General features: G+C 47.0%; 63 protein-coding genes and 1 riboswitch (2 of these 64 cut by a window edge). Of the genes, 1 reads left to right on the forward strand and 62 read right to left on the reverse strand.

The features are described from left to right. The 22 genes from O3627_RS04730 to O3627_RS04835 all read right to left on the reverse strand — a co-directional run. A protein-coding gene (locus O3627_RS04730) for an ethanolamine utilization protein (protein ID WP_125381950.1) crosses the window boundary here: on the reverse strand, nt 1–32 show its beginning. The gene continues 616 nt to the left of window position 1, outside the view; the window shows 32 of its 648 coding nt (coding positions 1–32); the start codon lies at nt 30–32; its stop codon lies off the left edge, out of view. A gap of 31 nt (nt 33–63) precedes the next feature. Next, nucleotides 64–690 carry an ethanolamine utilization phosphate acetyltransferase EutD gene (gene eutD, locus O3627_RS04735; protein ID WP_002896361.1) on the reverse strand — a complete coding sequence of 209 codons (627 nt, stop codon included), beginning with the start codon at nt 688–690 and terminating at the stop codon, nt 64–66. A gap of 23 nt (nt 691–713) precedes the next feature. Next, nucleotides 714–1355, reverse strand: a complete 642-nt coding sequence (locus tag O3627_RS04740) for a hypothetical protein (RefSeq protein ID WP_002901058.1) — start codon at nt 1353–1355, stop codon at nt 714–716. Between the two features lie 197 nt (nt 1356–1552). Then, nucleotides 1553–1828: a propanediol utilization microcompartment protein PduA gene (gene pduA / locus O3627_RS04745; RefSeq protein WP_002896373.1), complete on the reverse strand. Its 276-nt coding sequence runs from the start codon at nt 1826–1828 to the stop codon at nt 1553–1555. Nucleotides 1829–1883: 55 nt separating this feature from the next. Continuing rightward, complete coding sequence (gene pduA / locus O3627_RS04750) at nt 1884–2165, reverse strand: propanediol utilization microcompartment protein PduA (RefSeq protein WP_002915825.1); 282 nt, start codon at nt 2163–2165, stop codon at nt 1884–1886. A 34-nt stretch (nt 2166–2199) separates the two neighbouring features. Next, nucleotides 2200–3678 (reverse strand): acetaldehyde dehydrogenase (acetylating), encoded by a 1479-nt coding sequence (locus O3627_RS04755; RefSeq protein ID WP_002901059.1) that lies wholly within the window; start codon nt 3676–3678, stop codon nt 2200–2202. A gap of 6 nt (nt 3679–3684) precedes the next feature. Continuing rightward, the gene (locus tag O3627_RS04760) at nt 3685–4248 is read right to left on the reverse strand and encodes a BMC domain-containing protein (RefSeq protein ID WP_002910480.1); all 564 of its coding nucleotides are present in this window, start codon (nt 4246–4248) and stop codon (nt 3685–3687) included. Between the two features lie 15 nt (nt 4249–4263). Continuing rightward, nucleotides 4264–4917: an ethanolamine utilization microcompartment protein EutL gene (gene eutL / locus O3627_RS04765; protein ID WP_009659835.1), complete on the reverse strand. Its 654-nt coding sequence runs from the start codon at nt 4915–4917 to the stop codon at nt 4264–4266. Nucleotides 4918–4932: 15 nt separating this feature from the next. Next, nucleotides 4933–5877 carry an ethanolamine ammonia-lyase subunit EutC gene (eutC, locus tag O3627_RS04770; protein WP_125381952.1) on the reverse strand — a complete coding sequence of 315 codons (945 nt, stop codon included), beginning with the start codon at nt 5875–5877 and terminating at the stop codon, nt 4933–4935. Between the two features lie 16 nt (nt 5878–5893). Further along, nucleotides 5894–7264, reverse strand: coding sequence for an ethanolamine ammonia-lyase subunit EutB (locus O3627_RS04775; RefSeq protein ID WP_125381953.1), 1371 nt, complete (start codon nt 7262–7264; stop codon nt 5894–5896). A 31-nt stretch (nt 7265–7295) separates the two neighbouring features. Continuing rightward, nucleotides 7296–8729: an ethanolamine ammonia-lyase reactivating factor EutA gene (eutA, locus tag O3627_RS04780; RefSeq protein WP_002896385.1), complete on the reverse strand. Its 1434-nt coding sequence runs from the start codon at nt 8727–8729 to the stop codon at nt 7296–7298. 113 nt (nt 8730–8842) lie between these two features. Next, complete coding sequence (locus tag O3627_RS04785; protein WP_125381955.1) at nt 8843–10279, reverse strand: sensor histidine kinase; 1437 nt, start codon at nt 10277–10279, stop codon at nt 8843–8845. Beyond that, nucleotides 10279–10854: an ANTAR domain-containing response regulator gene (locus O3627_RS04790; protein ID WP_125381956.1), complete on the reverse strand. Its 576-nt coding sequence runs from the start codon at nt 10852–10854 to the stop codon at nt 10279–10281. Before O3627_RS04790 ends, O3627_RS04785 begins: the two co-directional genes overlap by 1 nt. Before the next feature lie 24 nt (nt 10855–10878). Beyond that, entirely contained in the window at nt 10879–11223 is a 345-nt protein-coding gene (locus tag O3627_RS04795; RefSeq protein ID WP_002898216.1) for a BMC domain-containing protein, read from the reverse strand. 96 nt (nt 11224–11319) lie between these two features. After that, nucleotides 11320–12462: a 1-propanol dehydrogenase PduQ gene (locus O3627_RS04800; protein ID WP_002907143.1), complete on the reverse strand. Its 1143-nt coding sequence runs from the start codon at nt 12460–12462 to the stop codon at nt 11320–11322. 310 nt (nt 12463–12772) lie between these two features. Next, nucleotides 12773–12921, forward strand: a riboswitch (adenosylcobalamin (AdoCbl) riboswitch). Between the two features lie 260 nt (nt 12922–13181). After that, complete coding sequence (locus O3627_RS04805) at nt 13182–13781, reverse strand: cob(I)yrinic acid a,c-diamide adenosyltransferase (protein WP_002896396.1); 600 nt, start codon at nt 13779–13781, stop codon at nt 13182–13184. A gap of 12 nt (nt 13782–13793) precedes the next feature. Continuing rightward, nucleotides 13794–14861 carry a nicotinate-nucleotide--dimethylbenzimidazole phosphoribosyltransferase gene (cobT, locus tag O3627_RS04810; protein ID WP_002907144.1) on the reverse strand — a complete coding sequence of 356 codons (1068 nt, stop codon included), beginning with the start codon at nt 14859–14861 and terminating at the stop codon, nt 13794–13796. A 1-nt stretch (nt 14862) separates the two neighbouring features. Beyond that, nucleotides 14863–15729 (reverse strand): hypothetical protein, encoded by an 867-nt coding sequence (locus O3627_RS04815; protein ID WP_002907145.1) that lies wholly within the window; start codon nt 15727–15729, stop codon nt 14863–14865. After that, nucleotides 15722–16816, reverse strand: coding sequence for a threonine-phosphate decarboxylase CobD (gene cobD, locus O3627_RS04820; RefSeq protein ID WP_002907146.1), 1095 nt, complete (start codon nt 16814–16816; stop codon nt 15722–15724). The genes O3627_RS04815 and cobD overlap by 8 nt, the downstream gene beginning before the upstream one ends. A gap of 63 nt (nt 16817–16879) precedes the next feature. Beyond that, nucleotides 16880–17314 carry a EutP/PduV family microcompartment system protein gene (locus O3627_RS04825; RefSeq protein WP_080556523.1) on the reverse strand — a complete coding sequence of 145 codons (435 nt, stop codon included), beginning with the start codon at nt 17312–17314 and terminating at the stop codon, nt 16880–16882. 39 nt (nt 17315–17353) lie between these two features. Then, entirely contained in the window at nt 17354–18670 is a 1317-nt protein-coding gene (locus tag O3627_RS04830; protein WP_032916053.1) for a phosphoserine phosphatase, read from the reverse strand. A gap of 305 nt (nt 18671–18975) precedes the next feature. Further along, a complete protein-coding gene (locus O3627_RS04835; protein WP_343092011.1) occupies nt 18976–19632 on the reverse strand; it encodes a lantibiotic ABC transporter permease in 657 nt (218 codons plus the stop codon). A gap of 183 nt (nt 19633–19815) precedes the next feature. On the opposite strand from O3627_RS04835, the gene queG reads away from it, so the two are divergent. Continuing rightward, nucleotides 19816–20958 (forward strand): tRNA epoxyqueuosine(34) reductase QueG, encoded by a 1143-nt coding sequence (gene queG / locus O3627_RS04840; RefSeq protein ID WP_371621300.1) that lies wholly within the window; start codon nt 19816–19818, stop codon nt 20956–20958. 33 nt (nt 20959–20991) lie between these two features. On the opposite strand, the gene O3627_RS04845 is transcribed toward queG, so the two are convergent. The 40 genes from O3627_RS04845 to O3627_RS05040 all read right to left on the reverse strand — a co-directional run. Then, nucleotides 20992–21567, reverse strand: coding sequence for a flavin reductase family protein (locus O3627_RS04845; RefSeq protein ID WP_002898228.1), 576 nt, complete (start codon nt 21565–21567; stop codon nt 20992–20994). A gap of 52 nt (nt 21568–21619) precedes the next feature. Continuing rightward, complete coding sequence (locus O3627_RS04850; protein WP_002898229.1) at nt 21620–22330, reverse strand: ABC transporter ATP-binding protein; 711 nt, start codon at nt 22328–22330, stop codon at nt 21620–21622. Next, nucleotides 22317–23108: an ABC transporter ATP-binding protein gene (locus O3627_RS04855; protein WP_125381965.1), complete on the reverse strand. Its 792-nt coding sequence runs from the start codon at nt 23106–23108 to the stop codon at nt 22317–22319. The genes O3627_RS04850 and O3627_RS04855 overlap by 14 nt, the downstream gene beginning before the upstream one ends. Further along, nucleotides 23096–23902: an ABC transporter permease gene (locus O3627_RS04860; protein ID WP_002898231.1), complete on the reverse strand. Its 807-nt coding sequence runs from the start codon at nt 23900–23902 to the stop codon at nt 23096–23098. The genes O3627_RS04855 and O3627_RS04860 overlap by 13 nt, the downstream gene beginning before the upstream one ends. Next, entirely contained in the window at nt 23895–24836 is a 942-nt protein-coding gene (locus tag O3627_RS04865; protein WP_125381967.1) for an ABC transporter permease, read from the reverse strand. Before O3627_RS04865 ends, O3627_RS04860 begins: the two co-directional genes overlap by 8 nt. 90 nt (nt 24837–24926) lie before the next feature. Further along, a complete protein-coding gene (gene nikA / locus O3627_RS04870; protein WP_125381969.1) occupies nt 24927–26534 on the reverse strand; it encodes a nickel ABC transporter substrate-binding protein in 1608 nt (535 codons plus the stop codon). 84 nt (nt 26535–26618) lie between these two features. Then, on the reverse strand, nt 26619–27428 hold the full coding sequence (locus tag O3627_RS04875) for an ABC transporter permease (RefSeq protein ID WP_023915800.1): 810 nt from the start codon (nt 27426–27428) through the stop codon (nt 26619–26621). After that, complete coding sequence (locus tag O3627_RS04880) at nt 27421–28416, reverse strand: ABC transporter permease (protein ID WP_125381970.1); 996 nt, start codon at nt 28414–28416, stop codon at nt 27421–27423. Before O3627_RS04880 ends, O3627_RS04875 begins: the two co-directional genes overlap by 8 nt. Next, entirely contained in the window at nt 28409–29392 is a 984-nt protein-coding gene (locus O3627_RS04885; RefSeq protein ID WP_125381971.1) for a M14 family metallopeptidase, read from the reverse strand. Before O3627_RS04885 ends, O3627_RS04880 begins: the two co-directional genes overlap by 8 nt. Then, nucleotides 29382–30152 carry an ABC transporter ATP-binding protein gene (locus O3627_RS04890; protein WP_125381973.1) on the reverse strand — a complete coding sequence of 257 codons (771 nt, stop codon included), beginning with the start codon at nt 30150–30152 and terminating at the stop codon, nt 29382–29384. The genes O3627_RS04885 and O3627_RS04890 overlap by 11 nt, the downstream gene beginning before the upstream one ends. Continuing rightward, nucleotides 30149–30931 (reverse strand): ATP-binding cassette domain-containing protein, encoded by a 783-nt coding sequence (locus O3627_RS04895; RefSeq protein ID WP_125381975.1) that lies wholly within the window; start codon nt 30929–30931, stop codon nt 30149–30151. Before O3627_RS04895 ends, O3627_RS04890 begins: the two co-directional genes overlap by 4 nt. Before the next feature lie 3 nt (nt 30932–30934). After that, nucleotides 30935–32470, reverse strand: a complete 1536-nt coding sequence (locus O3627_RS04900) for an ABC transporter substrate-binding protein (RefSeq protein ID WP_125381977.1) — start codon at nt 32468–32470, stop codon at nt 30935–30937. A 175-nt stretch (nt 32471–32645) separates the two neighbouring features. After that, complete coding sequence (locus O3627_RS04905; protein ID WP_125381979.1) at nt 32646–33749, reverse strand: NADH-dependent flavin oxidoreductase; 1104 nt, start codon at nt 33747–33749, stop codon at nt 32646–32648. Nucleotides 33750–33803: 54 nt separating this feature from the next. After that, on the reverse strand, nt 33804–34376 hold the full coding sequence (locus O3627_RS04910; RefSeq protein WP_125381981.1) for a histidine phosphatase family protein: 573 nt from the start codon (nt 34374–34376) through the stop codon (nt 33804–33806). Next, nucleotides 34373–35101 (reverse strand): adenosylcobinamide-GDP ribazoletransferase, encoded by a 729-nt coding sequence (cobS, locus tag O3627_RS04915; protein WP_125381983.1) that lies wholly within the window; start codon nt 35099–35101, stop codon nt 34373–34375. Before cobS ends, O3627_RS04910 begins: the two co-directional genes overlap by 4 nt. Beyond that, nucleotides 35098–35682, reverse strand: a complete 585-nt coding sequence (cobU, locus tag O3627_RS04920; RefSeq protein WP_125381984.1) for a bifunctional adenosylcobinamide kinase/adenosylcobinamide-phosphate guanylyltransferase — start codon at nt 35680–35682, stop codon at nt 35098–35100. The genes cobS and cobU overlap by 4 nt, the downstream gene beginning before the upstream one ends. Beyond that, nucleotides 35675–36973 (reverse strand): glutamate-1-semialdehyde 2,1-aminomutase, encoded by a 1299-nt coding sequence (gene hemL / locus O3627_RS04925; RefSeq protein ID WP_371621301.1) that lies wholly within the window; start codon nt 36971–36973, stop codon nt 35675–35677. The genes cobU and hemL overlap by 8 nt, the downstream gene beginning before the upstream one ends. 43 nt (nt 36974–37016) lie before the next feature. Next, the gene (hemB, locus tag O3627_RS04930; protein WP_125381988.1) at nt 37017–37988 is read right to left on the reverse strand and encodes a porphobilinogen synthase; all 972 of its coding nucleotides are present in this window, start codon (nt 37986–37988) and stop codon (nt 37017–37019) included. Then, a complete protein-coding gene (locus tag O3627_RS04935) occupies nt 37975–38700 on the reverse strand; it encodes a uroporphyrinogen-III synthase (protein WP_125381989.1) in 726 nt (241 codons plus the stop codon). The genes hemB and O3627_RS04935 overlap by 14 nt, the downstream gene beginning before the upstream one ends. After that, nucleotides 38685–39605, reverse strand: a complete 921-nt coding sequence (gene hemC / locus O3627_RS04940) for a hydroxymethylbilane synthase (RefSeq protein WP_125381991.1) — start codon at nt 39603–39605, stop codon at nt 38685–38687. Before hemC ends, O3627_RS04935 begins: the two co-directional genes overlap by 16 nt. Continuing rightward, complete coding sequence (gene hemA, locus O3627_RS04945; protein WP_125381992.1) at nt 39592–40845, reverse strand: glutamyl-tRNA reductase; 1254 nt, start codon at nt 40843–40845, stop codon at nt 39592–39594. Before hemA ends, hemC begins: the two co-directional genes overlap by 14 nt. Before the next feature lie 15 nt (nt 40846–40860). Continuing rightward, complete coding sequence (locus O3627_RS04950; RefSeq protein WP_002903866.1) at nt 40861–41292, reverse strand: bifunctional precorrin-2 dehydrogenase/sirohydrochlorin ferrochelatase; 432 nt, start codon at nt 41290–41292, stop codon at nt 40861–40863. 11 nt (nt 41293–41303) lie between these two features. Beyond that, nucleotides 41304–41879: a cob(I)yrinic acid a,c-diamide adenosyltransferase gene (locus O3627_RS04955; RefSeq protein ID WP_125381994.1), complete on the reverse strand. Its 576-nt coding sequence runs from the start codon at nt 41877–41879 to the stop codon at nt 41304–41306. Next, nucleotides 41876–43375, reverse strand: coding sequence for a cobyric acid synthase (locus O3627_RS04960; protein ID WP_125381995.1), 1500 nt, complete (start codon nt 43373–43375; stop codon nt 41876–41878). Before O3627_RS04960 ends, O3627_RS04955 begins: the two co-directional genes overlap by 4 nt. Then, on the reverse strand, nt 43360–44175 hold the full coding sequence (locus O3627_RS04965) for an energy-coupling factor ABC transporter ATP-binding protein (RefSeq protein WP_125381997.1): 816 nt from the start codon (nt 44173–44175) through the stop codon (nt 43360–43362). The genes O3627_RS04960 and O3627_RS04965 overlap by 16 nt, the downstream gene beginning before the upstream one ends. A 62-nt stretch (nt 44176–44237) precedes the next feature. Next, nucleotides 44238–44912: a CbiQ family ECF transporter T component gene (locus tag O3627_RS04970; RefSeq protein WP_125381998.1), complete on the reverse strand. Its 675-nt coding sequence runs from the start codon at nt 44910–44912 to the stop codon at nt 44238–44240. Nucleotides 44913–45029: 117 nt separating this feature from the next. Next, on the reverse strand, nt 45030–45335 hold the full coding sequence (locus O3627_RS04975; RefSeq protein WP_002911813.1) for an energy-coupling factor ABC transporter substrate-binding protein: 306 nt from the start codon (nt 45333–45335) through the stop codon (nt 45030–45032). Then, entirely contained in the window at nt 45332–46066 is a 735-nt protein-coding gene (locus O3627_RS04980; RefSeq protein WP_002901131.1) for an energy-coupling factor ABC transporter permease, read from the reverse strand. The genes O3627_RS04975 and O3627_RS04980 overlap by 4 nt, the downstream gene beginning before the upstream one ends. 69 nt (nt 46067–46135) lie before the next feature. Continuing rightward, complete coding sequence (locus tag O3627_RS04985; RefSeq protein WP_002919588.1) at nt 46136–46837, reverse strand: cobalt-factor II C(20)-methyltransferase; 702 nt, start codon at nt 46835–46837, stop codon at nt 46136–46138. Between the two features lie 9 nt (nt 46838–46846). After that, on the reverse strand, nt 46847–47614 hold the full coding sequence (locus tag O3627_RS04990; protein WP_125382001.1) for a sirohydrochlorin cobaltochelatase: 768 nt from the start codon (nt 47612–47614) through the stop codon (nt 46847–46849). Between the two features lie 13 nt (nt 47615–47627). Further along, nucleotides 47628–49067 (reverse strand): uroporphyrinogen-III C-methyltransferase, encoded by a 1440-nt coding sequence (gene cobA, locus O3627_RS04995; RefSeq protein ID WP_125382003.1) that lies wholly within the window; start codon nt 49065–49067, stop codon nt 47628–47630. Nucleotides 49068–49085: 18 nt separating this feature from the next. Next, nucleotides 49086–49835: a precorrin-6A reductase gene (gene cobK, locus O3627_RS05000; RefSeq protein ID WP_125357170.1), complete on the reverse strand. Its 750-nt coding sequence runs from the start codon at nt 49833–49835 to the stop codon at nt 49086–49088. Then, complete coding sequence (cobJ, locus tag O3627_RS05005) at nt 49832–50557, reverse strand: precorrin-3B C(17)-methyltransferase (protein WP_002896461.1); 726 nt, start codon at nt 50555–50557, stop codon at nt 49832–49834. Before cobJ ends, cobK begins: the two co-directional genes overlap by 4 nt. Before the next feature lie 76 nt (nt 50558–50633). Further along, a complete protein-coding gene (gene cbiG, locus O3627_RS05010; RefSeq protein ID WP_185756106.1) occupies nt 50634–51695 on the reverse strand; it encodes a cobalt-precorrin 5A hydrolase in 1062 nt (353 codons plus the stop codon). Then, entirely contained in the window at nt 51685–52458 is a 774-nt protein-coding gene (locus O3627_RS05015; protein ID WP_002896463.1) for a cobalt-precorrin-4 methyltransferase, read from the reverse strand. Before O3627_RS05015 ends, cbiG begins: the two co-directional genes overlap by 11 nt. Then, nucleotides 52458–53027 carry a decarboxylating cobalt-precorrin-6B (C(15))-methyltransferase gene (locus tag O3627_RS05020; RefSeq protein ID WP_011836530.1) on the reverse strand — a complete coding sequence of 190 codons (570 nt, stop codon included), beginning with the start codon at nt 53025–53027 and terminating at the stop codon, nt 52458–52460. Before O3627_RS05020 ends, O3627_RS05015 begins: the two co-directional genes overlap by 1 nt. After that, the gene (locus O3627_RS05025) at nt 52999–53631 is read right to left on the reverse strand and encodes a cobalt-precorrin-7 (C(5))-methyltransferase (protein WP_125357172.1); all 633 of its coding nucleotides are present in this window, start codon (nt 53629–53631) and stop codon (nt 52999–53001) included. Before O3627_RS05025 ends, O3627_RS05020 begins: the two co-directional genes overlap by 29 nt. Beyond that, entirely contained in the window at nt 53622–54749 is a 1128-nt protein-coding gene (cbiD, locus tag O3627_RS05030; protein WP_125357173.1) for a cobalt-precorrin-5B (C(1))-methyltransferase CbiD, read from the reverse strand. The genes O3627_RS05025 and cbiD overlap by 10 nt, the downstream gene beginning before the upstream one ends. After that, a complete protein-coding gene (locus tag O3627_RS05035; protein ID WP_002901146.1) occupies nt 54749–55453 on the reverse strand; it encodes a cobalt-precorrin-8 methylmutase in 705 nt (234 codons plus the stop codon). Before O3627_RS05035 ends, cbiD begins: the two co-directional genes overlap by 1 nt. After that, nucleotides 55454–55998, reverse strand: partial view of a cobalt-precorrin-8 methylmutase gene (locus O3627_RS05040; protein WP_125357175.1) — the 3' portion only. 154 nt of this gene lie beyond the right edge of the window; the window shows 545 of its 699 coding nt (coding positions 155–699); the start codon falls outside the window, past its right edge — the gene reads right to left on this strand; it ends in the stop codon at nt 55454–55456. It lies immediately after the preceding gene.

Here is a 55998-nt window from a genome sequence, read left to right on the forward strand (position 1 = left end):
ATCAAATCTACTAAATGATCTAGATTTTCCATTCTTTACCTACCTTTTATTTGCTCATAGGACTTATTTTTTAATAATCCGTCCGCGTGTTCCTTTTTTGAAACCACAAGCATTGGCTTCATCGTAGTCAATATGCATATAGGTTGCAAATTTAGGACTAACCCGGATAACCACATCATCAAATATCAGCGGACGAGCTCCTTCTACTCTGACTTGTACAATCTCGTGATTTTTTACATTCAGACGTTCAGCATCTTCCGGTGTCATATGAACATGACGCTTAGCTACGATTAGGCCCTTATCCAGGCAAACTGCCTTGTCTCCATGAGCCAAGATGACACCCGGTGTTCCTTCGATATCACCACTTTCGCGAATGGGTGCCTTGGTGCCCAGCTGCAAACAGTCTGTCAGGGAAACTTCTACCTGAGAATGTTTGCGAACAGGTCCTAAAATGACCACATTGTGAAAAGCGCCTTTTGGACCGACAACTGTCAGCCTTTCTTGACTAGCGAACTGGCCTGGCTGTGATAGGTCTTTTGCTTTTGTTAATTGATAGTTGGGACCAAACAAGGCTTCCAAATCTTCCTGACTCAAATGGACATGACGTCCGCTCGCCTCTACCTCAAATGACCCCTGCAATTCTTCCTGAACTTTATCAATTACTTTATTTACCAAATTTTCTAAAGTCATTGCTGTTCTTCTTTCTCTTGTTATTAGCTTGCTATCAACCAGAGCAAGACTTCAATTGATTTTAATAATTGAGAAACCTTACAAGCAAATTGATCTCTGTCACCATCAGCAGCCTGCTCCAATTCTTTGCGCAGGAGGGTCGTTTCGATATATGTTTCATAGCAATTCAGCTGCCAAGTCGGCTCCTGATAACTCATCATAACCGTTTCTTGATCGAGCTGTCGACTGACCCGAATGGCCTGCAATTCTGCATTGCTAGGCAGGTCTGTCTGGTAATCAGAAATATCATCCAGAATATGATGGCCGACGATTTGTTCTACTATGTTCAATAGTTGGCCAACTTGCTCACACTTTTCATCCTGAAAAGCCTGATGCAATTCTCTCTGGTTCTTCAAAAAGCAAGTATAAAGTTTAGTCAGTCTAAATAGTCGTGGATACACAGCAGAGTCCTCAAGGTTTGTAATCGGCACCCTGATAGCATCAGCAGCTGAGGCTGTTTTCCCTTTGGTCTGACCTGAACAGATAATTCGAATATGGTGATCATTGAGAAAACCTCTGGCTGCTGGCGTCAGTTTTTCATCTTTGTTTAATTCAAAGACACCGTTATCAGCGAGAACGGATTCTCTATAAAGCTTTCTGATCTTAGCTTCTGTAAAAACTGACATGTATTCACATCCTTCTACTCCGTTGATACTCTGTGAAAATCAATCTGATACTCTTCGAAAATCAAGATTTTCGTTTACGTATAGAGCTACTGCCCATAAGCTTCATTTTCACTGAGTATTCTATTTGCCTCAGGGGCCTGTATAAGACCTAAACGCTATAATACAGGCCCCTTCAGCAAATATTTATCTGTCCCAGATTATTTGGGCAGAATAACTTCCACTTCAGCATGTGGACGTGGAATTACGTGAACTGAAATCAATTCACCAACATTTTCTGCTGCAGCTGCTCCAGCATCTGTCGCTGCTTTGACTGCGCCGACATCACCACGAACCATTACAGTTACCAAACCAGCACCGACTTGTTCTTTACCAATCAAAGTTACGTTAGCGGCTTTGACCATTGCATCAGCTGCTTCAATTGCGCCGACGAGTCCTTTTGTTTCTACCATTCCTAATGCATTTGCGTTTGCCATGTTTATTTCCTCCAATTATTTTCTTGTTTTTAATTTTATCCGAAAGTCTGTAATCTTATTCTTGATGAGGCAAGATTACTTCTACTTCTGCGTGTGGACGTGGGATTACATGAACTGAAATCAATTCACCAACGTTTTCAGCTGCAGCTGCTCCAGCATCTGTCGCTGCTTTGACTGCGCCTACATCACCACGAACCATTACAGTTACCAATCCAGCACCGACTTGTTCTTTACCAATCAAAGTTACGTTAGCGGCTTTAACCATTGCATCAGCTGCTTCGATTGCGCCGACGAGTCCTTTTGTTTCTACCATTCCTAATGCATTTGTGATTGCCATGATTGTATCCTCCAATTATAATGTTTAATATTGACTATTTTAGTTTTTCCAATACGCGTTGAACCAACAAGGTTACCAGTTCTTCTTCGTTTGATCCGTCAACAGCTACTGCTTTTGGTTCTTCCACTGCCATATTTTCTGCTTGTCGCAGGTCTGATAGTTCTGATGTACCGTAAGCTACACGACGGATATTGAAGAGATTGAGCGGGCTGACATTATCAGATGTCGCGCTGCCACCCACAGCTCCACAACCCAAAGTAAAGGCTGGGAAGAGACCAGTCGTTGCACCGACACCACCTAGAGCTGCTGGCGTATTAATCAGCAGACGAGATACTGGTTTTTTCAGTGCAAATTCACGAATAATTTCTTCGTTTTGACTGTGGATAGCAAGAGTGTGGCCTGCACCTTCATGATGCAAGATCTTAATACTCAGCTCACAAGCTTCCAACCAGTCCTTGACAGTGTAGAAGCCCAAGACCGGAGCCAGTTTTTCCATAGAATATGGATACTGCTTGCCGACCCCTGTTTCTTCTGCAATCAAGACCCGAGCATCTGCTGGAACTGAGATACCAGCTAACTCAGCAATCACTTGCGGTGTTTTACCAACCATCTTCGGATTCATCGCACCACTCGGCTGGATAATGAAGGAGCCTAGTTTCTTAGCATCTTCAGCTGGAACAAAGTAAGCACCTTGTTTCTTGAACTCTGCTACAACCTTTTCTTTCATATCTTCTTCGACGATGATGGACTGCTCAGATGCACAAATCACACCATTGTCAAAGGTTTTAGAATCCAAAATCTGACGAACTGCTTTTGGCACATCTGCTGTTCTTTCGATGAAGGCTGGACCATTACCAGGACCTACACCGATTGCTGGTGTACCAGATGAGTATGCTGCTTTGACCATAGCATTTCCACCAGTCGCCAAAATCAGATTTGTATCCTTGTGTCGCATCAACTCATTTGTAGCTGCGATGGATACCCGATGAATCGCACTGATGGCTCCATCCGGACATCCAGCTGACTTAGCAGCTTTCTTGATGATTTCCACTGTTTCCTCAATACACTTAAGAGCGTTTGGGTGAGGAGAGAAGACGATACTGTTTCCTGCCTTCAAAGCGATCAAAGCCTTATACATAACAGTTGAGGTCGGGTTGGTTGATGGAATCAAGCCAGCAATGACACCGACTGGAACCCCAACTTCCAAGACTTTCTTTTCCTTGTCTTCGCTGAGAACCCCAACCGTTTTCATATCCTTGATTTCTTCAAGAATACCTTTGGAAGCAAGAGCATTTTTCAATACCTTGTCTTCCCAGCGGCCAAAGCCAGTTTCCTGAGCCGCCATCTTCGCTAGGCGTTCACGCTCATCATAACAAGCTTTCGCTACTACTTTTACAATGGTATCAATTTGCTCTTGGCTCATTTTAGCAAGTTCTGCTTGGGCTTTCTTTGCATCCCGAATCAAATTCCTTACTTCCTGAATCGATACCAAATCTTTATCTTCTAAAAACATCCGCAATTACTCCTCTCCTATTGTTTCCATCAAAGTCTCAACGAGAAGTTTCTTGTTGGCAAATTTGATTTCTTTCTTGCTGAGACGGATACCTTCTTGATGATAGGCAAGGCTGCGTAGTTCGACGACTTTTAGTTTTTCCAGTTCTTCTCTGGTGTAGGTCCTTGTCTCTCCTTCAAGCTTCTCTGCTGGTTCAGCCTTAGTTTCCTTTACAGGCTGAGGCTTTTCTTCGATTTTTTCTGAAGGGATTGTTTCCGCCGTAGAAGCAATCTCTTTTTTAGCTGTTTTACTATTTCTCTTTGGTACAAAGAGAAGGTCTGTCTGATTATCCAGCCTAGAAATTACATGGCTGGCCAGATAGTAAGGTTTATCCTGTACCAACTCAACTGCCGCATCAACCGCTGAGCGGACTGCACTGACATCGCCTATCAATTGAACCGTGTTCAAACCAGCTTTGACCGTTTCAATATTAAGCAATGATACATTGGCAGCCTTCAAAGCCGCATCTGCCGCAACTACAGCACCTAGATAACCTTTTACTTCAATTAAACCTAGTGCTCTATCTGCCATTTAATCAACTCCTAATCAATAACTTTTAGGATCATTTGCTACTGCGATAACTGCATTCGCAAATGCGTCGCAGGCAGCTCGGCAGGCTGACTGTGATCCGACCAGAAGTCCGCCGGCAAAGTTGGTTTCACTCGGTGGTCCGTAGAAAGCTCCAACTTGCACGTCTGCCGCTTTCAAAGCCGCATCCAATGCCACCATTGCTTCACCTGGTGGAGCAATCAAGTAAGCAATTGCTGTTCCTTCTTCTGCATTAGCCCCCTCTGACAGGTAAGAACCTGCACGAGAGATACAATGTGCAAAATAAGGAATACTGTCATCATCATTGGCACTGTAGAAGCTAGCCCCATTTTCGATTTCATAGACTGCTACATCCAGACCGCTGCGAACTTCTTCTGGGTTTGGACCAGCCAAGATACCGATGACTTCACCAGCCAGCTTAGTCGAAGCGTTACCTGCACCAGCATACATACTGCGAGCATAGACTACTTCAACATCTGCTGCCTTGGTTGCTTCATCCAAGGCCACATAAGTGACATCATCACAGTCAGAAGTGATTATACCCAGGCTTCTGTGATGTGGTTTAAGCTCCAAAGAAGCTGCCAAACCTGCATCCACGTTTGAAATCAGAAGGGCACTTAATACATTTGCACCTAATCGATCATTTTTCAAAGCCACTACCTCCTATTATTTCAAATCAATTCCTGATTTCTTATTATCAAGAATCTTCTTAATTATTTCTGCTACATAGGCTCCAGCTTCAACGGCTGGTGTTCCGCCTTTATGAATATTGGAAACAACGGTCCGTTTCGCTTCTGGCATACCAACTGTTGGCTTGTAAGCCAGATAAGCACTCATAGACTCAGCTGTTACCAGACCTGGACGCTCACCGACTAGCATACAGATAACTTCTGCTCCAGTCAGCTCTGCGATTTGGTCCATAGCTGCAACCCGAGCATGCTTGATAAAGAGCACTTCGCCAAAGTCCAGTCCAAACATTTTCAGACCTTGCTTCAGAGCTGGCAGGAAGTCTTTGACGTTAGCCTCAATAGCTGATGAGCTAAGACCGTCACCAACGACAATCTGAACTTTGGCATTAGGTTTGCATTTTTCCTTGATAATAGCCTGCTGATCTTCTGGGAAGACCCGGCCAAAATCTGGACGTGTCAAGTATTCATCTTTAGTTGCTGCCTTAGTCTGTACAGGAATGAAGCCCATTTCCTTGATAAAGTCATCTGAGACATAGGAGAAGACCGCATCCTGAGCTGCCGCATGGTCTGCACGGAAACGCAAAACACTTTGTGTCTTGTAGCGATCGCCTGCCCGCCATAAGCCCAGACGTGCCGGAGTAAATTTCTTAATCTTCCGGTAGGCTTCTTCATTGATGGCATTAGGCACCAAGAACTGCTCCTGAATATCTACTTCCGTTATATCTGGAATGATGCCATCTTCAATCACTGAAGTGTCTTGTTTGACTTCTTCCTGCAGAGAAACTGTAGGTTCAGCTTCTTCCGAAACAGGAGGATTTTCAGCTTTATTTTGTTCAGTTGCTACCGTTTCTTTAGCAGCTGAGGCACCGCCCATCTCATTTAACAATGAGCGAATCATTTCTTTTAATTGCAATTCATCCACAATGATTTCCTCCTTGCTAATTTGATCTCATAAAGATGGAGCCGTCGCCGCCGATTTCTGTCAGGTGGCCATCTTCCATCAAGCCCATCTTTTCCATCCACTCTTCAAATTCCTTGATCGGACGTTTATTGAGAAGTGAACGCATGGTTGCTGTTTCATGGTAACCAGTTGTTTGATAGTTAAGCATGATATCGTCACCATGAGGAATCGCCATGATGTAGTTAACATTAGCTGCTCCGAGAAGAACCAAGAGATTTTCAGCATCGTTTTGGTCAGCTTTCATGTGGTTAGTGTAGCAGATATCACAACCCATTGAGATACCGGTCAGTTTGCCCATAAAGTGGTCTTCCAAACCAGCACGGATAACTTGCTTAGAATCATATAGATATTCAGGCCCGATGAATCCAACAACGGTATTTACCAAGAATGGATCGAAGCGTTTTGCGAAACCATAACAACGGGCTTCCATAGTCACCTGGTCTGCTCCATAGTGAGCGTCAGACGAAAGTTCAGAACCTTGACCTGTTTCAAAGTACATAACATTCGGTCCAGCAGCTGTTCCCACTTTCAGAGCTGTATCCCAAGCTTCCTGAATAATCTTAGCATTAAATCCAAAAGCTTCATTCCCTTTTTCAGATCCGGCGATAGACTGGAAGACCAATCCTGTCGGAGCACCTTGATTCATGGCTTCAACCTGAGTTGTAACGTGAGCCAGTACACAGTGCTGAGTTGGAATCTTGTACTCTTCAATGAAGTCGTTAAACTTATGCAAGACCCGCTTAACGCTTTCTACTGAATCGTCTACCGGGTTCAAGCCCAAGAGAGCATCCCCACATCCATAAGCAAAACCTTCCATAGTAGAAGCCATGATACCATCTGGATCGTCTGTGGTATGGTTAGGCTGAAGACGAGAGGAGAATGTTCCTGGCATACCAATCGTTGTATTAGCATGTTTGGTAATGATAATCTTATTGGCAGCGACAATCAAGTCCAAGTTGGTCATCAACTTAGCGACTGCTGCTACCATTTCAGAAGTCAACCCACGAGACAGCCACTGAATGTCTACGTTCTTAGTCTTGTTATCCAAGATCCATTCACGCAGCTCTTCTACTGTCCAATTCTTAATCTTTTCGTAAGTACGAAGATTGACATCATCAATGATAATCCGTGTTACCTCATCTTCTTCATAAGGAACTACTGGATTATTGAACAAATCAGATAATTTCAGCTGAGCTAGTACAACCTTAGCAGCAACGCGCTCTTCGGCAGATTCTGCTGCTACTCCCGCTAGCTGATCCCCTGATTTGTACTCATTGGCTTTGGCCAGCACTTCTTTTACGGATTTAAATTCGTAAAGCCGACCAAACAATTTTGTTTTCAAAATCATGGATTACTTCCTCCTTAGTGTAAATAAAAGTTTAATTAAACACCAATGTTTTCACGACAATTGGTAGGACCGATCCCTCAATGACTGGATTACCAATATCGATATAGTCGCCATTTTGAACATCCACTGAGTCAATGCAGACAAATGGATAATCCTTAGGCAACTGAGCAAAGAGACATTGACCTAGAACCTTGGCCATATCTTCTCTGACCACTACTAGCAGCGGAATTTTCTTTTCAATGCTTTCGCTCATTCCACTGACAATAGCCTCTGCGTATTCCAAAACCCGGGCGAAGCTTGGGCTTTTTTCTCCATTGATTGCCAAAGCCACCTGCTGGACTTCATTTTCCAGTGTGAACCAGGCTACCTTGTCCTTGATAATCTGCTGCAGCCCCTCCTTATCCTCATGCTCATCAGAAGCTGCCAGTTTGAGAACTGGAATGTTCTTAATAGGAAGGATATCGGAGATGTAGGTAATGGTACTGCCGCTGACATCGGTCGTATGGCTGCCGGCTCCAACAACGGTTGCCCGAATGGTCTCAGCTGACTGGATGACCTTCTTTTGTTCAAAAATCTTGGACTTTCTCAGCGCCCTGCCTAGCAGGATACCGATATCCCCATAGCGAAAATCATCCGCCGAGGTCGTTTCCAAGTATATTCCATCAGCTACACCACCAGAGAAAGATACGCAGTGGAGATCATAGTTCAACTTGAGACCGTGGTTGGTCTGTAGAAGCTCATAGTAAGGACTGTGATTGTCAATTCCTACAGACTGTTCTAATACGGAGACCATTTCTTGAATCAGCCGATCCAAATCAGCCCGATGGACCGTTTCACCAACTGCCAGCTGAAGTCCCTGCTCTGCAATGATCGTTTGCAGTTTTGGAGCAATATAGCTAATCCGCTGGGTCTGCGGATCGATTTTTATCAGCCGACCTCCGATATCAAAACATCCTGTATCAATCACATCTCCTTCTCGGAAGGCTGCCAGATTGGAAGTCCCCCCACCAATATCAATATTGACTACTGATGTATGATGCTCTTGAGAATATTGATGGCTGCAGGCCCCTTTACCAGCGATGATACTCTCAAGGTCTGGACCAGCAGTCGCAACAACAAAGTCCCCAGCGTAGCCACTCAGTGCTTGGAGCACCTGACTGGCATTTTCCTTGCGAGCTGTCTCACCAGTAATGATGACTGCTCCCATCTGAATATCTTTTTTCTGAATGCCTGCTTTTGCATACTCATTCAGAACAAAGTTTTTGATCTTATCTACCTCGATCAAAAGTTGATCCGAAATTGGTGTGAAGATAATTTCACTTTTATAAAGAACTTTTTTATCTGTAATATAGACACGAGGAATAGTAAACACAGAAGCAATATTCTCGATGGTAAGCTCTGACAAGATCAGCTGTGTAGTGGCTGTCCCGATATCGAGCCCCACACTCAAAATTTTATCTGACATACTAAAAACCTCCAAAAAAAGACGCTCAAAGCAATGCAAACAAACAGAGTTCATTTACATTCTTCAAGCGTCATTGCTTTTTTCGACTGACATCATTGTTAGTCTGGTAGTATTTATTTTTTAAAACGAATGGTCGTTGCCGTTCCCTCATGGTCTGAGCGGATAGACAAGGTTCCAAACAACTTTCCTTGGACAAAGCGTTCCACCAAGAGCAGGCCTAGATGATTTTCAAAGGTGTGCTCTTGATTGTAACCGCTACCATTATCCAGTACTTTTAAAGTTATTATATCATTTTTAAGTCCAACCTGCAAACGGATTTGCGGTTTTTCTGGATTTTTTTTGTCCTTAAAAGCATGTTCATAGCTATTCTGCAGTAATTCATTGACGATTAGCGCCAGTGAAGTGGCCCGGCTGCTATCGAGACAGAGTTCCGGTTCCAGACTATAGGTAAGGGTTATTTCCCTATGCCCGGAAAAACAACGCTGAACATTTTCGATAACTCTCTTCAGCAGATGCTCAATCTGAATGCTGTCATCCTGCTGAGAAGACAGGAGCTCGTGAGTCGCCGCTATGGAGAGCACACGATTCATACTATCATTAAGAGCTTTTTTGGTGTCTGCTCCTGGACTTTGCTGAGCCTGTAGTCGCAGCAAGGAAACAACGGTTTGCAAGTTATTCTTTACCCGATGGTTCATTTCACGAATGGTAGTTGTATGGGTTAAGAGCTGTGCTTCCTTTTCCTTGATGTCTGTAATATCCTTACAGATCATGACCACATTTTCACTCTCAGCCAGCAGATAGCGTTTGACCAAAAAGCAATAAGTGCCATAATGTACCTCAACTTGGTGAGGTTTTTCTTGAGGGGCTTGCGGTCCCAGTTGCTGGATTTCTTCAAAAGTCAGACTGTCTAAGACCAGATTGCTGTAGTGCATTCCCTCAATCGAGTCCATATAGCCCAGCTTATGGCGATAAGAATCGGCAGCTGCTTGATTGAAATACTTGAGATAGCCCTGCCGGTCAAAGACCAAACAAGCTTCGTCAATATGATCAAATAAAACAAACTGCTCTTGGGCTGAAATCTCAGGAGTGCTTCGCAACCCAAAACCGTCGTCCTCTTTATCCAAAGAAAAGTGGTCCGGTAAAGTCTGAGGAGCATTTTTTTCGATAATCAGCGTTCCGATGACGCGCTCTTCTCTCACTATCGGAAAGACCGTCTGGTGGATGGCTAAGCCCTCCTGCGATCTGGCCGAAAGCCCAATCGAGGGAGCGCCCGTCTCCAAGGTCCGGATAACACCTGGCTCATTTTCCAGATAAGCCATAGCACCTACGACCGAGTTTTCGTACAAGCTGAGCTTGCTTTCCGGTTTTTTGTGAAAGATGACAATGGCATGTTCCGAAAAGATATTCTTTACGTCAATGAAGACATCTTCATTAGCATAAGCTGAGTTTTTCAATAATTCGTCAGCCTGTTGGACAAGATGCTCGATATCAGCCTCATCCAAATTTGTCTGTTCCTGACAAAGCTGCTTTATCTTATCTTTATACATCATTACACATCATCTTGGAGCACCAGCAATTTGGCAATCTCAATCATCGGCACTCTCTTTTGCATACTAATTGTCCGAATGCGCCTGAAAGCTTCTGGCTCTGACAAATGATCACGAGCCATCAGCAAGCCTTTAGCCTTTTCAATCACAATCCGATCGTCTATTTTTTTAGACAGCTTGACCATTTCATTGGACATCTGCTGCAACTGACGGCCCTTCTCAATGCAGACCTCTACCATTGGAATCAAGGACTTGGCATCCAAAGGTTTAACCAAGTAAGCGCTAATCCCATTGGTTTTAGCTTTTTGAACATAGTGTTCATCACTGTAGGCTGACAGTAGAATCACACTGTAGGCTAAAGCATCTTCGAGTATCTTCTTACCCGCTGTCAGGCCATCCAGAAGCGGAAGCTTGATGTCCATCATGACCAAGTCACAACGATATTTCTGACACAAATCAATAGCCTCAAAGCCATCGGATGCCTCAGCCACCACTTCATAATCAGCTTCTTCTAATATATTTCGGATATCTAATCTTACAATTGGATCATCATCAACAATTAGTATTCTGCCTTTCATACTTCCCCTCGACAGTTTGATTTTTTATGTCCGCGTTACGACAGTGCTGGAGAAGCCCAAAATCTCTTCCAGACCTTGTAAAACGGCAATGAGAGCTGCCTCAACAGAAGAAACGTCACCTGTCATCACGACAGAGCCGCTGAAACGATCCACAAAACCAACTTGAACATCCGCAGCCTTGGTCGCAATATCAACCGCAATGATAGCCGCTTCACTCGGAGTGATCGTCAAGATTCCAATCGCATCCTTGATTTCTGCCTGCAATCCCAATTTTTCAAAAATGACTTCATCAGGATTAGCGATAAGGTGCGCCAAGGTCACTTGTTTCCCAGGAACGTATTCCTGTATCATTCTTTGTTTTTCTTCCAATTTAGTAAACCTTCTTCATGATTTTAAACCTTCAGAAGTGTACTGCACGCTCTTAATCATTATACAATAATTTTGGCATAACAGCAATTCAGAGGATTAAAACGCTTTCTCTAATACTTTAAGCAGTTCTTCTGCCGTAGGGACGCGAGGGTTAGTCGGAGTACAGCCATCATGCAGAGCAGCTTCTGAAATTTCTACCTTGTACTGAGCAAAAGCATCTGCTTTCACACCATATTCTCTGAGAGAAGTTGGCATCTCCAACTTTCTCTGCAGCTTCTTGATAGCTTCAACCAGCTGTCTCACTCCTGACACAGGGCTTGAAGCACTGCATCCCAGTAGTTTGGCAATATCCTGATAGCGACTTGCTACAGTCTTGTCTGTCGCCTGCCGGTTCCGATTGTTGAATTCGATACCAGCATTATATTGAATGACATGGGGCATTAAAATACTGTTTAAACGACCATGAGGTACATGGAACTTAGCTCCTGCCGCATGTGCCAGACTGTGATTGATACCCAAAGAAGCTGTGTTAAAGGCCATACCAGCCAGAGTGGATGCTGCATGCATCTTTTCACGCGCTTCTACATCCTGACCATTTTTGTAGGCTTTAGGCAGGTATTCAAAGACCAGCTTGATTGCCTTTTCAGCCAAGGCATCAGAGAAGTCCGTAGCCTTGGTCGATACATAAGCTTCAATGGCATGGGTCAGTACATCCATTCCAGTGTCAGCCGTGATGTTACCAGGAAGTGACAGAACCAAATCCGCATCTAAGATTGCAACATCCGGAAGGATTTCTTTGGTCACTAAAGGATATTTGGTACCTCTCTCTGCATCCGTGATGACAGAAAAGGACGTTACTTCAGATCCAGTTCCGCTTGTCGTCGGAATGGCGATGAGAATGGCCTCTGAGAAGGCACCCTGTTTCTTGGCAAAATAATACATAGCCTTGGAAGCATCAATGGCAGAGCCGCCGCCAATAGAAAGCACAATGCTGATTGGCTTGTCTCCTGCACTCTTGATACCAGCCACAACCGTTTCGATTGGCGGATCAGGCATAATGTCTGTGAAAACAACAATGTCATTGCTGTCATCAAAGTTGGCTAAAATGGCATCCAACGTGCCAGATGTCTTCAAAAAAGGATCGGCAACGACTAGAATATGCTCGTTTTTATAATGGCTTAATTGCTGCAGAGCGCCCTTGCCCACATGCAATTCAGTCTTATAGGAAATCTTATACATCTTTTCTCCTTTCTGTTGTATCTATTTTTAAACAAAAAGAAACTATATGAAAATAAGACTGCTCCCCTACACACGTCACAGCATTTTCATATAGCTTCATTGCTTATTTATCTTCAGTACCCCTTTGTACTATATTGAATTATAACACAAAAGCGCTTTCAAGGCAATAAAAAAGTCATTAATATAAGAAGTTTTTAGTGCCGCATCTCCTTACAAAGCCAAGCTTATTTGAAGAATTAAATTTTTATTAAAATTTAGTTCATTTTCCTTGTAATTCCCTGTGAAAGGTGTTACAATCTAGTTACTAGGAAATTGATTTTAGTACTTTTAAGGATATGGAAGTCTGGTGCAAATCCAGCGCGGTCCCGCCACTGTGATAAGCTTTTCAGCTTTAAGTCAGGTCTTTATTCTTAAATTTTAGTAGATTTCATGCCTCGATGTAAGGTAGTGATGTCAGTTTGGAACAAACATTTTAGCTTAGTTTCCATTATTGACTCTACGTTTAAGTACGTTAATTTTCTAAAGATGAGGTTTCACTTGTCTTTCTGCAAAGGAGCAGAGTCAATAATTGGAAAGCTAGTGCTAATCAACGAAGCTTAGCATGAAGATACGATGATGTATAGGCGGCTTTCTTTTTTAGAATATCAAAATAAGTTCTGTCCTTCCAAGACTCAGTAGGAGTCAATTGGGAAAGACAGAACTTTTTCTGTTTCTTTTTGTCACTGGCGTTTGCTTGCCCAACGCTCAACATCTGCCTTGGTGATATTGTGGAAGACCTTAGCACCTCTTTCATAGGCGATGTCTTCTTGGTTTTTAGTAAAGTTGATTACTCGAGCCAAGGCAAAGAAATAATCTGATAGACGATTGACAAAAATCAGGACATTATTGTTAATTTCCGTAGTCCACATGGCCCCTACGATATGACGCTCTGCCCGTCTTGCAATGGTCCGAGCCACATGAATCATGGAAGCAATCTCGTCACCGCCTGGCAGGATAAACCTTTCCAGAGCCGGTGGAATTTCTGCGTAGGTATCAATCCTCTCCTCAATCCAGTCAATCAGCTGCTGATCGACCTTATAAGGGTAAACTCCCTTAGGAGTAGAGAGGTCTGAACCACAGTCAAAGAGATAATGCTGTAGCTGGAGCAGCTCATCTCTCAGCTTATCATCCTTGTCCAGCTTGGTAATAGTATAACCAATCCAAGAGTTAAGCTCATCAATGGTTCCGTAAGCATTAACTCGTTCTGCATCCTTGGCGACACTTTGACCGCCAACTAGCTTGGTCAAGCCCTTGTCACCTGTTTTTGTATAGAGTTGCATATTTTTCCTCCTTTAAGTCACATTTTTGCGAATATCAACATAATCTTCTTCTTTCAAACTGCCTTCTGCAAAGGTTGGCATATGCTCCATGGTATAGACAGCATTTTCCAGCAGAAAGAAAGCCAAAGGACAGCCTGAGCCTTCACCCAGTCGCATGTCCAGCAAAAGCATGGGCTCAAGTCCTAGAAAGTCACTGACCAGTCTGTAAGCAGGCTCCGTCGAAGCATGGGAAGCAAAGCTATAGTCCAAGACATGAGGGGTCAGCTGATGGGCAATCAAAAGCCCCGTCAGAGAGATAAGACCGTCCACTACACATGGCAGCTGATAGTGGGCACAAGCGAGATGAGTGCCTGCCATAGACAGCATATCTAGCCCACCAAGCTTAGCGGTCAGATCCAGAATATCTCCATAAGGAGCGTGACGATCCAAACACTGCTGGATAACGGCAGTTTTATGAGTCTTCATATCCTGAGTCAGACCAGCTCCATAGCCTGTGACGTCTTCTGCTTTAAGACCGAGAACTGCCGCAATGACAGCAGCTGAGGTCGTGGTGTTGCCAATCCCCATTTCTCCAGTTCCAAAGAGACGATAGCCATCTTTGATCAAGGCCTCTGTCTTCTTGTAGCCGACTAGAATTGCCGCTATAGCCTGCTCGCGAGTCATGGCTGGCTCCTCTAGCATATTGCGCGTCCCATGACAAACCTTATCCTCATTCTCCTCAAAGATATCTTTCTTGCAGCCAATGTCTACCAGGCAGATGTCTGAACCTGCATGTTTGGAAATAGCGCACAGGCCTGACTTCCCCGCTAGAATATTACGAGCAACAGTATAGGTCGTTTCCTGAGGATTGGCTGAAACGCCTTCAGCCACGATGCCATTATCCGCTACGTAGACGAGGACAATCTTCTTCTCCAAATCAATGGGACCAGAAAACATGGCATGCAAGCGAGCATAGATAGTCTCGAGCTTTCCCAAGGAACCTGGCGGCTTTCCTAGCTGATCACAATAGCGCTGGCCTTCTTGAAGTTTGTCTCTGTCTATCGGAAGAATCTGCTCAATAATTTTTTCTAATTCTTTCAAACTAGTCTGTCTCCTCCCTGACCGGCTGCACCCCTTCAAAAATAATCCTGCTCAAGGTCCGAGTCTGATAATAAGCCCCACAGGCTGAGCGAGCTAGTTCAGCCTCTAACTGAGGCAAGACTTCTAGCTGTTCCCCGCTCAGCAACAGACCAACCAATGTACCACTATGGGCAACATTGAGGCCTAAACACTGGTATTCTTTTATTAAAGCCAGCAATTCTTTCAGGTAGGGCTTGGGCAGCCGTTTGTTATTCAACAAAGCACTATAGCTAGCCAAATGGCCAAGTTTTTCCAGACTCTTCTCCTGACAAGCTTCCTGAAAGAGAGGAAGCAAGCGTTTGGACTCCTCAGCTGGATAGCTAGGACTGTCCTTCATCCGAACCAAGTCAAGAGTAGTCACCATCTCCACAGGCTCCAAGATATAGACATAGAGCTCCGGTCGCCAGTCTGTCTGCCAAACCACCTGACCAGTCAGGGGATCAATGACCGTCCAGTTCGCAAAAGCCACCGAGTCAGTAGGCTCAATCTTGGCACAGAGACGCGTCAAATCCACTGCTTTTAGAAGCTGCTTCTGCCCCAGAGAGGCCGCCTGCAGGCAGCTAATCATATCAGCTGTGCTGCTAGAATAGCCCTTGCTGATAGGCAGGTCTGACTCCTGAACAAAAGAGAAAGCATTGGACTCAGGCAGGAGCTCCAAAGCTCGCCTTACCTTTTCACCTTGGGCTTGTCTTGCGAGAGACGAAGCCCCGTCCAATCTCACTCGACTGCGCTTCTCAATCCCATAGGAGAGCAGGACCTCCTGCTCTCCTACTAAACCTTGAAATAATTCACCGCAGGAACCTGGACAGGACACGATTCCCTTAGTCATAAGGAGCCTCTTTCGCCAAGACCTCTGTCAGGCAAGCCAGAAGATGTTCATTTTCCTGATGGCTGCGGATGGCTATACGGTAATGCCGGTCTGTCAGATCATGATAATTTTGACAGGAACGGATAAAAATCTTTCTCTGCCGAAGCTCCTGACGCAGGTCCAGCCGACCTAGATACTCAAAGAAGATATAGTTGACACTAGGCGTGACCGGCCGAATCTGTGAAAATGCAGTCAGTCTTTGAAAAAGGAAGTCTCTTTCTACTCGAAGCCACTCCTTGGTAGCTTGCTGATAGGTCTGGTCCGCCAAAAGGACAGGCAGGGCGTGATCCGCCATGGCATTGACCGACCAAGGAGCGCGGCTCCCCTCTATTTCATCAAAGCAAGTTGGATGACAGCTGAGAGCATAGCCCAATCTCAGACCAGGAATGGCATAAAACTTAGTCAGAGACCGCACCACTACTGCATTTGGATAGGCAGCCAGACGTGAAACGAAGCTAAAAGCCTCCTCATCGTCCAGAAAGTCCATAAAAGCCTCATCCAGTATCAAAAAGATTTGCCGCTCCTGCAGCTTCTCAGCCAGCTTTTCTAGATCAGTACGCCGAATCAAGGTACCCGTCGGATTATTAGGATTGCAGATGAGTACAGCGTCCCCTGCAGTCAGTAAATCCAAGGCTGGCATCATATCAGCTAGATTCCACTCATAGGATGGAGAAGGTAGGCTAAAGCGCTCCACCTTGGTCTGCACTTGCAAGAAGGCTTTTTCATATTCCATGAAAGTAGGGCTCAGAGTCAGGACCGTTTTTGGACGCAGGAAGCGGGCCAGCTCATAAAAGACTTCTACCGCACCATTTGCCAGCAGGACATTGTTCTTTTCTAGGCCATGATGATGTGCCAAAAGCTCTCTAGAGCGGCTGTAGCTGATGTCTGGATAATGAACCAGCCAATCAATGGACTCGGTCAGACAAGCCCTCAGCCGCGGAGAAATCCCCAAAGGGTTGATATTGGCACTGAAATCCAGACAGTCTTCTAGAGAAAAACCAAATTCCTCAGCCAAAGCTGCCGCATTTCCACCGTGCTCTACTTTCATAAATAGACATTCCTTCCTCGTTTCCTTGTTAAAATCTAGTATACCATATTCGGCTTTTCATCCCTAGTCTGACTCCAGATAAGCCTGAAGACTATCAATCCCTTCGTTTTCCGTCGCAGATATTTCAAAAATTTCCTTGGCTCCAGCCGCTTTCAGCTGCCGCCGTGCTTTTTCAATCTGCTCTTCCTTATCAGCCATATCAATCTTGGTGACAATGCCAATCACTTCTTTATTGAAGAGGGAAGAAAAGCCTTGAGGAAAGGTCTGCATCTGATTGGAAGCCGCCACCAAGAGACCAATCACATCAGCCTCCGTTGCAGTCACGTTCAGAGCATTATAATACTTACGATGCTGGAGAAATTCTCCGGGCGTATCAATGATGGCATCATAGAACTCAATAGCCTGAGTCTTAAAGTAGCTTAGCTCCAAGCCTTTCAGTCGCTGAGTCAGAGTTGTCTTACCCACTCCGACCGGACCGACAAACATGATTTTTTTCATATCTTGCATCCATTCCTCTCTATGACAGGGAACTGCCTGCTATCTGCTTAGCTGGGCTTCCTTACTATCTAGTTTGATAGTTTCCCTGCCGTTGAGCAGTACACCTTTATTTTCATCGCGGCCTTGCAGATAGTAAAGGGCATCTTCCTGGCCGTAAGTTTCAATTGCCTTAGTTTGCAAAAGACCGATTCCCTTGCTAGGGTCTCTCAAAAGATTGAAGATGATACCCATTTGCAGTTTAGGGAAGTCCGTGAGCATAGCATAGTCACCATTACTGTCGCCGGCAATCAGGATTGGTTCTTGATTGTCATGATTGACAGCAATCAGCTTCTTGATGGTCTCTGTCTTGCCCTCACCCTGAGTCTGAGCATAGTTGGTATCGTATTCCGGCTGAATCACACCCTTATCATCCTTTTTCAGGCGCATAGCAGTAACATTTTCTTTAGGAATATTGTAGCCATACTTAGAATTGCTAGCATAAGGGATAATCACATCGATATAAGACGCTGAGCAGATATAGACATCAATGCCGTTAGCCATCAGAGTCTTGTAGAGATTTTGCATTTCCTTGACTGAACGAACACCGCGCTTGAAGGTCACAGTAATTTGGCCTGACTCACCTTTCAAGCTTTCTGGACTTTCCCAAGTTTCAGAAGTCAGCTTGTCTTGAAGAGCTTGGTCAATAGACTTTTCAGATAGAGCTTGAACTTCTTCAGAAGTCATACCTGCATAGAGGTAGGTCACCCATGGATAGCTGATGTCAGAGCTGAAGGTGTCACCAATCGCTTCGTAAAGATAGCGGAGTTTAGCAGCAAAATCTTGGTATTCATCAGTCTTTTTGACTTCTTCCAGAGACTTGTCTCCTTGCATTCCCTTATAGCTATTGTAAATAGCCGTATAGTCAGAGAGCAGGTCGGCCGCAATCTTGTCAATGTTCACTGGTTCACCATCTTTATTATGGAAATCTTCAACAAAATCGTCGCTCGGTATATTGGTCCGTACTGCTTGGTCAAATTCTTCCGGCGTCATTTTAAAGGCCAGATTTTCAATTTGATAGGTAAAGGTTGCTTCGCCAATGTCGTTAATAACGGTCGTATTGTCCCAGTCAAAGACGGCATAAGGTTTTTTATTTTTATCGTAGGTAGAGCTGGTGTTCCCATTCTCCTTGATGAGCTTGGTCAGGCGGGCATAAAGCTTGTCTTCCCAGACGCCCTTATCCAAAGTCTTAGCCTTGTCCTTATCTGTTGTCTCTGTCTTAGCCGAGGATGACTCAGTCGTCGTCTTATTATTCCCCGCTTGACAAGCTCCCAGAAGCAAAGCCAAACTACAAAGCAGCACAATTCCTTTTGTCCGCATAGAAACAATCCTCCATAAAAAATAATAGTGCGCAAAAAAATGGCATAGAAAACCCCTTTGATTCTGAAACACTCGCTTCATTGCGATCAAATCAGGCTTCCTTGCCATTTTCTATACTGTTATTATATTATAAACTATCTGGCAGACTTTGTCAATGAAGCGCTTTCAGATTTGTAAAAAAATAAAGGCAGAGAAAAATTATTTCTCTACCTTACTGATTAAAATGCATATACTCTAATCTTCTCAATCAATGTGTTAGAGGAAACCTAACGTATTCAAGACTAGACAGACAATCCCCTTTAATTCTACCATTTTTCGGGCACTTGATTTCTCCAGCCTGTGAAAACTTGTGCATAGCCCAATAGATACAAGGGCGTCAATGCGATGCTCAAACCTACCAAGGCAATAATCATATAGAGTCCTGACAGCATAAACAAGCGAGTGATGACTGCTACTGCAGCTGACAAGCAGCACAGGACGATGGCGTGAATCTGCAAAATATTGATCTTTTGTTTCTGTTCAAAATATCTCAATTTTGAAACGATAACTATCTGATAGAGCAAATTAATCAACTGATAAGACAAGCTGAGTATGATAAAAATCATAAAAAATGCTAAGTGGTTCTCACCAAAAAAGATGGAGCCCCAAAAAAGCAATTCAAAATGAAGAAATAGGTAAGAGCTGGTCGGAATGAGCTGCAAGACTTTGGTATCAAAAAACTTTTGGAAGAGTAAAAAGGCCAGGAACAAAATAAGCGCGTGAATGATAGTAAAATTCATGACTATCATGCTCAGATGATGCATCTCACCGCGTAAGAAAATAGAAACGATAAATACCAGTGAGATAAAAAATAACTCAATTAAACCAGCCTTATAAAAATCTAAGTTTCTAATTGGATTACAATCCGTAACAAGAACATTCAAAAATTCATAATATCTCTTTTTCATTTTGTAAACTCCCATTGTTTAACTTTATAAAATTTCCCCTAAACTTTGCGAAATTTTCTATAAAAAAATTCCACATTTCATTATATCATACAGTATATAGGCTAAGGAAGTCTTATAAAACTATAGGTATAGTTCTATAGGATAATTCCCTTTCTCAATCATTCGCCAAGTTGGCATTTTTCCGCTATAATAGTAAGGATGAACATCAAAGAAGAAATTATTAACTTAGCAAAAGACATTGGGATTTCTAAGATTGGCTTTACGACAGCGGATGATTTTGACTATCTGGAGAAGTCGCTGCGCTTGGCTGTAGAAGAAGGACGAAATTCTGGATTTGAGCATAAAAACATCGAGGAGCGGATCAAGCCCAAGCTCAGTCTAGCCTCGGCCAAGACCATTATCTCTATCGCAGTCGCCTACCCCCACAAGCTCAAGCAGCAACCTCAGAAAACGGCCTACAAGCGAGGGAAATTCACCCCTAATAGCTGGGGGCTGGACTACCACTATGTCCTGCAGGACAAGCTGGACCGGCTTGCCAAGGGAATCGAAGAGCTGACCGCTGATTTTGAATACAAGGGCATGGTGGACACGGGCGCCTTGGTCGATACCGCCGTAGCCCAAAGAGCAGGAATCGGCTTTATCGGCAAGAACGGCTTGGTCATCTCCAAGGAATTTGGCTCCTATATGTTTTTGGGAGAGCTAATCACCAATCTGGACATTGAGCCTGATCAGCCTGTCAACTACGGCTGCGGAGACTGCAACCGCTGCGTGACAGCCTGTCCTACTTCCTGCCTGATTGGCGATGGCAGCATGGATGCCAAGCGTTGTCTATCCTTTCAGACTCAGGACAAGGGCGTCATGGATCTGGAATTTCGCAAGAAGATTAAGACTGTCATCTATGGCTGTGATATCTGCCAAATCTGCTGTCCTTATAATAAAGGCTTGGACAATCCGCTCGCAACAGAGATTGACCCCGACCTTTCTCATCCAGAGCTCCTGCCTTTCTTGGAGCTTTCCAACGGTCAGTTTAAGGAGAAATTCGGTCATGTAGCCGGCAGCTGGCGGGGGAAAAACATCCTGCAGCGCAATGCCATTATCGCTCTCGCAAATGCAAATGATCGCTCTGCTATTCCTAAAATGCTAGAAATTATCGACAAGGGGCAAAATCCCATTCATGTCGCTACAGCTATCTGGGCTCTGAGTCAGCTGGTGCGTGAGGTCCATCCAGAAATGATAGAACTGGTCATGGACATCAAAAATCCAACACCGCAAATCCAAGAAGAGCAAGGTCGTTTTCTAGAGAAATTTGGCCTAGAAGAAAAACTTGTGATAGAAAACTAAACCGCTGAGATTCTTCAAATCTCAGCGGTTTCTTTATTTTTCTTCTTGTTTTCGGATTTCTTTGATAATGGAGCCCATCTTGACTGACTCGTCGCTGAAATAGCGGTAAAGCCGTCCATCACCATCTCCCATGTAGCTGATAGGGGAAAAGCGGTCGCTGCGGAAAGCATCATTCTCATCAATCAACTCCTCATCTACCACGCGCCGAGTGACACGGGCGATGACATTGGTCAAGGCACCGCATTCGACCATATCCAGCACCTGACACTCAATGGATACAGGGCATTGGTCTACCAGCGGAGCATCCACAGTCTCGCCGATTGTGTAGCTAAGACCTGTCAGGGCAAACTTGTCCTTGCGGCTGTTGAAGCCAGCAATTTCAGACTCTCTGGTTAAATCCTTCTCAGGGACATTGACTGTGAATTGCTGGTGCTTGGTAATCTCTGTAATGGCATTTCCCTTGGTACGCATGGCAATAACCATCATACTGCCCAAGGAATAAACCGAGCTTGAAGTCGAAATATTATAACCGTGCACATCGTCCTTATAGCCTAAAAAGAAGACTGGAAAGCCGAAGTAAAGTTTTCTTGTTTCAAAAGTACGTTTCATATATGTTCCTTTATTTTTAATTCTAAAATAGATTAGCTGACTGGGGCATGCATCAACTGAAATGTCCCTTGTCGCCTATCAATTTTTTTGTCACGTGGTGATGAGCCTGGATAGGAAGCTCAAAGTCCTTTATCTCGTCAACGATTTCCCCGTCTGCCATGACCAAAATCCGATGGCAGAGAGCGTAGCTCAGCTTGAAATCATGCGAGATGAAAAGATAGGTCAGCCGGTATTTCTCCCACAAATCATATAGGAGGCGTAACAACCTTCCCTGAACAATGGGATCCAGACCGCTCAGAGCCTCATCAAAGATAAGAACATCTGGCTTTAAGAGTAAGCCGCGGGCGATACAAATCCGTTGGAGCTGGCCGCCACTGAGCTGGCGCGCTGGCTGAGTCAGATAGCTTTTATCCAGACCGACGTCTTCTAGAATGGCTTCTATCTCTTCTCTAGCCACATCTTTTGGCAGAGCCTCTGTCAAGACCTGCTCGACTGTAAAGTGTGGATTGACTGAATGGAGCGAGTCCTGAAAAACCAGCAGAATTCTCACGCCAGACTTTTTGACTGAGTAGGGCTGGCCATCCAGTAAGACCTGTCCTTGACTGGGCTTTTCTAGACCAATCAGCAATTTAGCCAGCGTGCTCTTACCACTGCCGCTCTCGCCCATCAGACCGATCATTTCACCCTTCTGGACGGAGAAGTTACAGTCTCTGACAACCATTTTACCATCGAATTTTTTAAAAACATGTCTACATTCCAGCATCTTGTCTCACCAACCGTTCGTATGGATTTCCTAAGATAAGGTCTTGGCTATAGGACTGCGAAGGACTTTCGAGGAGCTTAGCAACCGGCCCTTCCTCCATGATAGCCCCCTGATACATGACAAGCATCTTGCCTCCCAGCTCCCGCGCCAAATGATAATCATGGGTCACTGTGATGAGGGTCTTGCCTTTAGCTAACTGCTCCTTTAAGATGAGAATAATCTGCTCGCGATTATGGATATCCAGCGCCGAAGTAGGCTCGTCCAAAATGATGGTCTCTGGCTCCAGGCAAAGCAAGATAGCCAGCATGACCCTCTGCAACATACCGCCGCTGAGCTCAAAAGGATATTTCTTCAAAAGCTCTTCCGGCTCTCCCAGTCTGACTTCTTTCATAGAAGCTACTGCCTTAGCCAGACAAGCGCTTTTTGAAATCTTGCTATGGCTGCGCAGGGTTTCCCAAAAATGGCTTTGAATGGTCTGAAAGGGATTGAACATAGCCATCGGATTTTGAGACATATAGGCTACTCGGATCCCCCGCAGCTGCTGCCAGTCCTTGAGAGAATTGCGCTCTAGAGACAGGGAGTCATAGTGAACTTCTCCTTGCATGCTCAAGGATGAAGGCAGTTGGCCAATCAATATCTTGGTTAAGAGGGTTTTACCAGAACCACTCTCCCCAATGATGACCAGAGATTGACCCGCCTCTACTTCAAAGCTGATGTCCTGCAGTATGGTCTTTCCCTCAATCTGGGCTGTCAGTTGCTTTACTGCTATTTTTTCCATATCTGTTTCCAGCCTTTCTCTTCAAAGCATTCGGCAAATAGATTAAAGGCGACCACAGTCAGAAAGATAGCCAGTCCGGGCGCCAGCATCATCCAAGTTGCCGTTTGAAAATGGCTTCTAGCATCATGCAGCATCATACCCCACTCGGTAATGTTGGGCTGGACACCGATTCCCAGAAAGGAAAAGCCAGAAATCATGAGAATGATATTCCCGATATTCATCAACACAATAATCAAAATAGGCTTGTATATAAAGGGCAGGATATGAGTTTTGAGGATATGAATCTGAGAGAGTCCCATGGTCTGGGCAGAAATGACATAGGCTTCCTCTTTGGCACTCTTGACTAGATTGGCCGTTACCCTTGCATAGTAGACCCACTCTATGATGACAATGGCTAGAATCATATTGGTCATTCCTTGGCCCAATATCCCAACAGTAGCTAGCGATAGCAGGAAGCTAGGAAAGGCGGAAATAACATTTGCAAACCATAAGAAGGTCGCTTCCGCCTTTCCCTGGTACCATCCGATCAGCAAGCCGACTGTTACACCGATGACCACTTCCAGCAGACTGATAGTCAAAGATAAAAAGAGGGAATAACGAGCCCCGTGCAGCAGACGAGACAAGACATCTCTGCCCAGCTGATCGGTTCCCAGCAGATGAACAGCGTCAGGTGCCATTAGTTTGTTTGAGATCTCTACTTGCTGGGGGTCGAAACTCGATAGATAGGGAGCAAAGAGAGCGCAGATAAAGAGGACCAGCAAAATGACACTTGAAAAAATAAATCGTTTAGACATTGCTCCTCCTTTTTCTGACTCTAGGGTCTATCCAGAGCGGCAGCTGCTGGGTTAGAATGTTATTTCCCAAGAATAATAGGCCAAATAAAAGCATACAGCACTGGATGATGGGCAGGTCCACAGACTGGAGCGCATCTACAAAGAGGGAGCCGACACCATTCCAGGAGAAGACTTCTTCGACAATCAAGGAACCTGTCAGGAGATAGACCAAGGTCAGGCTCAGGCCTGTCGCAATGGCTGGCAGGGAATTTCTCAAGAGATGATTCTTGACCAGGAAGAACTTGCTGACTCCGCGCAGGAGGGCATTTTCGACATGGACACTGTTCATCTGCTCCAGCACAGCCTTGCGGATCAAAGCGGTATACTGGCCAATCAATGACATACTGAGGGTCAGACTAGGAAGAATCAAGCTGCTAAAATCCTGCTTGCCCGAAACGGGCAGCCATCTGAGCTGAACAGCAAAAATCACAATCAGCATGTAGCCTAACCAAAAGCTAGGCATGGAAACGCTGGAAAAGGATAGAAAACGAGTGACCTTATCAAAGAGAGAACCCTTGTAGACTGCACTAAAAATTCCCAAAGGAATAGACGTAAGCAAAATGAGACCAAAGGAAGTCAAGCCCAGAGAAAGGGTCGACTGGAAACGTTCCAGCACCAAAGGCAGGACAGGAACCTTTAATAGATAAGACGTCCCAAAATCCCCACGAAGGGCCTTAGTCAGCCAACCTAGATACTGCTGGGGCCAAGGCTGATTGAGTCCCAGATAATCTCTGGCTTTTTCCAAGGATTGAGGAGTCACTTGAATCTTAGATACCCTTAAATAATTTTCTGCTTGATCAGCCGAGGATAGCTTGGCCAAGAGAAAGGTCAATACTGATATCATCAATAGGGCAGCTAGGAAAGAAACTATTTTTTTAAATAAATCTTTTTTCATAGTCTTTAAAAGAAAAGGGGCGGCTGATAAGCTTTTCGCTTAGCAGCACTACTCCCTTTGTATTAAAATTTGCAGTTATAAAGCCAGTTTTTATTTTTTCTCAATATAGCGCAGTGGGAATGCATTTTCTTCTGGGGCAAAGCGCATGCCATCGATTTCTCCCTTGCGGTAAACGGAAACAACGGATTGGTAAGTCAGAGGGATATAGATAGCTTCATCATGGAGCATGGTGAGGACTTTCTTGTAGCCTTCATCGACTTTTGCCTCGTCTGGTTCGACCAGAGTCGCCTTGATAATTTTATCAATTTCTGGCTTAGATGGCAGAGCTTCTAGGGAAACATTTTCTGGGTGACCATGGTCTGCTGGTGAAGTCAAGGCAGTCATCCAAGCATGCGGATCCCACGGTGCTCCCCAAGAATAAGTCAACATCAGGTCAAAGTTTCCTGTCTTGGCATTTTCCCAGTAGTCATCTTCTTCCATAGCTTTAAGCTGAACGTCGATTCCGATTTTCTTCCATTCACCTTGGAAGTACTCAACCAAGTCCTTGTCTGTCGCCTTAGAAGAGATATAAGGAACATTTAGGCTTAATTTCTTGCCATCTTTTTCACGGATACCGTCAGAACCTTTCTTCCAGCCTGCTTGATCCAGCATCTTTTCAGCCTGCTTGATGTCGTAGTCATAGGGAGTCAGATTGGCATCAGAGTGTGGGGTAGACTTAGAGAAGATGGTATCAGCTGGTGTTTCTGTTCCGCGGAAAATGTCTTTCGCGATAGACTTCTTATCAACCGCATGGTTCATAGCCTGACGGACAGTCTTGTCTTTGAAGATTTCCTGCTTGGCATTCAAGAGCATGAGGCGGCTGGACATTGGCTGAGATACGTCTGTCGTGTACTTGTCATCCTTGGCATACTTGGCAAAGTTATCCAGACCGATAACGCCATTCCCATAGATCAAGTCAACATTGCCAGACTCAAACTCAAGAGCACGGGTTTGTGGATCTGGAATAATCTTGACTGTTACTTCTTTCAGTTTAGGCTTTTCACCCCAGTAATTTTCGTTACGGGTAAAGGTGATGTACTCGTTTGACTTCTTGTCTTTGACAACCCATTGACCGGTTCCGATTGGCTTTTTGAGATTGTCCTTGGTCGTGTCGTCTCCGTCAGGGAAGGCAGCATCAGCTATGAAGCGAATCGGACGAATCATTGATAAATCATAGAGAGTTGCACTGTAGGCTTGTTTGAGCTTAATCTCAAAGGTATGCTCATCTACAACTCGATAGCTTTCCAGCTGGTTGGTGAAGTCAAACCAAGTGTGGTTTTTCTTATTTTCCTCTGAAAAGACGGTATCAAAATTCCGTTTGACATTCTCAGCATTAAAGTCAGAGTCGTCTGAGAACTTTGCCTTTCTCAGCTTGAAGGTATAGGTTTTACCATCTTCGCTGATATCCCAGCTTTCAGCCAAGGCTGGCTCGATTTTTCCATTGTCACCGTAGCGGACTAGGCCTTCATAGACCATATCCTGAATGACAAATTGGTCTGGATTGTAGCGGTGAGGATTGACATCCCCAAAGTCTTCTCCCCAGACCATGGTAAGTTTGTCTTTCTCATTGGCTTGTTTGGAAGAGTTTGAGTTTTGCTGGCAGGCTACCAAGAATAAAGGTAGCAAGAGGACAACTAATAAAAATAGTTTTTTTCTCATTTTTATTAAATCACTTTCTTGTATTCATATTTTTTGTTTGCAGTCCCAAGAGATAAGGGAATGCAGTTTATGTTTTTTTGATGATTAACTCATGCGATTGTACTTGCTGTTGAGAGCGTCTCCGAACTTGGTAAAGAGGAGAATGGTCAAAATCAGCAAGATACAAGGGAAGACCACAATCCAAGGGGCTTCCTGAATGTAAATCCGGCCGTCATTTATCATGGCTCCCCACTCAGGCGACGGTGCCTGAGCTCCCAGACCGACAAAGCTAAGACCAGCAATTTCCATGATAATGGTACTGATGTCAAAGCTCATGGTCGTCAGAATCTGAGGGAAAAGGCTGGGGAAATAATAGTTTTTCAGAGTCGTCCAAAAACTATTGCCATACATTTTCGATGACTGGATATAGGGTTCATTTTTCAGCTGCAGGGTCATAGAGCGCATCAGGTAGGCATACTTGGTCCAGGCCGTTAGGCAGATAGCGATAAGGGTTTGCTGGAGACCGATGCCCAAGATACTGACAATGGCAATGACCAAAATGATAGATGGGAAAGACTGAAAAGCCGTGATAAGCAGCAAGATGAACTGGTCGAATTTCCCGCCGATAAAAGCGCTAGTCACCCCGATAAAGGAGCCCACCGCCGCAATCAGCATCAGAATCATCAGGGCTGGCAGGACTGTTTCCGCACCTCCGCTCACAGCACGTGCAAAGACAGACCGGCCTAGAGCGTCCGTTCCGAACCACTCACTGCTGCTCGGCCCTTGCAGGGCTTGGCCCAGATTGACCTTGGTCAAACTGTCACCCAAGAGATGAGGGGCCAAGGAGGATAGGATCAGAGCCAGGACGATGAGACCGCCCAAGACCAAGAGTTTTCGATTGATTTTCTTATCCATACGAACCCTCCTTGCTTGCTTTTAATTTCTTCGTGCGTGGCAGCAGTTTGGAATTTTCCTGAGCCAGTCGGACGCGAGGATTGAGCCAAACCGTAAGCAGTTGAAAGACTAGATTTACAGTCAAGACCCCAGCTGTGATAAAGAGGACCGCACCCTGAATGAGGGGATAATCCCGCTTGGCAGCTACGCCAATGAGCATCTTACCGATGCCCGGCCAGGAAAAGAGATGCTCAATAATAGCTACACCACCCAAGAGCGAGCCAAGAGAAAGGCTGACTAAGGTGAGAAGAAAGGGCAGGACATTGTAAATCACGTCATGCAGCAGAATATGCCCCTCTCGAATCCCCCGACCACGCGCACCTTCGACTTCTGGCGAATGCAACACTTCTATCAAAGCGGTCCGCAGCTGCGGAATATAGCGAGTGGACATGATCATGGCCAGTGTTATGACTGGCAAGACTAAGCCCAGCTCATTGGCCGTTGCCTGAATGGGAAGCCAGTGCAGCTGAACAGAAAAGATCAGAATCAGGATAATCCCCATAACAAAGCTAGGAATGGCATTCAGAAAAGCCAGACCTGCCATCAAGAAGCGGTCAACCGGCTTTCCAGCATGGTAGGATGTGTAGAGAGCTGTCGGCAGGGAAATTCCCAGAGTCGCTAGCAGGGTATAAAAAGCTAGGTAGACTGTATTTGGAAAATAGAAAACCAGCTGCTCCCAGACCGAAGCTCCAGAATTATAGGTCACACCAAAGTCACCATGGACAATCCTGCCCAGCCAGGCCAGATATTGCTCCATAAAGCTGCCATTCAGTCCCATCTCTACCCGCTTGATTTCCAGCAGTTCCTTGGTAAAAGGAATGCCCTGAGCGTTGAGGATGCTCTCAGCCGGATCTCCTGGTGCTAGATAAACCAGTAAAAAGGAGATAAAGCTGACGCAGAGCAGGATGAGGACGAATTGCAGAATAGTTTTGATAATAAATTTAATCATGCGCCTCCCTTTCAGATGTCTGGTAGCTTCCAGGTTTCTTGCTAACTACAGCCAACAGCACTTCGCCTTGGTGGACGACCAAGGTCGCTTTCTGGTAGAGGACCAGACCGTCTTCCTTGGCAGTCACCTTTTCTAAAATATTGCCATAAATATCACAGATTTCACCGATGACCTGACCAGCCTGTACTGTTTGATTGGGCCGGACAAAGCACATCCAGCAGCCCGACCTCTGGCAGGTCAGATAATAACTATCGTCAAAAATCAGCGGCGCCTGCTTATAATAGGGCATAGTCCCTTCAAAAAGATAGCGGGCGACTTGCTTGACCGACTGCTTCATAGCCAGCACATCCTCTGGGAGACAGGTGCCGTTTTCTCCCTGCTCCAGCAGGATACTGGGCAAACCATAGTCTACTGAGGCGGCGTGGTAGAGATTGCCGCGGTCCTGAGATTGATAGATAATCGGTGTCCCAGAAGCCTGCAGCATCTGATAGGACTTTTCAACTACCTCTGGATTCGCCCGCAGAGAGTAGTATCCATGCGGTGTCAGCAGTTCTTCCCGATTGCCACTGTGCAGGTCAATCAGGAAGTCACTGACGCTAAAGACTTGGCTCTCAATCACAGACCGAATCTGATAGCTGAGGCTGGAAACCGGCTCTTGATTCTGAAAAATCCTGTTCAGATTGAGGCCGTCCTCAGGCACAAGTGTCGTCTCCCGAGCCCAGAAGCCGCTAACATTGACTGCATGCAGGAGGAGGACAGAACCATCAAAGCTAAAGTCCCACTCATGCGCCAAGTCCATCAACGCCTTGACCCCGACATACTCGCAGCCATGCACTGCAGCACTGATGGTCAGCAAGGGCTGGGTGGCTTGTCCTTTGAGCAGGGTGTACTGGATAGCCAGCTCATCCGTGATAGGCAGACTTCCTTGATAGCTGCTGCATGGAGCCATAGAGTCTAGTTCTTGCTTAATCCTCATCTTTATCCTCCCTGTACTGACTGAGTAGGAGCTTGGTATAGTCACTCTTGGGAGCAGAGACGACCTCTCGCATGCTGCCCTTCTCCTGCACGATTCCGTCCTTGAGGACGACCAAATCTTCCGCAAAATTGCTGACCAGTGCGATGTCATGAGAGATGAAGAGAAAGGAGGTCTGCGAACGCTTCTTGATATCTGCCAGTAGCTGCATGACTTCATACTGAACAGTCACATCCAGGGCACTGGTGATTTCATCGCAGATGAGCACATCAGGATTAATCAGCAGGGCACGGGCAATAGCTGCCCGCTGACATTCTCCTCCGCTCAGCTGATGCGGCAGCCTCTGGGCAAGCTCAGGTGTCAGACCGACCGAGGTCAACAAGTCACAGATAGCTTGCTTCCTATCTGACTGCTGATGATAGAGAGAGAAGTTTCGACAGACCTCTTCTAGGCTCTGCTGAATGCTGCGCTTGGGATGAAAAGTCGACTGGGGCTGCTGGGCAATATACTGGACCCGAGCATAGTATTCCCTATCCTTGTAGTCATAGACTGGTTTGCCCAGTAGAGTCAGCTTCCCTTGGTCCGGCTTTAAAAAGCGGCAGATGAGTTTGGCAATGGTACTCTTACCAGAGCCTGACTCTCCGACCAGCCCTAAAGCCTGTCCCTTTTCCAAGCTAATGTCAATATCAAATACACCGATTCTCCGCTCGCCTATCTGACTGTACTCGTAGGTCAACTGGCGACCGACTAATACTTGATTCATAGCTGCTCCCCTTCTCTAAACTCTGCCAGCTTGGGTACGGCCTTCAACAATTTCTGGGTATAGACCTGCTCAGGATGGCGAAGAACTTGATGGGCTGGACCACTTTCGACAATCTGCCCTTCTTTCATGACGACTACTTTTTGCGCTAGATGCTCAGCTACGCTGATATCATGTGTGACAAAGAGAATGGCCATTTTTTCCTCCTGATGAAGCTTGCTCAAGAGATCAAGCAGCTTCATTTTCGACAGGACATCCAGAGCGCTAGTCGGCTCATCAGCCAGCAATAGTTTGGGCCTGCTGGCTAGAGCTAGCGCTACACCGACCAGCTGCATCATACCGCCACTGAGCTCGAAAGGATACTTATTGACGACTTTTTCAGGCAGCAGTCCCACCATCTCTAGACATTCCTCCAAGGGACGGAGATTTGCTGCTTGCTGGCCCTGATTTTTCACCAAGTCCTGATAATGCTTTTTGATCTTACGACGGTTATTGAAGCTGAGACTGGCATGCTGACTAATCCAGGCCACTTCTCGGCCTACAAAAGGCAGATAAATGCGATGGTTCTGGGGATGAATCTTCTGCCCTTCAAAGACCATACTGCCCCCTGCTACTGTCAGCCCCCTAAGAGGGAGGCCCAGCAGCATCTTGAGCAGGGTAGACTTGCCACTGCCACTCTCGCCCACAATCGAAAGGGACTCCCCCTCAGCAAGAGAGAGGGAGATCCGATCGAGAATGACTTTATCTGCTGACTGCACCAGCAGATCTTTCATTTCCAGCATGTTTTATTCCTTTGATAGTTTGTTACTGACGTGATAGTAGTCTGTTGGATGGGATTCCAAACCAGAGACGGACTTGTCCATTACCAGAGCGACCTTGAAGAAGCCGATAATGGTAAAGCCATAGTCCTTGTCCATGATTTCTTGGATTTCCTTGCTGAGCTGATTGCGCTTAGCTGGATCAGTTTCAGTCGCCAACTCTTCGATTTTCTTATCCGCTTCTGGATTGCTGTAGTGACCGATATTGGCTGTACCATTGGTCTCAACGGCACTGTTGAAGAAGGCATATGGATCACCGATAGGAGCTGCTACCACCGCGTAAGGTGTGAAGGCATAGTCCTTTTCACTGGCAACGGCACTGACTTCAACTTTCTTAATAGTCGCTTCGATTCCGACTTCCTTGAGCTGTTGCTGGCTTGCTTCTACAGCCAGCGGCATTTCAGGCAGACGAGTAAAGGACAGCAGCTCAATGCTGACTTTTTGACCGTCTTTTTCACGGTAGCCATCGCCGTCAGTATCCTTGTAGCCAGCTTCATCCAAGAGTTTCTTAGCCTTGTCTACGTTAAATTCATGGACGCTCTTTTGCAGGGCAAAGGCAAAGCTAGTAGGGAATGGTCCAACAGCTGGCACAGCTGAGCCTTTAAAGAGGGATTCTGCATAGGTCTTCTTGTCTACCAAGGTATCTAAAGCCTGACGGAACTTGTCATCTGCTACGTAAGGATTTTCGAAGTTATAATAGTAAGCTAGGTAGCGGGAACCTTCTACTTCAGAAATTTTGTAGTTCTTATCGGAAGCATAGGTGCTTAGATTTGCATAAGGCAGACCATAGACGGCATCGACTTCCTTAGACTTGAGGGCTGCAGAAATAGCTGTCGGATCAGAAAAGTATTTAATCTTCAGATTAGCAACTTTTGGCTTGCCATCCCAGTAGTCTTCATAAGCCTTGAGCTCTGCTCCGCTCTCAGGAGTGTACTTGGTCACCATGTAAGGTCCAGTTCCGACAGGAGCCTTGTCAGATGCGCTCTTGCCAGTCGTATCAACAATAGCGGAGTAGGGCTCTGCCAAGAGATTCGCCATGATCGGCTGAACAGCCTTTGTCTTGATGGTCACAGTTTGACCTTCCGCAGAAATGCTGTCAATACCCATATCTGATGCTGCCCGTTCGCTTGTCTTAATCAAGCGTTCCAGAGAGGCTTTGACCTTTTCACCGGTCATTTTTTCACCATTTTGGAAGGTCACCTTATCCTTGAGGGTAATTTTCCACTCTAGGTCTGAGACTGCTTCGATTTTCTCAGCCAGCCAAGGTTTTACCTCAAGTTTGTCGTCCATCTTAAAGAGGGTTTCTCCCACTCCGTAACGGACCGTGAACCAGCCATTGTATTCCGCTGCTGGGTCCACATTTGCTGGAAACTGGGTGTAGCCAATGGTTACAGTCTTACTGCCACTATCGCCAGCAGGTTCGCTGGTTTTGCTAGGGTTTACACAGGAGGCTAGGGCTAGGCCTGCCAAGGCTAAAACCATTATTTTTTTAAAATGTTTCATAAATATTCAAATTCCTTTTCTATTTTGTAAACTACTTTAAGACGGTCTGTCCTAGTCAAATCTAAATACGCTTCGCTCTCTGTCTAAGGTGGTTCTATGTCCTGAAGATGAGAGAGCAGACGAGTGAAAAACAAATGATTGCTCATTCTCTGTCCTCTTTGGGGATGTGCTTGTCTTAATCTTTTCCTTCCAGATAGCTTCTAGCATCTTCGACAAAGGCAGTTGGCAAAGCCAGGTCAGCCTGCAGCTCATCGCGATAAGCTCGGATGACTTCTTCCTCTCGGCCGGAGACAACCTTTTCAGCCCAGTCTGGGTCTAGGAGCAGGGCCTTGCCGAGGGCAAAGAGCGGAATCCCCGCATCCAATACTCGCTGGGCATCCTGCTTGGTCTTTATCTGACCGACACCAATAAGGGGTACTCTACCATTAATTTTTTTGATAATTTTCTGAATCACTGGCTCTGAGTCCTGAGAATCTCTGATAGACGAACGCCAGACGTCAGAGGTCGAAATATGCAGATAGTCCACCTGATGATAGATGAGCTGTTCCAGCAACTGCAGGGTATCATAAAGCTGGATTCCTGGCTCCTCAATCTCTTCTGGAGAAAAGCGGTAGCCAATTAGGAAGGGGCGGTCGGCCTCTTCTTTGACTAGTTGCTTGGCTCTTTTCAGCAAGGTCTTTGGAAAGCGCAGGCGGTTGTTAAGACTGCCGCCCCATTTGTCCTGACGGACATTTGAATGAGGAGAGACAAACTGCTGGATCAGATAGGTATTGGCACCATGAAGCTCGACTCCATCAAAGCCAGCCTGAATCGTCCGTCTGATAGCTGACAGAAAATCCTCTATCACCTGCTCCACTTCAGAATTCTTGAGCGCCCTCGGCTCTGTCAGATAATCGCGCGGAGCCTTGACAGCGCTGGGTGCTACTGGCTGACCGTCAATCAAATCAGGCAGAACCATACGACCACCGTGATAGAGCTGGACAATAGCCAGAGCCCCTTGGTCCTTGATGGCCTTGGCCAGACGGCTAAGCCCCTCAATCTTATCGTCCTCGGCGCCGCTGAAGCTCTCCGCAAAGGACTTTCCCAGAGGATGGACATAGGTACTGCCAGTAATGACCATACCAACCGACCTAGACCGGCGGGCAAAAAAGTCAATATCTGCCTGAGATACATAGCCACCGGGCTCACTCGCGCAGATGGTCATGGGCGCCAAGACAACGCGATTGCGCATGGTCTGACCATTTTTAAAAGTAAATTTATCCTGAATCTGTGTATTCATCTGGTCACCTCTTTCCCAAGATAAATCATGTTGTTTGTTTAAAAAAATAAGCCCTTAGAGTAAGGTCGCCTGCCAAGTCTGGTCCCGCTCTTCCAAGAGCAGCACTCGTCCTTGGGGGACATCAATGTTCCAAAAAACAGCTGCTCGGTCAACCAAATGCTGGTAAATCAATCGAAGGACTCCCAAATGAGCCACTAGAGCGATTGACTCATCAGTAGTATCTAGCAGGCGGTCTGTTGCTGTCCAGACTCTGGTCTGAAAGTCTGAGAAAACTTCTGCTTCAGGAGGCGTGACCTCAAAGGGGGCTTCCAGCCAAGCCTGCCAGACTTCTGGAAACGCCGCTTCAATCTCATCAGCTGTCAAGCCTTCCCATTGCCCAAAGCCCCGCTCGTCAAAGTCGGCTATGGGCTGGACTTTCCTTTCTGGAAAAGCCAGCTGGGCTGTTTCCTGTGTCCGCTTGAGACAGCTGGTGTAAATCACATCAACCGCATGCTCCTGCATCAGCAGGGCCAGCTGCTTGGCGTCCGCTTGGCCTTGCCCGTTGATAGAGACATCATGGCTGCCATAGAAACAGCGCCTGCGGTTGTAGTCTGTCTGACCGTGCCGCATTAGATACCATCTTTTCATCCTAGCACCACCAATCCCAAGAGATAGAGGAGCTGGGCGATTTCGACATAGGCCCCTAGCGTATCGCCTGTGTGGCCGTCAATTTTATTATAAACGAAACGGCGATAGCCGATTGCTCCCAAAAATACTAAGCCATAAGCCAAGAGACCTCTCCAGCTGAAAACCAGCAGAGACAGGAGCAAGGGTAGAAGCTGGGCAAGCAGGATATGACTCGTCTTGCTGCCACTGAAGAAATTCCCCGAGCCGCCGCCTTCTCTGGCATAGCTCATCCGGTAGAGCTGTAGGCTCAGACCTGCCTTGCCAATCATGGTCAGACTGGCCACGATAAACCAGCGAGGCTCTGGCAGATAAGAGTAGAGAACCAGCATCAGAGCATAGTAGAGAATGAGCGCCAGAACGCCATTGCTGCCAATGCGGCTGTCCTTCATAATTTCCAGCATCCGCTCTTTCTTACGAGAGGAGAAGAGACCGTCTGCCGTATCTGCTAAGGCATCTAAGTGAAAACCGCCCGTTAACAGAACATCGAAAGCAAGGGTCAGAACCCAAGCGACCATTCCAGGCAGAACTAGACTCATCAGGAAATAAAATCCTCCTGAAATCAGTCCTAGCAAGAGACCAAAGAGGGTCAGAAAAGGAAGTCCCCGTCGCAGATAGGAAATATCCACTGCCTTTGGAATCACAATTCGGCTAAAAAATTGAGTATAGATAATCAATGCCTTTATCATTTCAACTGCTGAGCGAGGCCGCAGATAACGAGATAAGCCTCACTCGCCTCCTTTGCAATCAGTTGGTTGATTTTGCCCTGCACATCACGGAAGAAGCGCCCTAGTCTGGTCTCTGGGACAATGCCCAGGCCAACCTCGTCCGTTACAATCCAGCACTCAGCATCTGTCTGACGGATTGTAGATAGGAGCTCTTGCCATTCTTCTTCCAAAAGCTGCAGCAGGAAAGACTGCTCCTGACGACTGAGAAAGTGCTCCTCGGTCAGCTCCAGCTTGTCTGGAAAATGCTGACCAATCAAATCAAAGAGGCGGTTGCTGGTCAGAAGGGTAGCACAGTCCAGCAGGTAAACTGGATGCGACTGCTCTCGCAACCAGTCCGCCAGCCCTGCATACTGCTCCTGAGTCGTCCAGGAAGCCGGCCGGCGCTCTTGGTGCAGCCGAATCCGCTCCTGCCATTCTGGATCTTCTCCTCGGGGTAGGCCAGTCGCAATATAGCAAACTCGCTCTCGATCCGCCAACTGCTCCTCCGCAAATGCCGACTTACCGCTTCTGGCACCGCCTGTCACTAACACAATCTTAGCCATTTGCTTCTTCTTTCATTGCTTGAAATGCCCGCTCAAAGGCTGCCAAAGTCTGGTCTAGATCCTCTCTAGTATGGGCACTGGACATAAAGTTGGTTTCATACTGAGATGGCGCCAGATAGATGCCCTCTTCCAGCAAGAGACCGTGCAATCGTGCAAACTGTACATGGTCAGCCGCCTTAGAATCCTCAAAGTTACGGACTGGCTTCTGACTGAAGAAGAAGCCAAACATGGTACCTTTTGATACGACTTGCAGATCAATACTGTACTTATCGGCTAGACTTCGTAAGCCATCACAGAGGTGGTTTGTTTTCTCTTCAATTTCAGCAAAGAGCTCCGGTGTCAGCTGTTTCAGCGTTTCGTAACCGGCCGTCATAGCGACTGGATTGCCCGACAAAGTGCCGGCCTGATAGATGCTGCCCAGAGGCGCCACCTGATCCATGTAGACGGCCTTGCCGCCAAAGGCTGCGACTGGGAAGCCGCCACCAATAACCTTGCCCAAGCAGACAAGGTCTGGCTCTGTCTGATAGAGGCCAACTGCCCCCTGATAATGAGCTCGGAAACCACTCATGACCTCATCCACGATAAAGAGAGAGCCGTATTCCTGAGTGAGGGAGCGAATAGTACTGATAAAGTCCGCATCCGCGGGTATCAAGCCCATATTGCCAGCAACTGCTTCTAAAATGACACAGGCAATGTCGTCTCCGTACTTTTCAAAGCAAGCCTTGAGAGCATCTGTATCATTGTAAGGCAAGGCCAGAGTTTCCCCAGCTGCCTGAGCAATGACTCCGGCAGAATCAGCAATCCCAAAGCTGGCCAAGCCTGAACCAGCCTGAACCAAAAAGGAATCGCTGTGGCCATGATAGCAGCCGATAAATTTGACAATTTTAGAGCGCTTGGTCACCCCACGCGCTACCCGAATGGCGCTCATGGTCGCTTCCGTTCCCGAATTGACCATCCGCATCCTTTCCATGAAAGGCAGACGCTCCTGCACCAGCTGGCCGATGGCAATCTCTCTGGGACTCGGAGCACCAAAACTGGTCCCCTCCCAAATAGCTTCCTCAACTGCCGGCAACACATCCTTAGGAGCATGCCCCAAAATCATGGGTCCCCAAGACAGGACGTAGTCAATATAGCGGTTGCCATCGACATCATGCAGATAGGCTCCGCTGGCTTTTTCGATAAAAAGCGGATGACCACCCACAGCCTTAAAAGCCCGGACAGGACTATTAACCCCGCCTGGAAAGAGCTTTTGAGCCTCTGTGAAATATTGGTTGGAATGTTCTCTCTTCAAGTTCGTCCTCCTTATCTAGAAAACTGCTGATTTTCCGCAGTCTCTATCCTTCTTTCAGATAGCCAGCCGCATCCTTGGCAAAATAAGTGATAATCAAGTCTGCCCCAGCCCGCTTCATACTGGTCAAGGTTTCCATGACAATGGCTTTTTCATTGATCCAGCCATGCTGAGCGGCTGCCTTGACCATGGCGTATTCTCCGCTGACATTATAGGTCACCAGAGGCAGCCGGGTTTCCTGGCGCAGCTCTCTGAGGATATCCAGAAAGGCTAGAGCTGGCTTAACCATGAGAAAGTCTGCTCCCTGCTCCTCATCGCTCTTGGCTTCTCTCAAAGCCTCCAAGCGATTGGCCGGATCCATCTGATAGGTCTTGCGGTCACCAAAGGCCGGAGCACTCTCACCAGCATCTCGGAAAGGTCCATAAAAGCTAGAGGCAAACTTAATGGCATAGGACATGATGGGAATGTCTTCAAAGCCAGCCGCATCAAGCCCCTGACGAATAGCCGCCACAAAACCGTCCATGGCATTGGAAGGCGCAATGACATCTGCTCCAGCCCTGGCTTGGCTGACAGCAACTTCTGTCAGTCTAGTCAGAGACAGATCATTGTCCACTTCCTCCCCTCGCAAAATACCGCAATGGCCGTGACTGGTAAACTCACAGAGACAGGTGTCTGCAATGACGACTGTCTCACGGAAATGCTTCTTGATCAGACAGATAGCTTCCTGCACAATGCCATTTTCAGCTGAAGCCTGACTGCCTATTTCGTCCTTTTCTGACGGAATGCCAAAGACGATAAAAGCCCGAATGCCCAAGTCCACACATTCCTGAACTTCTGGCAGCAAATCCTCGAGGGAGAACTGATAAACTCCCGGCATGGAGGCTACTTCTTCCTTTTCAGTCAAGCCTTCCTTGACAAACAAGGGTTGGATAAAATCATCCACAGACAGCTTGGTTTCTCGAACCAGCTGCCGCAGACCGCTGCTTCTCCTCAGTCTGCGATGTCTATAAAATTCCATGCTTCTTCTCTTCTTTCTTGATTATTTCCTTGACCATTTCCTCAACAGAAGGACTCTGGGGCTGGTAGTCTACCCCATAGCCAGACTCCTTAACCGCCTGAGCCGTTGTCTGACCAATCACTGCAATCTGATGGCTGGATGCTAGATAGGGCTTAATAGCACAAAAACTCTGCCAAGCCGATGGACTGGCAAAGGTCCAAATCACATCCTCCTGGGACAGATAGGTCTCGAGCTGAGCCTGACCAACAGGGTTTGAGGTCGTTTCGTACATAGGCCAAGCCCAGACATCATGACCTGCTTCTTTTAATTTCTCAGCCAAACTGGGATTGGACAAGCTACTCTGGGGCAGCAAGATCTTCTGCGTCGGCAGAGCCAAATCCAGCCACTCTTGAATAAAGTCAAGACCATAGTGGCTGCTGGCCTGAAAATCACAGGCTCGGCCTAGCTTGTCCAGCGCCTGACTGGTCTGCGGCCCAATGGTCGCAATCTGGTAGTCCGCTTTCAGATAGGGACTGAAAGCCTCTACTGCGACAGCACTGGTAAAAAAGACCCAGTCGGCTTCTGGAAGAACTGCTTGGACAGCTTCTGGCAAGGGCAGAGACTGGCAGCGGATGAGAGGGACATGATGTGTCTCAAATCCAGCCTGTCTGATCTTTTCTAGCCAGGCAGAGTCTGGCGCCTGCTCTCGGGTAAAGATTATTTTTTTAACCATGGCATTCCTACTGCTCCCTTATCGGCTAACTGGCGCACAGCCTGCTCTGCCAATTCCTGACCATCTTGCCCTTGAAGGCTGACAAAGACACATTGGCCGTCCTCCTTGGCCAGCATGGCCTCTAGCTGATAGTCCTGACCTTTTTTCTGGGCAAAAGCAGCGATAGGGAAGGTGCAGTCTGCATTCATCTGAGCCAAAACTGCCCGTTCAACTGCCACTTCAGCAGCTGTCTTCTCATCCTGAACAGTTGCCAACAGTTGCCGCAGTTCCTCATCCTCTTCCCGGCATTCCACTGCCAAAGCGCCCTGAGAAATAGCTGGCAGACAAAGACTGGTCTCTAACGGCTGAATGTGAAGACGGCTTTGGTCCAGCCAGCCCAAGCGTTTAAGTCCGGCCATAGCCAAGACAATCGCGTCGTACTCGCCTTCTTCCAGCTTCTTGATGCGTGTATCAATGTTGCCTCGAAGTGGTTTAAAAGCCAAATCCGGTCTCTGAGCCTGCAGCTGAACCTGTCGGCGAATGCTGCTGGTTCCTATAAGAGCGCCCTCAGGAAGATTAGCCAGCGTCTGGCCAGCTTGACGGAAAATCAAGCAATCTCGAACATCTTCTCGCTGACTAATCGCACCGAGTGCACAGCCCTCAGCTAGCTTAGCCGGCATGTCCTTGAGACTATGGACTGCCATATCAATCTCACCAGCCAAGAGGGCTCGGTCAATTTCCTTGACAAAAACTCCCTTGCCGCCAATTTCCTGGAGGCTGACGTGGGTCAGGCGATCTCCTTTTGTGGTATAGGGAACGAGGACAAAGTCCCGCTCTGGATGGAGCTCCTTGAGCTGGTCCACTAACTGTTGGGTCTGGGTCATGGCCAACTTACTCTTGCGGGTTCCTACCTTAATGACCTTCATCTTTTCCCCTTTCTCTGTGCAAGCCAAATATCTTGGCAATCAAGGCAATGTCATAGTCTGAATGCTCTCCGACTGACAGTTCTTTGAGCTGCAAGATTGGCTCCTTCAAGACTTGGTTGATAATACTCTTCATGTGCTTGGAAATCTGCTTTTGCTCCCGCTCGGTCAAATCCGGAATCTTTCGATTAAGACTTTCCATGGCTGAAGCTTGAGCTTCCAAAGCCTTATCCCTGATTTCCTGAATCAGAGGAATAATGCCCAGCTGCTGACGCCAGTCAGCAAACTTGACCAGCTCCTCATCAATCTCCAAAGCAATCCGACCGGCAATCTCCTGCCGCTCTGCCTTATATTGCTCCAGTTGATTGGTCAGATTTTCGATATTATAGAGCTTCAGAGATGAGCTCGGATGGCAGGAACGAGGCAGACAAAGGTCAAATACAATTGCACCCTCCTTAAGCATAGAGGGAAAGATAATGTATTCTTCCGTTTTAACCGCTGAAAAGACCACATCCGCATCCGCCAGTACTGCTTCCAATTCATCCCAGCCATGGGCAGACACTCTGCCTTCTGTCAGAAAAGGCTGGGCCTTGCTGACCGTCCGATTGAGCAGCATGACTGATTCGAATGGACGCTGGAGTGCATACTTAGTCACCAGCTGACCAATCTCTCCCAAACCGATAACAGCTACCTTTTTAGTGCTGTAATCCAGCCCCAGTCGGTCCAATTCTTGGATAGCCGTCAGGCCGATAGAAATAGGCCGGTCATTGATCCGATAAGTATCATGCATGCACTTAGCAAAGGTCAGCGCCTGCTTGAAAGCCTGATTGAGGACAATACCAGTCGTACCAGCATCTTGCGCTGTCAGGAAAGCCTGCTTGAGCTGGCCCAAGACCTGACTTTCACCGACAATCTTGGATTCCAATCCGATGGAGACCCGCAGCAGATGCCGCAAGGCCTCATCCCCTTCACGAAAGACTAAATACTCTTCAAGCTCCTTGACAGGAATCTGAAACCAGTCCGCCAAAAAATGCTTGGAATAGTAGCGGCCAGTATGCAACTGGTCCACCACCAGATAGAGCTCAGTCCGATTACAGGTCGACAGGATGATATTTTCCAAGATACTTTTTTCTCTTTTCAGGAGCTTCAGAGCTTTCAGCCCCTCCTGATCTGAAAAATGCGCTTTTTCCAAAATTGTCAGCGGCGTTTCCCGATGGGTCAAACCCACATATAATAGGTGCATGCTTCTTTCCTTCTTTTAAAGTTGGTCTAAAATTGCTTCTATCTTCTTGCGAATCTCCTTGGAACGGCTGGGCGAAAGACCGTTGGTCGAGATCATGACAGACACGTCCTTCTTTCTCGCAATGGCTACATTGTAGAAGTCAGAAAAGGTCTTGTCGCCCGTATTGTTTACCAGCTGACTGGGTGCCGCATCCTCCATAATCTGGCGGTTGACCTCCGCCTGATCTGTACAGGCAAAGACCAGTTTCGCGCCTTCCAAATCACCTGTCTGGTAGGGTCTAGCTAGCCATTGGACCTCCGCCTGTGGAATATCAGCATGCAGAGTCGGACTGACCACCGTCACAGCAGCTTGCTCAGCCAGCAGGGTTTTAATCTTCCGCGCTGCGACCTTGCCGCCTCCCACTACCACGACTTTCTTCTCTCTGATATTAATCATGACTGGATACATGCTGGCTTCTCCTATTTCTTTTCCCGAAAGATTTTCGCGCTGCGTTTGTAGATTGTATCTGGCTCCTCTAGACGGTCATTGACCAATCGAGCCAGCACAAAAAAGTAATCCGACAGGCGGTTGATATAAATCAATCCTATCTCATTGACCGCTTCTTCTGCCTCTATAACAGCTACCATACGGCGCTCCAAGCGTCTGGTCATAGTGCGAGCCACATGCAGAAGACTCGCAATCCGATGGCCGCCCGGAATGATAAAGCGGTCGATTTTCGGAGGAATATGCATATACTCATCCATCCGCTCCTCCAGCCAGCTGACATTGGCTGGCTCTTGCTTGTAGGGACGCAATTCCCTCGGTGTAGCCAAGTCGCTGCCGCAGTCAAAGAGATGCTGTTGGATTTCCTCGCATTCCAGACGCAGATCATCCAAAATAGGATATTCACGCATCTCAGATACAACATAGCCTAAATGCGAGCATAGCTCATCCATTGTCCCATAAGCTTCGACCCGAATATGGGTCTTGGATACTCGGTCCCCACCGTAGAGCCGTGTAAATCCCTTGTCTCCGTATTTCGTATAAATTCTCATTTTTCTTCTCTGTTGATGATTTGATAAATCTGCTCCATATCCAAAGACTGGCGCAGGACGTCTGCCAACTTATCATACTCTCTATCTTTAAAGTCTTTGATACTGACAAGCTGGTCCTCTAGCGGCTCTAAGCCCTTAGCCAGACGAAGTTCATTCAGGTACTGACGAGTCCATTCTAGATTGTCAAAGACCCCATGAAGGTAGGTTCCTTGCACCTGCCCGCCATAAGCCACAGCTCCATCCAGACGCTCGGTTGCCTCACCATTTTGCTCCTTGATGATGGAGAATGGCTCCAGACTATCCGCCAGCTGGGTTTCCCCCATGTGAATCTCGTAGCCCTCTAGCTCTTGCCCCTCATGCAGGGCTCTGACCTGAGTCGTCCGTTTGACCGGCTGAAGCACCGTCTCTGTCTCTAAAATCCCTAGACCGCTAATCTCTTCTAAGTCAGACTCTAGGTGCAGCGGGTCGCTAATCTTCTGCCCCAGCAGCTGATAGCCACCGCAGATTCCAAAGATTCGCACGCCCTGCTCCAGACACTCGAGAATTTCGGCTTCAAGACCAGACTCTCTCAGATAGTTCATGTCTTCAATGGTGTTTTTACTGCCCGGCAGAATCAAGAGATCCGGCCGACCAATCGCATCACCAGGCTGAACATAGCGGACAGAAACATCCGGCTGGATTTCTAAACTGTGGAAATCCGTAAAGTTGGACAGGCGCTTGAGGCTGACAACTGCGATATCCAGACTCTTTCTGCTATCAAAGCGTCGGCTTTTCTGTACCAGGGCCACACTGTCTTCGCTGTCAATATCCAGCTGAGCATAAGGCACGACTCCGATAACCGGCACCTGAGTCAGCTCCTCAATCATGTCAATGCCAGACTGCAGCAGAGCCACATCTCCACGGAATTTATTGATAATAACCCCCTTGATCCGCTTGCGGTCCTCAGGCGGCATGAGCTCAATCGTTCCGTAGATAGAGGCAAAGACGCCTCCCTTATCAATATCCGCCACTAAAATCACTGGCGCATCAACTAGCTTGGCCATGCCCATATTGACAATGTCTCGGTCATTGAGATTGATTTCAGCTGGACTGCCAGCGCCCTCAATGACGATGATATCATTCTCAGCACCCAGCTCCTCATAGACTTCCTTAATCTTAGGCAGGAGCTGCTGCTTGTATTCATGGTATTCGACGGCATCCATATCCCGCAGTACCCGGCCTAAAAAAACAACCTGGGACTTTCGGTCAGAGGTGGGTTTGAGCAGGACTGGGTTCATGCGGACATCCGGCTCTTTGCCAGCTGCCTCAGCCTGAACGACCTGAGCCCGGCCCATTTCATCTCCTTTTTTGGTGATAAAGGAATTAAGCGCCATATTCTGCGACTTAAAAGGCACCACTTCTAGGCCATCCTGCTTGAAAATCCGGCAGAGCCCAGCTGCTATAATGCTCTTCCCAGCATCTGAGGCAGTCCCCTGTACCATCAATGATTTGACCATTTTACATTTCCTCCTAGCTGCTCAAAGAAAGCAGCTTCATTTTCTGCCAGTGGCGTCTGGATAGTCTGATGAAGCTTAACAATCCATGGCACAGCCAAGCCTGCTTCTACTAGCAGATCTCCCTGCTGGAAGAAATCATACTTGCTGCCCTCCGCGATCAAATGTCCCTTCTGCAGCAGATAGGCATAGTCACAGCAGTCATACATCAGATCCATGTCATGGCTGGATACGATGATGTTGGTCCCAGCCTGGACCAGCTTTTTCATGGTCGCTGCCATCTGGTCCCGTCCTTTGGGATCCAGTCCTGCCGTCGGCTCATCAAGCAGCAGATACTTGGGCTGCAGGGCCAGCATACCTGCAATAGCCACCCGCTTTTTCTGGCCGTAGCTTAGATACTGCAAGGGTCTGTCCTGCAGATGAGAAATGTCCATCATCTCTAAAGCTGCCGCTACTCTGCTTGCAATCTCGTCTTCTTCATAGCCTAAGTTTTCCAAGGCCATGCCAATATCGTCCTTCACAATAGTATAAAAGAGCTGCTGCTCTGGATTCTGAAAGACCATATTGACATGCTGCCGATACTGGAACAAAGCCTTCTTAGAGTCGCCCACAGGCTGACCATCATATAAAATGCTGCCCTTCTGCGGTTGGAGCAGTCGGGTGATGATTTTCATGATGGTAGACTTACCTGAACCATTAACTCCCAGAATGCCGGTAATCCGACCTTCTTCAAAGTCCATAGAAATATCGTGCAGCGTTGGATTTTCGTCATACGAAAAAGAAATATTCTTTACTTGTAACATCTATGTTTCCTATCTACTTTCCATTATAGTATAAAAGCAGTCTTCTTGTAAATGCGCTTTCATTATTCACTGTGCTCTGCATCAAATCTTAGCGTCAGCACCTCATTTAAATGCTGATTATCATCCAGCAGTTTGACAAAGAGAGTATTGGCTAATCTACCCCAAGCCTGGTGTTGCTTCCTTTTATTGTAAAAGGAGAATTTCAAGTCCAAGGTATCCCGAATGGTCACAAACTCATAGAAGACCAGGAAAATGAAGCGATACATGAGGACAATCAAGTCTAGCAGTACCCGCGGGACGTGCATGGCTTTAAAAAGCCGCAGCATCTGAGCAAAAGGTACCGTCAGGACAAAGAAATAAGTCGAAACCAAGGATGAGTAGATGCGCAAAAGGATAAAAATGGTCTGCTGGATATAGGATTGGCTGATGCCCAGATAACCCTGACCTAAAGGCAAGGCCAGCAAGAGCTGTTCCTGATTATTCTGATAGGTCAAGATAAAGGTCAAGAGACTAATCAGAATAAAAATACTGGCGTGCAGATACCACTTTAGATAGCGCAACCACGGAAGCCGAGCTAGATAGCAAGTCAGGGGCGCCACTAAGACGATGAGTCCTAGCTGCAGACTCCTGACACCAGAAAAACTGACAGCTAACAAGAGTACATAGATGACAAATTTATAAGCAACCGGCAGATTTTTCAACCGGTTTTGATAGGCGTATTTATCAATCGCAAACATGAGGTAGCCCTCCTTTCTAGCTATGTTTTGCAATACCTCCCAGCACAGAGCAACTCCAGTCCCAGACAGGCTTAATCGCTATCAAGAACCAGAGCTCGCTCTTACTGTTGAAGGCTTTTATTTATGTTCAGAAACTTCCTTTTGTTGGCCTTGCTTTTTCCCTTTGTGGTAGCCAATGACATAGAAGATGATACCCGCTCCGATACTGCCTTGCAGGGTGAAGAGCAGACTTTCTACTTCTGGACCCGCTGGCTCAAAGATTGGTGAAAACCAAGGCTCATAGTCCTTTTGGATAGAGCTAATGGTTTTTTCAGCAGCGTCATCTGTTCCACTGTATTCCACACCCTTAGGTGCAAAGATAAAGGCAGCTAGAGTGACTGCTACTGCAGCCAAGATTAAGATGATATTCTTGTATTTTTTCATTTGAACAGACCTGCTCTTTCTTTGACATTTTCTGAGATTAAGTTATAGAGGACAACTGTCAGCAATCCTTCTACGATAGCGATTGGGATTTGAGTAGTCAAGAAGACACCCATGAATTTCAGTGCAGAACCAACAAAGCCACTGTTAGCATCAGGGAAGACCAAACCGAGCTGGATAGAAGTTGTCGCATAAGTCGCCAAGTCCGCAATCACAGCACAGATAAAGATTGAAACCGGTGTAGAAAGCTTGATGGATTTAGCAAACTTGTAAACGAAATAACCAACAAATGGACCAACCACTGCCATTGAGAATGCATTGGCACCCAGAGTAGTCAAGCCGCCGTGAGCCAAGAGGAGGGCTTGGAAGAGCAAACAGATGGTTCCCAAAACGCTGATAACGGACGGACCAAACATAGCTGTCCCCAGACCAACCCCAGTCGGATGCGAGCTAGATCCTGTAACAGACGGAATCTTCAAAGAAGACAGGATAAAGATAAAGGCACCGGACAAGGCCAGCATGGTCTTGGAGTTTGGATCCTCTGCAACGATTTTCTTGATGCGCATCAAGCCTACTACAAAGAAAGGCAGGAATACGGCGAACCAGAAGATACACCAAAAGAGCGGAAGATAGCCTTCCATGATATGCATAGCTGACACAGACTGGGTACTCAATACCGCCAAAATAGCCAGCAAGGCCACAAAAGTTACTTTTTTATTTTTCAATAGTTTCATGTTTTTTTCCTTTACTAAGAACCTAAGCTCAAAAAGATGAATGTCTATCCATGAACATGGGCTCTGATATTAAAAAATCTTCTTTTTCACGAGGAAGGTAGTAAAATAAGGCAGCTTGGTTTCTGGTGTGATTCCTTCAAGGCCCAGCAGAGTCTGCTGCTTGTCCGTTGAAGAATTGCTAACCATAAAAGTCTGCTGCAAGAGACCGAGCTTTTCGAGCAGGGGCAGGACAGTATCTAGGTGATTGGCCACCTTCATGATCACAATCGAGTCATGCAGCTCAAGCGCCGCCTCAATCTTCTCAGCAGAAGCCGTAGCCGGCATGACCGCCAGAGACTCCTCATCCATGGTCAGGGGCTGACCTAGCTCGGAAGCCATGCTGCAGAAAGAGGTGATACCAGGGATGGTTTGACAGTCGATTTCCTTCTCCAACAGGGCCAGCAGATAGCTGTAAGTGCTGTAGACCATGGGGTCACCCAGTGTGATAAAGCCGACATTCTTGCCAGACCTCACATCCTCTGCGATTTCAGCAGAGATGGCCTGCCACTGGACTTCTTTGGTCGAATTGGAACGGACCATAGGGAAATGCCGCTGCTTGATTTCCAGATGCTCTTTTAGGTAGGGTTCTGCAATGCCTAATGCAAAGCTCTTGCTCCCCTTCTTAGCCTCTGGTGTATAGAGAATATCTAAGTCTTCCAAAAGCCGACTGGCCTTGATAGTCACTAGCTCGCTATCACCCGGTCCTACACCAATTCCGTAAAATTTTGCCATTCCTTCCTCCTATTCGATAATTTCTTCTAAATGCTGGATATAGAGCTGCTGAACCTCAGGGTATTCGCCCAGACCGACTAGATGGGCCTTAACCTCATATCCCCGCTCCTTGAAGAAGTGATACCAAGAACCTTCCTCATCTGAGCTCATATCATTGGTCGCATGGTCGCCCGCTACCAGCATGAAAGGTGCCAGGTGAACTTCTCGGACACCCTCTTTCTTCAGTTCCTGCTCAATCAGCTCAACTGGAGGATAGCTTTCTACGCAGCCTATATAGACTGAGCTTCCCTTCATCATATGATCCAAGGCCGCATAAGCTGTAAAGGCATAATGCTGACTGCCATGGCCCATCAAAACTGTTGCTGCACCCTGACCCTCATGGCCATACCGTTCCAGCAGAATATCCTTGACGGCCTCATAGTCTTCCTGACTGTTGAGCAGAGGCTTGGCAACGACCAGCTTTTTAAAAGCTGATTCAAACTCTTTGGCTTGAGCTAGAATCTTTTCATACTCGCTGCCCAAAATGACATGGAGAGGCTGGATATAGACCTCTTCAGTGCCCACTTCCAAGAGCTGCTCCAAAACCTCTTTGACCGTAGGAATATCTAGCCCTTCCTGCTTCTTAATCCGCCGTCTAACGACATTTGAGGTAAAAGCTCGGTGGACTGGATAGTCTGGAAAATGTTCCTGAATAGCCTGCTCACAAGCCTCGATTGTTTTGCGTCTGGTCTCGGGATAGGTCGTTCCGAAACTGACTACTACTATAGCTTTACTCATGACCTGCATCCTTTCAGAGAATTTCCCGGCATTTATCGATGATGGAAGCGATGGTCGCTTCATCTGTCTCAACAATCTTGCTAAAGCCTGCTTCCTCTAAAACAGCCCGTGTGCTGGCACCCATGACAACGATAGGGACATCTGCCCAGTCAAATCCAGCTTCCTGACTAGCTGCTACAAAGTTCATGGCCGCAGCTGAGTTCGGAAGACAGACTACTTCAATCTCTGACCAATTGGCACTGTTAATCTGACTGTCAAAGGCCAGCCTATGGCTAGCAATAATCGGCAGGGAATAGAGTTCTGCCAGACTGGCTTTCTTATGCTCAGCTGTCAGAATATACCAGTTGCCGCCTTCTTTTTCAAGAGCAGCTGCAAAATCCGCATCCGACTGCTGAGGCGTCATCCGATCCAGCACAATGCCGCTCGCTTCGATAGACTTAGCCGTATGATGACCAATAGCCGCAAAGCGGATGTGCGGCAGACTGCGCAAGTCTCTGCCTGCCTTGCGGAGGGCTTTCAAGAAGAGCGGCCAGCTCTGCATGTCTGCAAAGAGGAGACCGTCTACTTGCTCCAAGTCCGGCAGCTGCAAGTCTAACTCTTCAACCAAATCTCGAGCAGGGAAAGTGGTCAGCGCAGCTCCAGCATCCCTGAGCAGGCGAGGAAGTCTGCCAGTCTCTGATTGCTGGATGAAGATTTTACGGCCGAAAAGCGGCAGATTCTCATGGAAATTTAGCTGCTGTCTATAGGCTACGACATCACCTACCACGATGACACTAGGTGCTTTAAAGTCCGCAGCTTCTGCTAGTTCTACGATGTTGCCCAAGGTTCCGTTCACCGAGCGCTGTTGAGGATGGGTTCCCCATTCAACGATGGCGGCTAGCTTGTCCTTGTCATAGCCTCTAGCCGTCAGCTCTTGGACGATGGAAGGCAGATTTTTCATGCCCATGAGAAAGACCAAGGTTCCTTTGAGCTCAGAAATTGCTTCCCAATTGAGCATTTCTGTCTCATCCTTGAGATGGGCTGTAAAGACATGGAAGCTAGTCGCTACATCCCGATAAGTCATAGGAATCCCTGCATAGGTCAGACCAGCCACAGCAGAGGTGATACCTGGCACCACCTCAAAGTCCACACCAGCTTCCACCAGCTTGACTCCTTCTTCTCCGCCTCGGCCAAAGATATAGGGATCACCGCTCTTGAGGCGGACTACCCGCTTGCCCTGACGGGCTTTTTCGATGAGAATCTTTTCAATCTCTTCCTGTCGGATGCAGGGCTGTCCTGGCTTTTTACCGACATCTATCTTTTCACAGTCAGACCTTAGATGCTGAAAGAGCTCTTGATTGACTAAACGGTCAAAGACCAAGACATCTGCTTCTTGAAGCCGTCTCTTGCCTTTGAGGGTCAACAACTCCGCATCGCCTGGACCTGCTCCCAGTAATGTTACTAAACCGGACATTTTTTCTCCTTTTATTAGCTATTTTGTCAGATAAGCCTCTAACTCTTCTAAGCTAGAAACCATATGTGGATAGGCCACAATTGGCCGAGAGATGATAATGCAGTCCATCCCCAGCTCTTGACAGCCATCAATCTTTTCACGAATACCACCGACCGTACCGCTCTCCTTGGAAACAAAGACATCTGCTCCGGAACGCAGCAAGAGTTCTTTATTACACTCTTTGGAAAATGGAGCCTTAATCGCATCAATCTGATCCGCTACCAGTCCCAGCTGCTCACAAGCCAGAAGCACTTCTGAAGTTGGCAGAACGCGAACGACAATCCGCTGCTCTGGCAGACCCTTGACAAAGAGCGGCAAGGTTTTGCTGCCCGTTCCCAGATAGACTGTCTTGTAGCCGCGCTTGGCAATCTCATCAATTGCTTCTTGGGTCGAATGCACCACAATAGCCCCGCTCAAATCCAAGGTCGCCTGACGCTCAAAGCGCAGGTAAGATACACCGGCCATCTCTGCCGCCCGAATGGCTTCCTTGGACACAATGTCCGCAAAAGGATGGGTCGCATCAATGATTTCATCCACATCATTCTCTTTGATAAAGGAAACCATGTCCTCAGCTGTCAGCCGGCCCTGAATGACTGGCTGGCCGTATTTGGAAGCCAAGTGCCGGCCGTAGTCTGTGACAACAGAGCTGGTCACATCAATTTTCAAGCGGTCAAGCACTTCTAAAATAGCGGTGCTGTCGGATGTCCCTCCCAGCAGTAATTTCATCATAAAGTATATCCTCGAGGTGTGATCATGCGTCCGTTTTTAACATAAGTTTCTTTGTTACCAACGATAACGATTGTCGTCATATCTACCAAAGTCTCATCCAAGTCTTTGATAGTCGTCAAGATGATTTCCTCATCCTTACGGCCAATGTCCTTACCGATACCGACAATGGTATCCTCTGACTTGTACTCAGACATGATAGAAAGTGCTTTTGTAAGATGGTCTGGACGTCCCTTACTCCTAGGGTTGTAGAGGCAGACTACAAAGTCCCCTTGAGCTGCGGCATGCAGACGCTTCTCAATCATTTCCCAAGGCGTCATCAAGTCACTCAAACTGATGTGACAGAAGTCGTTCATGAGGGGAGCTCCCATAACTGCAGCAGCACCCAGACTAGCGGTGATACCTGGAACCACCTTAACTTCTACATCACTGGCATCTCCCAGCAATTCTAAAATCAAGCCTGCCATTCCATAGACTCCGGCATCTCCACTGGAAACAACTCCGACATTTTTGCCAGTCTCTCTAGCCAAATCAATGGCCTTTTGACAACGGTCGATTTCCTGGCGCATACCATTCGCTACGAGCTCTTTGTCCTTGACCAAATCAAGAATCAATCGCATATAAGTTGAGTAGCCGACGATAATTTCACAATCGGCTATAGCAGCCAATGCTTCTTGTGACATCAATTCTTCTTTACCTGGGCCTAATCCGATAACGTATAACATATATTTTTTCTCCTTTATGGGTATGATAAAATTTTATAAGGGCAGTTGGTTCATAAGACCGTCTGCTCTTTTTGATTTACTTTTTGGTTATTGCTTTTGCAAGCGCGTAGGTACAGCCGTTCTTAGCAAAGCGCTCTGTCAGGACTTGACCCTGACTGGCCAAATCTGCGCTGGCCAAGGCGACACTGCCGACTCCGACTGTCTTTTTGACAAATTCTGACTGAGGATAGCGGTCTGCTACGACAGACAGCTCCTCCTTGTTAAAAGTCTCAAAGGGACAGCCCAATTCCTTGGCCAAGGCCAGAATAGCAGCTTCATCCTTCTTGACATCAATGCTGACGATTTTGGAAATCTCACTGGCAGAAATCCCCTGCTGCTGACAAAATTCCTCAAAGCCTTCTCGGAAGACAGCAGGAGCCACATCCTTTCTAGCACCAACTCCTAAGATATAGGGTTGAGGATAGATGAGAGCCAGATTTTCTCTTTGAATGTCCTTTTTTTCTGCAGTCAGCAGAATCAGCGGTTCCGTTCCTTTGAGAACAGCTGAAAGTCCTTCCTCATCCACCAGAGTCAGACCGCGAAGGTCGGTAACCCAGTCCTTTTCCTGATAGAAATAGACGGTTCGGCCGCTGCCTAGATAGCTGTTGAAAGGTTTGATAAATTCTCTCAATTCCGGTCGCCAGCCATTGACTGATTGGGCCAAATTGTCCAAGGCTGTTACATTCTGCACATCTGTCGCTGTCGTGATAACAGGATTGGAACCGAGCAATTCTGCGATGTCTCGCGTCACTTGATTGGCTCCGCCTAGATGCCCGCTCAGCAGGCTGATGACATTCGTCGCTTTCTCATCCATGACCACTACTGCTGGATCGCTCGCCTTGTCTTTCAAGACTGGTGCAATAGCTCGCACAACCGCCCCGATAGCCATGATACAAATGAGTACATCCACTTCCTGAAAGAGCTGACCAAGCGCCTCAATCACTCGTCCTTCGATGGCAATGACCCTGTCATCTGCCAATCGAGGTGTCGTATAGATAGGGATTTCCTTGCCCAGCTTCTCCCGCAGAGTCAGAGCCAAGTCCTTGCCAACCGCTGTCACTGTCGCGATTGCGTAGCGGGCTTGAGAATCACTTGGCATGGCTGCTCTTCCCCCGTCTAAACTCATGCTGGAAATCCGCATGGTAGAGCTTGGAATAGTAGAATTCCTGACCTAAAAAGTCACCGACCAAAATCAAAGCTGTCTTTCTAATCTTAGCTTCCTTGACCTTCTCAGCAATGTTTGTCAAATCGCCAAAGACCTTCTTTTCATCTGGCCAAGTAGCCTTGTAAATGACAGCCACAGGCGTTTCTGGAGGATAGCCACCCTCGATCAGCTCACTGACGACCTTTTCAATGCCTTGAACGGATAGGAAGATGGCCATAGAGGTCCGATGCTGAGCATAGCTTTTCAGAGATTCCCGATCTGGCACAGGCGTCCGGCCAGCCATCCGAGTGATGATGAGGCTTTGAGAAACCTCTGGTACAGTATACTCCGCCCCGATACTGGAAGCAGCTCCCAGAAAAGAGCTGACGCCCGGCGTACAGTCAAACTCAATGTCGCGCTTCTTCATTTCTTCGATCTGCTCTCGAATGGAGCCGTAGATGGAGAAATCTCCCGTCTGCAGGCGAACCACATCTTTACCAGCCTTGACTCCAGCCTCCATGACATCAATGATTTCCATCAAGTGCATGCTGGCGCTATCATGAATCTCAGCCCCTTCCTTACAGTAGTTCAGCAAGTCTGGATTGACCAAGGAGCCTGCGTAAATGACCACATCAGCCTCAGACAGCTGCTTGTAACCTTTGAGCGTAATCAGCTCCACATCACCTGGGCCTGCTCCAACAAAATGTACTTTGGACATCAATTAGCCTCTCTTTCTTTTTTCTTACAGGAAACGATAATAGTCGGATTTTGGGGCTTGAAGTAGTGCCCCTTGCCTATACCTGTCCAGCGGCTAGCCTGAACCGAGACAATCTCTAGATCCTCCCAGTCCATCTGCTCCGCTATTTGAGCTGCTTCCAGAGCATTCTCCAGCAGGATAAAGTTCAAGACCAACCGACCGCCCGGCTCCATGAGCTGGGCACACCAGTCAAAAATCTCCTGCATATTGCCCCCGGTTCCTCCGACAAAAATGGCATCAAAGGATCCTTCCAACTCAATCGGAGCCAGTCCTTGATGGAGACGGACATTTTGGCAGCCAAAGTGCTGGATATTCTCCTGAGTCAAGGCCACCGCGTCTTCATTGCGCTCCACTGCCACCACTTCCAGTTCTGGATAGGTTCGGGCTGCCTGAATCGTGACACTGCCAGTGCCAGAACCGACATCCAGCATGCGCTTGGCTCGATGCAGCTCCAACTTATCCAAACTGATGGCTCTGACTTCTTCCTTAGTCATAGGGACTTTAGCCCTGATAAATTCCGAATCCCTCATCTAACACCACCACCACATTCATTTCATATTCTCTATCTTCTACCTCACTCGCAGGCAGAATGGTAATACGCTCGTCTTCATAACTCAGCTGCTCACCAATGACCAGCACCTTATCCAAACCTCTTTTAACGGCCTCTTGAGCAATCTCGTAGGGGCCAACTTTCTGATCCGTCACCATAAAGACTTTTGACAAACTCATAATCAAGTCAAAGTTAGGCACCTTAGCATGACTGCTCGTCAGGTAAGCATCGTTCATAGGCAGGGCAATTCTGCTGGCCAGATACTGCATGGCGCTGATACCCGGCGAGATGACCACGCGCCCCTTGAACTTCTCTGATAGCCATTTGCCCAAACCGTAGATTAGCGGGTCGCCTGAGGCCAGATATAGAATTTCTTCATCCTCACCAAAGCTCCCCAGCAATTCTGCTAACGCAGCCAATTTTTTAGGAGGGACCAGGCCCTTGTCCCGATAAGCCGGCGGTAAAATTTCCAGATGGCGTTCACTGCCCAAAATACGGTCAGCCTTTTCAAAATAGGCTTCCTGCCCCAGAAGACCATAGCTCGGATCTCCCGGACCAATTCCGATAACATAAATCATGTCCATTCCTCCTTTATCTGCTCCAAAGGCTGGGTTGATGCCAGATAGCCTTCCTCAGTCCCAAAGACGACCACCTCAATGCTGACTTCTGGCTTACGATAGCGAAGCAGACGCTCACTTCTAGCCTTAATCTTATCCGCCAATACCTGATAGACACCCTCATAAGAAAATTCTTTAATGGCTGTTCCAGCTGCCTCGGTCGTCAAGCACTTATCAACCTTTTCCAACAGCTCCATAGGCGCCCCCATCAGGGCTAGATTAGCCACCAGCGTTTCCATACGGGCATCCGAGTCCTTACTGTGGGTAGAGAAAATCCCAGCCGCCACTTTGACAAACTTGCCCATGTGACCAATCATCAAAACCTTGGTAAAGCCGATGCGCTGCACTTCTTTGAGGACATGTCCGACAAAGTTACTCATATTGACGATGCGCCCAGCTGGAATCCCCACAGTATTAGTAGCAAAATCTTCACCGTAATTTCCCGGTACCAAGACGACTGAACGATGTCCTTGATTGTAGAGCATGGTCAGCTCAATCGTAATGGACGCTTTCCAGCTATCCTCGGACATAGGATTGACAATCCCTGTCGTTCCCAAAATTGAAATACCACCGACAATACCTAGTCTGGAATTGTAGGTCAGCTTGGCTGTCTCTTCCCCACCAGGAACGGAAATGATGACCCGCGCCCCACAGTTGGGACCGATAATTTCACGGACATGCTGCTCAATCATCCGTCTAGGAGTCGGATTGATAGCCGCCATGCCGACATCGCAGGCCAGCCCCTTCTCGGTCACGCGCCCGACGCCCTGACCTCCGTCAATCTCGATTTCCTTCTGATCTGGCAGAAGAGTCACGGTCGAATAAATCAAGAGTCCGTGCGTCGCATCCGCATCATCGCCGCCATCTTTTTCAATGGCCGCGGTCGCTTCTTCTGGTCCGAAGGAAGGATTGTGAACATCCATGGTCACTTCCACGCCTGAAGCCGTATGCACAGTAACCTTTTCTTCCCTTTCCTGATTTAAGATCATGCTCAAGGCTGCAACAGTCGCTGCCGTTGCGCAAGTACCAGTTGTAAAACCTTTTCTTAATTTCTTTCCATTGACATAAGCGTATTCATCCATCATCAGCCCTCTCCTTTCTCCGGAGCCTGCTTTTTATCTGAAACACTGTAACGCTCATAGTCTGTAGTGTCGAGCTTGAGCTGGTAGAGAATGGCATTGACCACAGCTGCTGCGATGGTACTGCCGCCCTTTTGACCCAGTGCTGCGATAGAAGGCACCGAACTTTCATGCAGTTTGAGCTTGGATTCTGCCGCTCCGACAAAGCCAACTGGAACTCCGACAACTGCATCCGGCTGCAAGCTTCCTTCTTCGACCATATCCAAAACCTTGAAGATAGACGTTGGAGCATTCCCAAAGACAAAAAGTTTTGGACCATCCACTTTAGCTGCATATTCTACAGCAGCCATGGAGCGAGTAATTCCTTTTTCCTTAGCTTCCTGAAAGACTGCCGGCTCATTGACCAGACAGCGATAGGAAACACCTAGATCATCCAGCAATTTCTTATTAAAACCGCCCAAGACCATGGTTGTATCTGTAAAAATGGTGCCCTTGTTTCGGAGGACGTAGAGAATCTTCTCAATAACCTGATTGGAAAACTTGATATTGTAGAGGTAGTCAAAGTCTGCACTGGTAAAGACAACCCGCTTGAGCACTGCCTCTTCAAAAGGATCTGAAAAATGAATATCCGGATGCTCTTGGTCAATAATTTCCTGAATCTTGCTGAAACTAGCTTCTTCAATCTTATGCGCTGCTTTTAGATAGGACATCTAGTTCTTTCCTCCTTCTTTACTGGATGGTGTAGAGTAGCGGACATAGTCATCTGTCACCACTTCTCTCAGCTGGTAGATAATGGCATTGACAATGGCTACTACAATCGTGCTGCCACCTTTTCTTCCGAGATTGACAAGGGCAGGAAGACCTGACTGAAGCAGTTCTTCTTTTGACTCTTCGACATTGATAAAGCCGACTGGAACCCCAATCACTGCATCTGCTTCTACCAATCCCTGCTCTGCCAGCTCAATCAGGTAAGACAGAGCCGTAGGAGCACCACCGAAGGCAAATACTTTAGGCCCTTCAATCTTAGCTGCTATCTCAACAGCCGCCATAGCTCTGGTAATTTGCTTTTCCTTGGCCAGCGCAACCACTTCTTCATCGCTGATTAAACATCGGTAGCTCACACCTAGCTGGTCAAGCACGCGCTTGTTAATACCGTTAAGAGAGATATTAGAGTCCAGGAGAATAGTCCCCTTAGCTCTGATTACTTCTTCTATTTTTTTAAGGACATTATGCTCAAAACGCATGGTATAGAGAT

The sequence above is a fragment of the Streptococcus sp. 27098_8_82 genome (genome assembly GCF_041431615.1).
Taxonomy (GTDB): domain Bacteria; phylum Bacillota; class Bacilli; order Lactobacillales; family Streptococcaceae; genus Streptococcus; species Streptococcus sanguinis_K.

Coding starts and splice junctions, on each gene's coding strand:
- eutD (WP_002896361.1), bottom strand. CDS start 690: ATGACTTTAGAAAATTTGGTAAATAAAGTAATTGATAAAGTTCAGGAA.
- O3627_RS04740 (WP_002901058.1), bottom strand. CDS start 1,355: ATGTCAGTTTTTACAGAAGCTAAGATCAGAAAGCTTTATAGAGAATCC.
- pduA (WP_002896373.1), bottom strand. CDS start 1,828: ATGGCAAACGCAAATGCATTAGGAATGGTAGAAACAAAAGGACTCGTC.
- pduA (WP_002915825.1), bottom strand. CDS start 2,165: ATGGCAATCACAAATGCATTAGGAATGGTAGAAACAAAAGGACTCGTC.
- O3627_RS04755 (WP_002901059.1), bottom strand. CDS start 3,678: ATGTTTTTAGAAGATAAAGATTTGGTATCGATTCAGGAAGTAAGGAAT.
- O3627_RS04760 (WP_002910480.1), bottom strand. CDS start 4,248: ATGGCAGATAGAGCACTAGGTTTAATTGAAGTAAAAGGTTATCTAGGT.
- O3627_RS04775 (WP_125381953.1), bottom strand. CDS start 7,264: ATGATTTTGAAAACAAAATTGTTTGGTCGGCTTTACGAATTTAAATCC.
- eutA (WP_002896385.1), bottom strand. CDS start 8,729: ATGTCAGATAAAATTTTGAGTGTGGGGCTCGATATCGGGACAGCCACT.
- O3627_RS04785 (WP_125381955.1), bottom strand. CDS start 10,279: ATGATGTATAAAGATAAGATAAAGCAGCTTTGTCAGGAACAGACAAAT.
- O3627_RS04790 (WP_125381956.1), bottom strand. CDS start 10,854: ATGAAAGGCAGAATACTAATTGTTGATGATGATCCAATTGTAAGATTA.
- O3627_RS04800 (WP_002907143.1), bottom strand. CDS start 12,462: ATGTATAAGATTTCCTATAAGACTGAATTGCATGTGGGCAAGGGCGCT.
- O3627_RS04805 (WP_002896396.1), bottom strand. CDS start 13,781: ATGCAACTCTATACAAAAACAGGTGACAAGGGCTTGACCAAGCTAGTT.
- O3627_RS04815 (WP_002907145.1), bottom strand. CDS start 15,729: ATGACTAAGGGAATCGTGTCCTGTCCAGGTTCCTGCGGTGAATTATTT.
- cobD (WP_002907146.1), bottom strand. CDS start 16,816: ATGAAAGTAGAGCACGGTGGAAATGCGGCAGCTTTGGCTGAGGAATTT.
- O3627_RS04825 (WP_080556523.1), bottom strand. CDS start 17,314: ATGAAAAAAATCATGTTTGTCGGTCCGGTCGGAGTGGGTAAGACAACT.
- O3627_RS04830 (WP_032916053.1), bottom strand. CDS start 18,670: ATGCGGACAAAAGGAATTGTGCTGCTTTGTAGTTTGGCTTTGCTTCTG.
- O3627_RS04835 (WP_343092011.1), bottom strand. CDS start 19,632: ATGGGAGTTTACAAAATGAAAAAGAGATATTATGAATTTTTGAATGTT.
- queG (WP_371621300.1), top strand. CDS start 19,816: ATGAACATCAAAGAAGAAATTATTAACTTAGCAAAAGACATTGGGATT.
- O3627_RS04845 (WP_002898228.1), bottom strand. CDS start 21,567: ATGAAACGTACTTTTGAAACAAGAAAACTTTACTTCGGCTTTCCAGTC.
- O3627_RS04850 (WP_002898229.1), bottom strand. CDS start 22,330: ATGCTGGAATGTAGACATGTTTTTAAAAAATTCGATGGTAAAATGGTT.
- O3627_RS04855 (WP_125381965.1), bottom strand. CDS start 23,108: ATGGAAAAAATAGCAGTAAAGCAACTGACAGCCCAGATTGAGGGAAAG.
- O3627_RS04860 (WP_002898231.1), bottom strand. CDS start 23,902: ATGTCTAAACGATTTATTTTTTCAAGTGTCATTTTGCTGGTCCTCTTT.
- O3627_RS04865 (WP_125381967.1), bottom strand. CDS start 24,836: ATGAAAAAAGATTTATTTAAAAAAATAGTTTCTTTCCTAGCTGCCCTA.
- nikA (WP_125381969.1), bottom strand. CDS start 26,534: ATGAGAAAAAAACTATTTTTATTAGTTGTCCTCTTGCTACCTTTATTC.
- O3627_RS04875 (WP_023915800.1), bottom strand. CDS start 27,428: ATGGATAAGAAAATCAATCGAAAACTCTTGGTCTTGGGCGGTCTCATC.
- O3627_RS04880 (WP_125381970.1), bottom strand. CDS start 28,416: ATGATTAAATTTATTATCAAAACTATTCTGCAATTCGTCCTCATCCTG.
- O3627_RS04885 (WP_125381971.1), bottom strand. CDS start 29,392: ATGAGGATTAAGCAAGAACTAGACTCTATGGCTCCATGCAGCAGCTAT.
- O3627_RS04890 (WP_125381973.1), bottom strand. CDS start 30,152: ATGAATCAAGTATTAGTCGGTCGCCAGTTGACCTACGAGTACAGTCAG.
- O3627_RS04895 (WP_125381975.1), bottom strand. CDS start 30,931: ATGCTGGAAATGAAAGATCTGCTGGTGCAGTCAGCAGATAAAGTCATT.
- O3627_RS04900 (WP_125381977.1), bottom strand. CDS start 32,470: ATGAAACATTTTAAAAAAATAATGGTTTTAGCCTTGGCAGGCCTAGCC.
- O3627_RS04905 (WP_125381979.1), bottom strand. CDS start 33,749: ATGAATACACAGATTCAGGATAAATTTACTTTTAAAAATGGTCAGACC.
- O3627_RS04910 (WP_125381981.1), bottom strand. CDS start 34,376: ATGAAAAGATGGTATCTAATGCGGCACGGTCAGACAGACTACAACCGC.
- cobS (WP_125381983.1), bottom strand. CDS start 35,101: ATGATAAAGGCATTGATTATCTATACTCAATTTTTTAGCCGAATTGTG.
- cobU (WP_125381984.1), bottom strand. CDS start 35,682: ATGGCTAAGATTGTGTTAGTGACAGGCGGTGCCAGAAGCGGTAAGTCG.
- hemB (WP_125381988.1), bottom strand. CDS start 37,988: ATGGAATTTTATAGACATCGCAGACTGAGGAGAAGCAGCGGTCTGCGG.
- O3627_RS04935 (WP_125381989.1), bottom strand. CDS start 38,700: ATGGTTAAAAAAATAATCTTTACCCGAGAGCAGGCGCCAGACTCTGCC.
- hemC (WP_125381991.1), bottom strand. CDS start 39,605: ATGAAGGTCATTAAGGTAGGAACCCGCAAGAGTAAGTTGGCCATGACC.
- hemA (WP_125381992.1), bottom strand. CDS start 40,845: ATGCACCTATTATATGTGGGTTTGACCCATCGGGAAACGCCGCTGACA.
- O3627_RS04950 (WP_002903866.1), bottom strand. CDS start 41,292: ATGTATCCAGTCATGATTAATATCAGAGAGAAGAAAGTCGTGGTAGTG.
- O3627_RS04955 (WP_125381994.1), bottom strand. CDS start 41,879: ATGAGAATTTATACGAAATACGGAGACAAGGGATTTACACGGCTCTAC.
- O3627_RS04960 (WP_125381995.1), bottom strand. CDS start 43,375: ATGGTCAAATCATTGATGGTACAGGGGACTGCCTCAGATGCTGGGAAG.
- O3627_RS04965 (WP_125381997.1), bottom strand. CDS start 44,175: ATGTTACAAGTAAAGAATATTTCTTTTTCGTATGACGAAAATCCAACG.
- O3627_RS04970 (WP_125381998.1), bottom strand. CDS start 44,912: ATGTTTGCGATTGATAAATACGCCTATCAAAACCGGTTGAAAAATCTG.
- O3627_RS04975 (WP_002911813.1), bottom strand. CDS start 45,335: ATGAAAAAATACAAGAATATCATCTTAATCTTGGCTGCAGTAGCAGTC.
- O3627_RS04980 (WP_002901131.1), bottom strand. CDS start 46,066: ATGAAACTATTGAAAAATAAAAAAGTAACTTTTGTGGCCTTGCTGGCT.
- O3627_RS04985 (WP_002919588.1), bottom strand. CDS start 46,837: ATGGCAAAATTTTACGGAATTGGTGTAGGACCGGGTGATAGCGAGCTA.
- O3627_RS04990 (WP_125382001.1), bottom strand. CDS start 47,614: ATGAGTAAAGCTATAGTAGTAGTCAGTTTCGGAACGACCTATCCCGAG.
- cobA (WP_125382003.1), bottom strand. CDS start 49,067: ATGTCCGGTTTAGTAACATTACTGGGAGCAGGTCCAGGCGATGCGGAG.
- cobK (WP_125357170.1), bottom strand. CDS start 49,835: ATGATGAAATTACTGCTGGGAGGGACATCCGACAGCACCGCTATTTTA.
- cobJ (WP_002896461.1), bottom strand. CDS start 50,557: ATGTTATACGTTATCGGATTAGGCCCAGGTAAAGAAGAATTGATGTCA.
- cbiG (WP_185756106.1), bottom strand. CDS start 51,695: ATGCCAAGTGATTCTCAAGCCCGCTACGCAATCGCGACAGTGACAGCG.
- O3627_RS05015 (WP_002896463.1), bottom strand. CDS start 52,458: ATGTCCAAAGTACATTTTGTTGGAGCAGGCCCAGGTGATGTGGAGCTG.
- O3627_RS05020 (WP_011836530.1), bottom strand. CDS start 53,027: ATGAGGGATTCGGAATTTATCAGGGCTAAAGTCCCTATGACTAAGGAA.
- O3627_RS05025 (WP_125357172.1), bottom strand. CDS start 53,631: ATGGACATGATTTATGTTATCGGAATTGGTCCGGGAGATCCGAGCTAT.
- cbiD (WP_125357173.1), bottom strand. CDS start 54,749: ATGATGGATGAATACGCTTATGTCAATGGAAAGAAATTAAGAAAAGGT.
- O3627_RS05035 (WP_002901146.1), bottom strand. CDS start 55,453: ATGTCCTATCTAAAAGCAGCGCATAAGATTGAAGAAGCTAGTTTCAGC.